Source organism: Tardiphaga sp. 709, assembly GCF_032401055.1.
GTDB lineage: Bacteria > Pseudomonadota > Alphaproteobacteria > Rhizobiales > Xanthobacteraceae > Tardiphaga.
Genome location: NZ_CP135529.1, coordinates 3,539,158 through 3,595,461, shown reverse-complemented (window position 1 = coordinate 3,595,461; position 56,304 = coordinate 3,539,158). Strand labels below are relative to the sequence as shown.

General features: G+C 62.1%; 52 protein-coding genes, 2 tRNA genes and 2 pseudogenes (1 of these 56 only partly in view). 26 read left to right on the top strand and 30 right to left on the bottom strand.

From position 1 onward, the window contains the following. Positions 1-63 precede the first annotated feature (63 nt). The 4 genes from RSO67_RS17565 to RSO67_RS17550 all read left to right on the top strand — a co-directional run bounded on the left by RSO67_RS17565 (position 64) and on the right by RSO67_RS17550 (position 2,942). Positions 64-138 (top strand) — tRNA-Gly (locus RSO67_RS17565). A 159-nt stretch (positions 139-297) separates the two neighbouring features. Next, the gene (locus tag RSO67_RS17560) at positions 298-747 is read left to right on the top strand and encodes a hypothetical protein (protein ID WP_170849625.1); all 450 of its coding nucleotides are present in this window, start codon (positions 298-300) and stop codon (positions 745-747) included. 259 nt (positions 748-1,006) lie between these two features. Further along, positions 1,007-2,275, top strand: coding sequence for a PQQ-dependent sugar dehydrogenase (locus tag RSO67_RS17555; RefSeq protein ID WP_315839903.1), 1,269 nt, complete (start codon positions 1,007-1,009; stop codon positions 2,273-2,275). Positions 2,276-2,351: 76 nt separating this feature from the next. Then, on the top strand, positions 2,352-2,942 hold the full coding sequence (locus tag RSO67_RS17550) for a c-type cytochrome (RefSeq protein WP_315839902.1): 591 nt from the start codon (positions 2,352-2,354) through the stop codon (positions 2,940-2,942). A 54-nt stretch (positions 2,943-2,996) separates the two neighbouring features. Here RSO67_RS17550 and panE read toward each other — a convergent pair whose 3' ends face one another. The 5 genes and pseudogenes from panE to RSO67_RS17525 form a co-directional block, all read right to left on the bottom strand. After that, a complete protein-coding gene (gene panE / locus RSO67_RS17545; protein ID WP_315839901.1) occupies positions 2,997-3,920 on the bottom strand; it encodes a 2-dehydropantoate 2-reductase in 924 nt (307 codons plus the stop codon). Between the two features lie 138 nt (positions 3,921-4,058). Beyond that, on the bottom strand, positions 4,059-4,796 hold the full coding sequence (locus tag RSO67_RS17540) for an SDR family oxidoreductase (RefSeq protein WP_315839900.1): 738 nt from the start codon (positions 4,794-4,796) through the stop codon (positions 4,059-4,061). Between the two features lie 12 nt (positions 4,797-4,808). Beyond that, entirely contained in the window at positions 4,809-5,423 is a 615-nt protein-coding gene (locus RSO67_RS17535) for a 2-hydroxychromene-2-carboxylate isomerase (protein ID WP_315839899.1), read from the bottom strand. Positions 5,424-5,526: 103 nt separating this feature from the next. Beyond that, a pseudogene (locus tag RSO67_RS17530) lies at positions 5,527-6,873 on the bottom strand (MATE family efflux transporter). Between the two features lie 106 nt (positions 6,874-6,979). Next, positions 6,980-7,585: a DUF2239 family protein gene (locus RSO67_RS17525; RefSeq protein WP_315839898.1), complete on the bottom strand. Its 606-nt coding sequence runs from the start codon at positions 7,583-7,585 to the stop codon at positions 6,980-6,982. Between the two features lie 109 nt (positions 7,586-7,694). Between RSO67_RS17525 and RSO67_RS17520 the strand changes: the two genes are divergently transcribed. Further along, entirely contained in the window at positions 7,695-8,360 is a 666-nt protein-coding gene (locus RSO67_RS17520; protein WP_315839897.1) for a glutathione S-transferase, read from the top strand. On the opposite strand, the gene RSO67_RS17515 is transcribed toward RSO67_RS17520, so the two are convergent. From RSO67_RS17515 to ggt, 3 genes are all read right to left on the bottom strand, one after another. Beyond that, positions 8,357-9,256 carry an amidohydrolase family protein gene (locus tag RSO67_RS17515; RefSeq protein WP_315839896.1) on the bottom strand — a complete coding sequence of 300 codons (900 nt, stop codon included), beginning with the start codon at positions 9,254-9,256 and terminating at the stop codon, positions 8,357-8,359. The genes RSO67_RS17520 and RSO67_RS17515 overlap by 4 nt on opposite strands. Continuing rightward, positions 9,243-10,547 (bottom strand): MFS transporter, encoded by a 1,305-nt coding sequence (locus tag RSO67_RS17510; RefSeq protein ID WP_315839895.1) that lies wholly within the window; start codon positions 10,545-10,547, stop codon positions 9,243-9,245. The genes RSO67_RS17515 and RSO67_RS17510 overlap by 14 nt, the downstream gene beginning before the upstream one ends. Before the next feature lie 81 nt (positions 10,548-10,628). Continuing rightward, entirely contained in the window at positions 10,629-12,374 is a 1,746-nt protein-coding gene (ggt, locus tag RSO67_RS17505) for a gamma-glutamyltransferase (RefSeq protein WP_315839894.1), read from the bottom strand. Positions 12,375-12,480: 106 nt separating this feature from the next. Here ggt and RSO67_RS17500 point away from each other — a divergent pair, with 106 nt between their 5' ends. After that, positions 12,481-13,872, top strand: coding sequence for an MFS transporter (locus RSO67_RS17500; protein WP_315839893.1), 1,392 nt, complete (start codon positions 12,481-12,483; stop codon positions 13,870-13,872). 12 nt (positions 13,873-13,884) lie between these two features. Here RSO67_RS17500 and purH read toward each other — a convergent pair whose 3' ends face one another. From purH to RSO67_RS17485, 3 genes are all read right to left on the bottom strand, one after another. Next, positions 13,885-15,477: a bifunctional phosphoribosylaminoimidazolecarboxamide formyltransferase/IMP cyclohydrolase gene (gene purH, locus RSO67_RS17495; protein ID WP_315839892.1), complete on the bottom strand. Its 1,593-nt coding sequence runs from the start codon at positions 15,475-15,477 to the stop codon at positions 13,885-13,887. A gap of 100 nt (positions 15,478-15,577) precedes the next feature. Then, complete coding sequence (locus RSO67_RS17490) at positions 15,578-17,269, bottom strand: heparinase II/III family protein (protein ID WP_315839891.1); 1,692 nt, start codon at positions 17,267-17,269, stop codon at positions 15,578-15,580. A gap of 183 nt (positions 17,270-17,452) precedes the next feature. Continuing rightward, positions 17,453-18,793: an RsmB/NOP family class I SAM-dependent RNA methyltransferase gene (locus tag RSO67_RS17485; RefSeq protein ID WP_315839890.1), complete on the bottom strand. Its 1,341-nt coding sequence runs from the start codon at positions 18,791-18,793 to the stop codon at positions 17,453-17,455. Between the two features lie 195 nt (positions 18,794-18,988). Between RSO67_RS17485 and RSO67_RS17480 the strand changes: the two genes are divergently transcribed. Both RSO67_RS17480 and RSO67_RS17475 read left to right on the top strand, forming a co-directional pair. Next, positions 18,989-19,219 carry a DUF1674 domain-containing protein gene (locus RSO67_RS17480; RefSeq protein ID WP_315844290.1) on the top strand — a complete coding sequence of 77 codons (231 nt, stop codon included), beginning with the start codon at positions 18,989-18,991 and terminating at the stop codon, positions 19,217-19,219. A 102-nt stretch (positions 19,220-19,321) separates the two neighbouring features. Further along, entirely contained in the window at positions 19,322-19,837 is a 516-nt protein-coding gene (locus RSO67_RS17475; RefSeq protein WP_315839889.1) for a thermonuclease family protein, read from the top strand. Positions 19,838-19,900: 63 nt separating this feature from the next. Here RSO67_RS17475 and RSO67_RS17470 read toward each other — a convergent pair whose 3' ends face one another. The 3 genes from RSO67_RS17470 to acs form a co-directional block, all read right to left on the bottom strand. Then, positions 19,901-20,416, bottom strand: a complete 516-nt coding sequence (locus tag RSO67_RS17470; RefSeq protein ID WP_315839888.1) for a L,D-transpeptidase — start codon at positions 20,414-20,416, stop codon at positions 19,901-19,903. A 273-nt stretch (positions 20,417-20,689) separates the two neighbouring features. Continuing rightward, positions 20,690-21,811: a kelch repeat-containing protein gene (locus tag RSO67_RS17465; RefSeq protein WP_315839887.1), complete on the bottom strand. Its 1,122-nt coding sequence runs from the start codon at positions 21,809-21,811 to the stop codon at positions 20,690-20,692. A 38-nt stretch (positions 21,812-21,849) separates the two neighbouring features. Then, positions 21,850-23,799 (bottom strand): acetate--CoA ligase, encoded by a 1,950-nt coding sequence (acs, locus tag RSO67_RS17460; RefSeq protein ID WP_315839886.1) that lies wholly within the window; start codon positions 23,797-23,799, stop codon positions 21,850-21,852. A 351-nt stretch (positions 23,800-24,150) separates the two neighbouring features. Between acs and RSO67_RS17455 the strand changes: the two genes are divergently transcribed. Further along, positions 24,151-25,257, top strand: coding sequence for a DNA topoisomerase IB (locus RSO67_RS17455; protein WP_315839885.1), 1,107 nt, complete (start codon positions 24,151-24,153; stop codon positions 25,255-25,257). 1 nt (position 25,258) lies between these two features. Here RSO67_RS17455 and RSO67_RS17450 read toward each other — a convergent pair whose 3' ends face one another. The 4 genes from RSO67_RS17450 to tsaD are packed head-to-tail and all read right to left on the bottom strand — an operon-like array spanning position 25,259 to position 28,424. Then, complete coding sequence (locus tag RSO67_RS17450) at positions 25,259-25,969, bottom strand: methyltransferase (protein ID WP_315839884.1); 711 nt, start codon at positions 25,967-25,969, stop codon at positions 25,259-25,261. Beyond that, positions 25,936-26,352: an EVE domain-containing protein gene (locus tag RSO67_RS17445; protein WP_315839883.1), complete on the bottom strand. Its 417-nt coding sequence runs from the start codon at positions 26,350-26,352 to the stop codon at positions 25,936-25,938. Before RSO67_RS17445 ends, RSO67_RS17450 begins: the two co-directional genes overlap by 34 nt. Positions 26,353-26,359: 7 nt before the next feature. After that, entirely contained in the window at positions 26,360-27,340 is a 981-nt protein-coding gene (locus tag RSO67_RS17440) for an NAD(P)H-dependent glycerol-3-phosphate dehydrogenase (protein WP_315839882.1), read from the bottom strand. A 10-nt stretch (positions 27,341-27,350) separates the two neighbouring features. Then, entirely contained in the window at positions 27,351-28,424 is a 1,074-nt protein-coding gene (gene tsaD / locus RSO67_RS17435) for a tRNA (adenosine(37)-N6)-threonylcarbamoyltransferase complex transferase subunit TsaD (protein WP_315844289.1), read from the bottom strand. 145 nt (positions 28,425-28,569) lie between these two features. On the opposite strand from tsaD, the gene RSO67_RS17430 reads away from it, so the two are divergent. The 4 genes from RSO67_RS17430 to RSO67_RS17415 all read left to right on the top strand — a co-directional run bounded on the left by RSO67_RS17430 (position 28,570) and on the right by RSO67_RS17415 (position 32,489). Then, on the top strand, positions 28,570-29,316 hold the full coding sequence (locus RSO67_RS17430; protein WP_315839881.1) for a uroporphyrinogen-III synthase: 747 nt from the start codon (positions 28,570-28,572) through the stop codon (positions 29,314-29,316). A gap of 56 nt (positions 29,317-29,372) precedes the next feature. Beyond that, positions 29,373-30,536: a hypothetical protein gene (locus RSO67_RS17425; protein WP_315839880.1), complete on the top strand. Its 1,164-nt coding sequence runs from the start codon at positions 29,373-29,375 to the stop codon at positions 30,534-30,536. A 7-nt stretch (positions 30,537-30,543) separates the two neighbouring features. Next, positions 30,544-32,259, top strand: coding sequence for a heme biosynthesis protein HemY (locus RSO67_RS17420; RefSeq protein ID WP_315839879.1), 1,716 nt, complete (start codon positions 30,544-30,546; stop codon positions 32,257-32,259). Between the two features lie 154 nt (positions 32,260-32,413). Further along, positions 32,414-32,489 (top strand) — tRNA-Thr (locus RSO67_RS17415). Between the two features lie 56 nt (positions 32,490-32,545). Here RSO67_RS17415 and RSO67_RS17410 read toward each other — a convergent pair. The 6 genes from RSO67_RS17410 to RSO67_RS17385 are packed head-to-tail and all read right to left on the bottom strand — an operon-like array spanning position 32,546 to position 37,115. Beyond that, complete coding sequence (locus RSO67_RS17410; RefSeq protein ID WP_315839878.1) at positions 32,546-33,349, bottom strand: ABC transporter ATP-binding protein; 804 nt, start codon at positions 33,347-33,349, stop codon at positions 32,546-32,548. A gap of 5 nt (positions 33,350-33,354) precedes the next feature. After that, positions 33,355-34,155, bottom strand: coding sequence for a pyrimidine utilization protein D (gene rutD, locus RSO67_RS17405; protein ID WP_315839877.1), 801 nt, complete (start codon positions 34,153-34,155; stop codon positions 33,355-33,357). 31 nt (positions 34,156-34,186) lie between these two features. Beyond that, positions 34,187-34,978 (bottom strand): ABC transporter permease, encoded by a 792-nt coding sequence (locus RSO67_RS17400; protein WP_315839876.1) that lies wholly within the window; start codon positions 34,976-34,978, stop codon positions 34,187-34,189. 1 nt (position 34,979) lies between these two features. Beyond that, the gene (gene rutC / locus RSO67_RS17395; protein WP_315839875.1) at positions 34,980-35,366 is read right to left on the bottom strand and encodes a pyrimidine utilization protein C; all 387 of its coding nucleotides are present in this window, start codon (positions 35,364-35,366) and stop codon (positions 34,980-34,982) included. 7 nt (positions 35,367-35,373) lie between these two features. Next, positions 35,374-36,102, bottom strand: coding sequence for a pyrimidine utilization protein B (rutB, locus tag RSO67_RS17390; protein WP_315839874.1), 729 nt, complete (start codon positions 36,100-36,102; stop codon positions 35,374-35,376). Then, entirely contained in the window at positions 36,102-37,115 is a 1,014-nt protein-coding gene (locus tag RSO67_RS17385) for an ABC transporter substrate-binding protein (RefSeq protein WP_315839873.1), read from the bottom strand. The genes rutB and RSO67_RS17385 overlap by 1 nt, the downstream gene beginning before the upstream one ends. Before the next feature lie 135 nt (positions 37,116-37,250). On the opposite strand from RSO67_RS17385, the pseudogene RSO67_RS30510 reads away from it, so the two are divergent. The 11 genes and pseudogenes from RSO67_RS30510 to RSO67_RS17330 form a co-directional block, all read left to right on the top strand. Continuing rightward, positions 37,251-37,385 (top strand): annotated as a pseudogene (locus RSO67_RS30510) (LysR family transcriptional regulator); the annotation flags it as partial. 177 nt (positions 37,386-37,562) lie between these two features. After that, positions 37,563-38,171: a LysR substrate-binding domain-containing protein gene (locus RSO67_RS17375; RefSeq protein WP_315839871.1), complete on the top strand. Its 609-nt coding sequence runs from the start codon at positions 37,563-37,565 to the stop codon at positions 38,169-38,171. 76 nt (positions 38,172-38,247) lie between these two features. Further along, a complete protein-coding gene (locus RSO67_RS17370) occupies positions 38,248-39,540 on the top strand; it encodes a glutamate-5-semialdehyde dehydrogenase (protein ID WP_315839870.1) in 1,293 nt (430 codons plus the stop codon). Positions 39,541-39,624: 84 nt separating this feature from the next. Next, positions 39,625-40,200 carry a nicotinate-nucleotide adenylyltransferase gene (locus tag RSO67_RS17365; RefSeq protein ID WP_315844288.1) on the top strand — a complete coding sequence of 192 codons (576 nt, stop codon included), beginning with the start codon at positions 39,625-39,627 and terminating at the stop codon, positions 40,198-40,200. 435 nt (positions 40,201-40,635) lie between these two features. Further along, positions 40,636-40,947, top strand: a complete 312-nt coding sequence (rsfS, locus tag RSO67_RS17360; protein WP_315844287.1) for a ribosome silencing factor — start codon at positions 40,636-40,638, stop codon at positions 40,945-40,947. A gap of 45 nt (positions 40,948-40,992) precedes the next feature. Next, complete coding sequence (gene rlmH, locus RSO67_RS17355) at positions 40,993-41,475, top strand: 23S rRNA (pseudouridine(1915)-N(3))-methyltransferase RlmH (RefSeq protein ID WP_315839869.1); 483 nt, start codon at positions 40,993-40,995, stop codon at positions 41,473-41,475. Between the two features lie 159 nt (positions 41,476-41,634). Continuing rightward, positions 41,635-42,906, top strand: a complete 1,272-nt coding sequence (locus RSO67_RS17350) for a murein hydrolase activator EnvC family protein (RefSeq protein WP_410001753.1) — start codon at positions 41,635-41,637, stop codon at positions 42,904-42,906. After that, on the top strand, positions 42,903-44,279 hold the full coding sequence (locus tag RSO67_RS17345; protein WP_120287632.1) for a S41 family peptidase: 1,377 nt from the start codon (positions 42,903-42,905) through the stop codon (positions 44,277-44,279). The genes RSO67_RS17350 and RSO67_RS17345 overlap by 4 nt, the downstream gene beginning before the upstream one ends. A 145-nt stretch (positions 44,280-44,424) precedes the next feature. Next, positions 44,425-45,633, top strand: coding sequence for a divergent polysaccharide deacetylase family protein (locus RSO67_RS17340; protein WP_315839868.1), 1,209 nt, complete (start codon positions 44,425-44,427; stop codon positions 45,631-45,633). Between the two features lie 105 nt (positions 45,634-45,738). Next, positions 45,739-46,242: an RNA pyrophosphohydrolase gene (locus RSO67_RS17335; protein WP_068730156.1), complete on the top strand. Its 504-nt coding sequence runs from the start codon at positions 45,739-45,741 to the stop codon at positions 46,240-46,242. A gap of 7 nt (positions 46,243-46,249) precedes the next feature. Then, entirely contained in the window at positions 46,250-46,744 is a 495-nt protein-coding gene (locus RSO67_RS17330) for an RNA pyrophosphohydrolase (protein ID WP_315839867.1), read from the top strand. A gap of 43 nt (positions 46,745-46,787) precedes the next feature. Here RSO67_RS17330 and RSO67_RS17325 read toward each other — a convergent pair whose 3' ends face one another. From RSO67_RS17325 to RSO67_RS17305, 5 genes are all read right to left on the bottom strand, one after another. Next, positions 46,788-47,195 (bottom strand): F0F1 ATP synthase subunit epsilon, encoded by a 408-nt coding sequence (locus RSO67_RS17325; protein ID WP_315839866.1) that lies wholly within the window; start codon positions 47,193-47,195, stop codon positions 46,788-46,790. A 156-nt stretch (positions 47,196-47,351) separates the two neighbouring features. After that, positions 47,352-48,794 (bottom strand): F0F1 ATP synthase subunit beta, encoded by a 1,443-nt coding sequence (atpD, locus tag RSO67_RS17320; RefSeq protein WP_315839865.1) that lies wholly within the window; start codon positions 48,792-48,794, stop codon positions 47,352-47,354. A gap of 76 nt (positions 48,795-48,870) precedes the next feature. Next, entirely contained in the window at positions 48,871-49,746 is an 876-nt protein-coding gene (locus RSO67_RS17315; protein WP_315839864.1) for a F0F1 ATP synthase subunit gamma, read from the bottom strand. A gap of 122 nt (positions 49,747-49,868) precedes the next feature. Further along, positions 49,869-51,404, bottom strand: a complete 1,536-nt coding sequence (atpA, locus tag RSO67_RS17310) for a F0F1 ATP synthase subunit alpha (protein ID WP_315839863.1) — start codon at positions 51,402-51,404, stop codon at positions 49,869-49,871. After that, positions 51,404-51,964, bottom strand: coding sequence for a F0F1 ATP synthase subunit delta (locus tag RSO67_RS17305; protein ID WP_315839862.1), 561 nt, complete (start codon positions 51,962-51,964; stop codon positions 51,404-51,406). The genes atpA and RSO67_RS17305 overlap by 1 nt, the downstream gene beginning before the upstream one ends. 694 nt (positions 51,965-52,658) lie before the next feature. On the opposite strand from RSO67_RS17305, the gene RSO67_RS17300 reads away from it, so the two are divergent. After that, a complete protein-coding gene (locus RSO67_RS17300; protein WP_092141086.1) occupies positions 52,659-53,150 on the top strand; it encodes a septal ring lytic transglycosylase RlpA family protein in 492 nt (163 codons plus the stop codon). A gap of 189 nt (positions 53,151-53,339) precedes the next feature. On the opposite strand, the gene RSO67_RS17295 is transcribed toward RSO67_RS17300, so the two are convergent. After that, on the bottom strand, positions 53,340-55,538 hold the full coding sequence (locus RSO67_RS17295) for a primosomal protein N' (RefSeq protein ID WP_315839861.1): 2,199 nt from the start codon (positions 55,536-55,538) through the stop codon (positions 53,340-53,342). Positions 55,539-55,683: 145 nt separating this feature from the next. Here RSO67_RS17295 and RSO67_RS17290 point away from each other — a divergent pair, with 145 nt between their 5' ends. Further along, positions 55,684-56,304, top strand: the 5' portion of a protein-coding gene (locus tag RSO67_RS17290) for a carboxymuconolactone decarboxylase family protein (RefSeq protein ID WP_315839860.1). It continues 12 nt past the right edge of the window; only the first 621 of its 633 coding nucleotides appear in the window; its start codon is at positions 55,684-55,686; its stop codon lies off the right edge, out of view.

Here is a 56,304-nt window from a genome sequence, read left to right as displayed (position 1 = left end):
CCACCGGCATTTGGCATAGGTCTGCGCGTCGGCGGCGAGCAATCGCCGCCTGTCTTCTCGGATGCGGGTGTAGCTCAGTGGTAGAGCACGACCTTGCCAAGGTCGGGGTCGAGGGTTCGAATCCCTTCGCCCGCTCCAGAATTTTCCTGGTTTTTGGCATCAGTTTTATCGATCGCAGGCCGCCGTCAGGCGGCCTTGTCGTTTGTGATCCGCAGGCATGCAGATCCGCCCCGCATCGCTTGAAATCATCGGGCGTTGGGCAGACAATCCACGGGCGAAGCGGGTACGAGACTGACGATGCCGTCGACCACTGATTCCAATCTGGAAATTGCCAAGCGTGCCAATGACGAGGCGCGGGCGGATTTTGCGACCTGGGTGATGATGGCGAAGCTGAAAAGCCTCGACGCGCTGCCGCAGGAAGCCCAGACATTCTACGCGGGCTATCTCGCGCTGCTGGCGCGTGGCAAACAATCCGAGCCAGCCGCGGCCGAAGCCACCATCCAGACTGTCTACCGCAGCTATTATTCCCGCATGGGCGGCACCGGCATCGCGCCCATCATCAAGACGGCTTCGAGATCAAGACCAATGCCCGACGACAACAATAACAACGTCACGCCTTTTCGCCGGATCAAGCCCAACACGCCACCGCCCCCGCGCGAAAAGAAGAAGCTGCCGGTCGCGCTGATCTTCATCGGGTTGATCTTGCTGGCCGTTGCCTGGCGCTATCTCACCAAGGGCAGCCTTTAAAAAAACGTAGCAGTGATCGTGCGATGATGCGGTGCGATGCGCCAATTGCATCATGCTACTGGAACTAACTCTCAAAATTTCTTTTCAGGATGTCGTCGTGACGGCGACGTCTTTCGTTTGCGCGAGCGTTAGTTGCGCTTTTCAGCTGCGACATTTGTGCTAGCATCTCACTGTCTGAGAAAATCACAGACCAATAAAGTTCGTCTCGAACGTTCAATAAGACATAGCAGCCGCAATAAGCTGCACAGGGAGTGACGCGATGAAATCGATGACTGGTCGATCCGTTGTTGCGTGCGCCGCCATCCTCGCTACGGCGATCGGCATGGCCTCGCTCAATCAAGCGAGCGCACAGCAAAAGCTCAAGAGCTACAAATCCGATACCAAGGAATTCTGGACCAATCCGCCGGACGACTGGTTCCTCGGCGACGAGACCGAGGCACAGAAGGGGCTGGCGCCGCCGTCGGGCCCGCCGACCGGTGCGTCCGATGCCGAACTCGCAGCCATGATGAAGAAGATCAAGCTGCCGCCGGGATTCGAGATCGAGGTCTATGCATCCGGCGTGCTGGCGGCGCGGCAGATGGCCTGGGGCGATAAAGGCACGCTCTTTGTCGGCTCGTTCGGTCTCGGCAATGTCTATGCGATCACCGATAAGGGCGGCAAGAAAGAGGTCAAGACCGTCATCAAGGGCATGAAGATGCCGACGGGCATCGCCTTCCAGGACGGTGCGCTCTATGTGATCGATATCAACAAGCTGATCAAATACGAGAATGCCGAGGCCAATATCGACAAGCTCGGTGATGGCAAGGTGGTCTATGACGACATGCCGTCATTCGCGGCGCATGGCTGGAAGTATCTAGCGCCTGATAAGGACGGCTGGTTCTACGTTCCGTTCGGACCTCCCTTCAACATCGGCATTCCGCCAACCAGCCTCTCGCAGATCCGCCGTGTCGATCCCAAGACTGGCAATGCCGAAATCGTGGCGCTGGGCGTTCGCAATTCGGTGGGCGGCGACGTCGATCCCCGCACCGGCAAATACTGGTTCACCGAAAATGCGCGCGACTGGATCAGCGACGATATGCCGAGCGACAAGCTCAACATGATCTCGAAGCTTGGCGAGCATTTCGGTTATCCGCATTGCCATCAAGGCGACATGCCGGATCCGAAATTCGCCATGGGTCACAAGTGCTCCGAATTCACGCCGCCGGTGTTGAATCTCGGCGCCCATGTCGCGCCTCTGGGGATGAAGTTCTACACCGGAAACATGTTTCCTGCCGAATACAAGAACAACATCTTCATTGCCGAGCACGGCTCGTGGAATCGGCACAAGTATCAGGGCGCACGTATCAAGCGTGTGATCGCCGGGCCGGATGGGAAGAACGCCAAGCAGGAGATCTTCGCCTCCGGCTGGATCGAGGGTGACCAGGGTTATCTCGGCCGCCCCGCCGATATCGTCCTGGCCAAGGATGGATCGCTGCTGATTGCCGACGATTGGGCAGGCGCAATCTATCGCATCAGCTACGCGAAGTAAGTCGCGAATTGCGTGAGGCTGGAGTTGTGTCATCCGCAGCTCCAGCCTCATGTATTCTGGAATGGGAATGTGGCTCATGCATCGTTCTGCAATCGCGGCTGTTCTTGTCTTTCTAGTTCTTGGTTCTGGGTCCAGTCCGGCTGATGCCGCCGATATCGCCGCGGGCAAGGAGAAGGCCGAGCTCTGCAGCGGCTGTCACGGCGAAAACGGCATTTCGCAAATGGAGAACGTCCCTTCGCTCGCCGCACAGCCGGATCTGTTTATCCAGTGGCAGCTGGTGTTCTTCCGCTCGGGCACGCGCAAGAACGAACAGATGCAGCCTATCTTGGAGCAGATCGACAACAACGATATCCGCAATCTCGGCGCCTATTTCGCGTCGCTGAAACCGCCGGAGGGCAAGAAGCCCGATGACAATCCGGATTTGTCGGCCAAGGGCGCGCAGGCGGCGGTCGGCCGTCGCTGTGCATCGTGTCACACGGAAAGTTATGGCGGCACGAAGGCGGTGTCGCGCATCGCCGGACAGCGCGAGGACTATCTCGTCAAGGCGCTGCGTGACTACAAGTCCGGCGTCCGCGCCGGTGGCGGCATGGCAGCGATGGCCGAGGTTGCCTATTCGCTCAGTGAAGAAGAGATCACCGCGCTGGCGCATTATCTGGCGCATCTATGAAGGAAATCCGTAGCTCGGATTGCGATTGGCTTGATCCGGGCTACGTGGTGATGCTTACGCTACTCGCTGATGCTCATACACCTTGAGATGCGTATAGATCATCCGTAGTCGCGGCACGGCGACTTTGGCGGCATCGGCGCGAGCGATGACATCTCCGACGATCTGGTCGGCCTCGATCTGCGCCTTGTTGAGGATATCGCGATACATCGAGGCGGTCATCTTCGATCCTTCTGCCGTCAGCATGCCCTCGGTGCGTTCCAGGAACGCTGCCCGCGGTGCGAAGCCATTGGCCTTGGCGACAGCGCTCATTTCATCGCGCACGCCGAGGATGAAGTCGCGGCCGCCGGGGGCTGCCACGATATCGCCGACAGCGCCGCGCATGGCGCTGGTCGAGCCGGCAATCGTCGCCAGGAACACCCACTTCTCCCACATATCCTGCATGATGTTGTCGGAGGCCGAGCCGCCGAAGTTACCGGTCGCCATGATCGCGGCGATCGCTTTCACGCGATCTGAACTACCGCCCTTGCGTTCGCCGAAGCTGAGCACCTGCATCGGCGCCATCTGGACGACCTCACGCGCCTCGTTGAGCGTCGCTGCGATCTGGCATTGGCCGCCCATGACATTCTCGGCACCGAACTTCTTCTCCAGCACGTCGAGATGCTTCATGCCGTTGAGCAGCGGAATGATTGCCGTGTTCGGCCCAACCGCGGGTGCAAAGGACGCGATGGCGTCGTCGAGGTCGAAGGCCTTGCAGCTCAGCAGCACGACATCGAATTTCTCCTTGATCGCATCCGCCCGCACCGTCGGCGGATTCTTCAGGGTCACGTCGCCATGCGGGCTCTTGATGACAAGGCCGGCGCTTGCCAGCTCTCCGGCGCGCTTTGGGCGGACGAGAAAGGTGATGTCATTGCCGGCCTGCAACAGCCTGCCGCCGAAATAGCCGCCGATGGCGCCGGCGCCGACCACGAGAATACGCATTGAGCAATTCCTTAGTTGGGTTGTTCTGAATTTTATTGTTCGATTGGTTCAGACAGAGATCTCATCCCGGCCCAAACACAGTCGCGTTTAGGCGAGAGGCCCGAAGCCACGCTCCTCACCATAAGGCAGGGTTTGCTTCTACCACTTCTCTCCGAACGGGCGGATCTCCAGCTCGAACGTCCAGGCGCTCCGTGGCTGCTGATAGAGCTGCCAGTATGACTGAGCGACCGATGCCGGTGGCATCAATAAATCGGGATTGTTCAGCGCCTCCTTGCCCCACATCTGCTCGCGGCGCTCGCGTACCCAGGCGGTGTCGACGCCGCTGTCGATGATCAGATGGGCGACATGGATGTTCTTCGGTCCGAGTTCGCGGGCCATCGCCTGAGCTACTGCACGCAATCCGAATTTGGCCGATGCAAAAGCGGCAAAGCCACTGCCGCCACGCAAGCTCGCGGTGGCGCCAGTGAAAAAGATGTTGCCCTGGCCACGCGGCATCATCAGCCGCGCAGCTTCGCGCCCGGCCAGGAAGCCGGAATAGCAGGCCATCTCCCAGACCTTGCGAAATACCCGCTCGGTCGTCTCCAGGATCGGGAAATTCACATTGGCGCCGACATTGAAGATGCAGACCTCCAATGGCGCATGCGCATCGGCGTCATCGAGGAAGGCGGCGATCTCGTCTTCCTTGCGGGCATCCAGCGAGCGCGCCACGATCGTGCCACCCATGGCCTCGATCTCCGCCACCAAAGGCGCCAGCTTGTCGCCGTTGCGGCGCCCGGCGAACACCGTGAAACCTTCGGCAGCAAATTTCTTGGCGATCTCGGCGCCGATATAGTCCCCGGCTCCGATGACAGCGACAGTGGCGTTGCGCTTCTGCATGAAACTCTCCCGTTACTTGCTGGCGCCGGTGATCAGTTCCTCGACTTCACGCAGCTGCTCCTTGCCGAAGAACATCTCGTTACCCACGAAGAAGGTCGGCGAGCCGAAGGCGCCGCGCTCGACGGCGGTCTGTGTGTTCGCCACCAGTACCGCCTTTACCTCGGGCTCCTGTCCGCGTGCGAACAATCTTGCGCCATCGAGACCCGAGTCGGTGAGCGCTTTGATGGCCACTTCGGGGTCGTCCATCTTCTTTGGCTCACCCCACATATGATGGAATGCCGCTTCGACGTATTTCTCGAACACGCCGTCAAGCTGTGCCGCGATGGCGACGCGCATCAGGTTCAGTGTGTTGACCGGAAAGAACGGATTCATCGTGTAGGGCTTGACGCCGAAACGCTTCACGAAGCGCTCGGTCTCGAGCTCATGAAATTCACGCTTGTTCTTGACGCCGGCATAGGTCTCGGCCGGCGAGCGATTGTTGGTGGCCTTGAAGATGCCCCCCAGCAGCACTGGGACGTATTCGAATGTCACGCCGGTGCGCGCTTCGATCGCCGGGATCGCCAGATGGCTGAGATAGGCGTTGGGGCTGCCGAAATCGAACAGGAATTGTGGCGACGTCTTGGTCAAGGCGGTCTCCCGAATTTTTATTGGGCGCAGTGTGGCGCAGCACGTGCGATGCGTCCACATCTTTTATGATGACCGTAATGCTATGGCTTGACGACGCATAGTGTCAGATCAGACGCTGTATGGTCCGTTTGCGCCACACCAGCATGTAATAGCTCATCTGCAGAACAAACATGGCGCAGAAGGTGATGGGGTAAGCGGCCCAGACGCCATCGAGACCGATAGTGCGGCTGAGGATGACAGCCGAGGGCACCTCGATGGCAACGATGGCGAAAACCAGAAGCGCCAATGGTGCGAATACCGTTCCGCTGGCACGCATCATTCCGGAGAATGTTGTGGCCATGCCGAACAGGACCGAACTCCACAGTACAATGTGAAGCGATCGCTGTGCGAGTTCGAGGACCGCGGGATCGACAATGAAAAAGCTCATGAGGGTGCGGGAGAACAGGTAGGCGATCGCCACCAATCCGCCGGTCAGGACGAGGTTCATCAGCAATCCGGTGCGGACGATGGCGCTGAGCCGGTCGGCCTGGCCGCGGCCGATGGCCTGCGCGCCGAAGATCGAGGCGGTAATCGAGATCGAAATGGCCGGAAACTGTACATAGCTCAAAATCTGGTTGACCGCGCCATAAGCGGCGGTCGCGTTGGAGCCGAAGCCGTTGACGAGGCCGAGCAGCACAAGTTCGGCCACCGACATTACGGCCATGCCGATCGCAGAAGGGATACCGATCCGCAACACCTTGCGCAGCAGCGCGGGGTCAAGCCGTATTCTGCGCAGGAACTCCGCGTCGGGCGCGAGCGCGTGCTTCTTGCGGCGCAGGTACATGGCAAGCCAGAGTAGCGTGAACGCGCTCGACGCGGCCGCGGCGCAGGCAGCGCTGGCCACGCCAAGCTGCGGCAGGCCGAACCAGCCCTGGATCAGCGCCGGTGTGACGGTGAGGCCTATGAATGTGGATAGTGCAAGCGCCCATAGCGGCGTCACGGTGTCGCCGACGCCGCGCATCATCGATGTCATCAGAATGAAGATGAAGGTCGCCGGCATCGCCAGCATCATGATCCGGGCATAGGCGCTGGCCTGGTCGAGAACATCCGCCGGTGTCGCAAGCGCAACCATCATTGGTCGGCTCAACAGGCCGCCGAACACCGCGATGATGACCGCTAGCAGAAGAGCGACAGCGAGGGTCGTGCCGGCCACCGCCTTTACCTTGTGGCGCTCGCCCGCGCCCCAGGCCTAGCCAATCAGCACCGACGCGCCCGCTCCCAATCCCACGACGAAGGAGATGAAGAAGAACATTACCGGAAAGAACACCGATGCCGCCGCGAGCGCATCGACGCCGATCATCTGGCCGACATAGATGCTGTTGATGGTGCCGAACAGCGATTGCAGAATATTGCTCAGCATCATCGGTGCAAGGAAGGTGAGAAACGTCCTCCACAAAGGACGCGGTGTCATCGGCAAAGGCTCAGACATAGCGGGTTCTCGGTTGGCACGAAGACATAACGGTCCGTTAGCGCGCGTTGATGCGCACGGTGTTGTGGTGGTCGATGGGGCCGGGCGATTAGGCCGGTGGGGCGGCGGCCTGATCACGAAATGCGAGTATTACGATGTGATCGCGGATATCGACTGGCCAATTCGCGATGAGTTCGGTGAAGCGCCGTCGATCGCCGGCAAACAGCGCGCGCGACGCTTCCTCGAAACCGGACCGGTCGCCCGCCATGGTCGACATGAAGTGATAGGCTGCATCGCGCGCGGCGCGTTGACGATCCCTGTCGCCACTCGCGCGGCGGGCATTTTCTACCAGCTTGCGTAGCGCGACTGAGGCACCGCCCGGCTGTGCGCCGAGCCAATCCCAGTGTCGCGGCAATAGCGTTATCTCGCGGGCGACGACGCCGAGCTTCGGCCGGCCACGGCCACGGGGCTCAGCGGGTGCGTTGGTTTCCGGCTCGATGGTTGTTGGCTGGGGCAGGCGAGCGACGATCTCGCGATGACTGCCGCGCAGATCGATATCGAGGGACTTGCCGGTGGCGTTGTCGAAAATGATGATCGGGTCGGCGATTGCGCCGGTCGCGATCTTGATTGCGATCGCCACCTCGGCCAATGGCCCAGAAGCCAGCAGCTTCGGGCCGGCAAAGGCGCTAAAGGGAGGAAAAGTCATTTCAGTCATGGGAATAAGCCCGTCTCACCATCAAGATCGACACTAATTATACCCGGATAATATATCTGTCAATATTACCCGGGCAATAATTAGGCGTGCCAGCCGGCAAAGGATCGCCATGCTCACTGTCCATCATCTCAATAACTCGCGCTCCCAGCGCGTCCTGTGGCTGCTCGAGGAGCTCGGCACCCCCTATGAGATCATCAGATATAACCGGCAGCCCAACATGCTGGCGCCGCCGGAGCTGCGGGCGATCCATCCGCTCGGCAAGTCGCCTGTCATCACCGACAATGGCAACACGATCGCCGAGTCCGGTGCGATCGTCGAATATCTCGTCAAGACCTATGGCAATGGCCGGTTGATCCCGGCCGCCAACACACCGGAGCGTCTGCGCTTCACTTACTGGCTGCACTATGCCGAGGGATCGGCGATGCCGCCGCTACTGTTGAAGCTCATCTTCATGATGCTGCCGAAGCGCGCGCCGCTACTGATGCGTCCGGTGGTCAATGCCATCGCCGCGAAAGCGCTGAACACGTTGGTGGATCCGCAGCTCAAACAGCATATGGCCTTCTGGGAAGGCGAACTGTCGAAGAGCGAATGGTTCGCCGGCAACGAATTCACCGCCGCCGATATCCAGATGAGCTTCCCGCTCGAAGCGGCCTCGGCGCGTGCTGGGCTCGAGCAAGGACATCCCAAGGCAATGGCGTGGCTCGCGAAGATCCACGCGCGGCCCGCCTATCAGCTTGCGCTGGAGAAGGGCGGGCCGTATTCGGTGGGGCGCTAGACCGCGGGGAAGCCGAACAGCTTCTGCGGATTGTTCGTGAGGATACGATTGCGCGTCGCCTCATCCGGCACCCACTCTACAAGCAGGTCGAGCAGCTCGCTCACGCCCATCATCGCGTCCCAGTTTGCCACATGCGGCCAGTCCGAGCCCCAGATGCAGCGATCCGGATTGGCGGCGACCAGCTTCTGCGCGAACGGAATCGTATCGCTATAGGGCGGCCCACCCTGGATGCTGGTGCGATAGGCGCCGGACAAACGCACCCATGCGCCGTCGTGCACGAGGCCGACCAGAGCGTCGAAGCCCGGATCGTTGATGCCGCGTGAGGTCGGGAAGTGTCCCATATGGTCAACGAGGAATGGCACCGGCAGTTTCGCAAAGCGTGAGGCGAGAGCCGGAATATCCTTGGCATCGATCAGGAATTGCAGATGCCAGCCCATCTCGCGGCAGAGCGACGCATAGTCCTCAAGCTGCGCGAAACCCATCCCGCCGCCATAAAGCACGTTGAGCCGGAGGCCGACGACGCCGGCTTCTTTCAGCGCGGCCTTCTCCTTCTCGGGGCAATCTAGTCCGATCACGGCGATGCCGCGCAGCCGCTGACGATTGGCGGTGAGTGCATCCACCAGCAAGCGATTGTCCGTGCCATGCACGCTGACTTGCGTCAGTACGCCGTAAGTCATGCCGGTTGCATCGAGCATCGATAGATAAGATGCCGCCGTGGCTTCCGGCGGCGTGCAGCTGCGCCCGGCGACGAACGGATAGTCCGGCGGCAAGCCGATCACATGGGCATGCGTATCAACGGCACCCCGCGGCACGGTGAACCGTGTCGCGCTGCGCTGGGTCGGCTGCGGCCCCGGGCAAGCCCGGGGTTCGCTCGATGATGAATCAGGCGTCTGCATAGAGAATACGTCCGCGGGTTTCAGGCAACGCATAGGCTGCAAGGAAGAACAGGCCGTAAGCCAGCACTGCGAAGATCGCGATGGCATTGCCGAGGCTGGTGGTATTGGACAGAGCGCCGACCAGGAACGGGAACAGAGCGCCGATGCCACGGCCGAAATTGTAGCAGAAGCCCTGACCAGATCCGCGCAGACGTGTTGGATAGAGCTCCGTGAGGAACGCGCCCATGCCGGAGAAGTAGCCCGACGCAAAGAAGCCGAGCGGGAAGCCGAGGATCCACAGCACTTCGTTGGTGAGCGTCACCTGTGTGTAGATCAGGATGACTGCGATGGCGCCGAGCGAGAAGGTCAGGAACAGGTTGCGGCGACCGATGCGGTCGGCGAGCCAGGCGCCGACGAGATAGCCGATGAAGGAGCCGACGATCAGCGCCGAGAGATAGCCGGTCGATGAGACGATCGACAGCTTGCGCTCGGTGGTGAGGAAGCGCGGCACCCAGAAGGTGATGGCGTAATAGCCACCCTGGCAACCGGTCGCAGCGAGCGACGCAAGGATCGTGGTCTTCAGCATCGGGCCGGCAAAGATTTCGCTGAGCTTGGGCCGATCGCCGCTGGCGTTCTGCCTGGCGCGGGTTTCCGCGGCGATGACCGGCTCTTCGACGTAGCGGCGCAGATACAGCACCAGCAAAGCCGGCAGTGCGCCGATGGCGAACATCCAGCGCCACGCCGTCTCTGGTGGGAGCCATGAGAACAGGACCGCTTGTGACAGCACGGCGAGACCCCAGCCGATTGCCCAGCCGGATTGCACCGAGCCAACAGCACGGCCGCGATATTGCGGACGGATGGCTTCGCCCATCAACACGGCGCCTGCGGCCCATTCACCGCCAAAGCCGATGCCGAGCAGCGCACGCGCCACCAGCAGCTGATCGAAGTTCTGCACGAAGGCACAGATCAGCGAGAAGAACGAGAACCAGAGGATTGTGAGCTGCAGCGTGCGGACGCGGCCGATACGGTCGGCAAGATAACCGCCGAGCCAGCCGCCGATGGCGGATGCGAGCAGTGTCACTGTGCCGGCGAGGCCGGCGGTGCCGGGATCGACCTTCCACATCACGATGATGGTGCCGATCACGAGCGGATAGATCATGAAATCCATGCCATCGAGCGCCCAGCCTGTGGCGCAGGCCCAGAATGTGCGGCGCTCCGGCGGATTCATGTCGCGATAGAAGGCCAGAAGGCTGGTGTCTTCGATTTCCGCGCGCTCAATGGCGCCGGGATCGGTTGGTCGGTTGCCGCTCATGATTGTTTCCCCCGTTAGTCGTCTTGGTTCGGGGGGCGCTCACCCGTGCGCCCCTGAGGGCGCCGGATATGTCATTGGACGTCAGTACCCAGATGCCTCAGCGCCACGCGTACGCGGATCAGGGGCGCCAAGCAAGCCGTCTGGCGTCACCAGAATAGAATTGGCCGAAGTCTGGCCCATCGGCTCGATCACCTTGTGGCCCATGGCACGCAGGGCATTGAGGGCCTCTTCGCTGAAGCCGCGTTCGATGCGCACTTCATCAGGCAGCCACTGGTGATGCAGGCGAGAGGTCGCGACGGCCGACATCACATCCATTCTGTAGTCGATCACATTGACGATCACCTGTAGCACCGTCGAGATGATGCGGCTGCCGCCGGGCGACCCGGTGACGAGCACCGGCTTGCCGTCCTTCAGCACGATGGTCGGCGACATCGATGACAGCGGGCGCTTGCCGGGACCGGGCAGGTTGGCTTCGAAGCCGACAAGTCCATAGGCATTGGATGCACCGGGTGCGGCGGTAAAGTCATCGAGCTCGTTGTTGAGCAATACGCCGGTGCCATCGGCGATCAGGCCGACGCCATAGCTGAAGTTCAGCGTGTAAGTGTTGCTCACTGCGTTGCCGGCACTGTCGACCACCGAATAGTGGGTCGTATTCTGTCCTTCGCGCGGCGGTACGGCCGAGAGGGCATCGGTCCACGGCGTTGCCTTGCTGGGATCGATCGAGGCGCGCTGCCCGGCGGCGTAGTCCTTGGAAGTCAGCGTCGTGATCGGCGCGTTGACAAAAGCGGGATCGCCCAGATAGCGCGCGCGATCCGCATAAGCACGCTTCATGGCCTCGACCAGCAGATGCAGCGACGGTGCGGAGGCTTGCCGCATCTCACCGATCGGAAAGCCTTCGAGAATATTCAGTGTCTCCAGCAACACCGTTCCGCCGGATGATGGCAGCGGCATTGAGATGACGTCATAGCCGCGGTAGCTGCCGCGGACCGGCGTGCGAACCACGGGCTGATAGGTCTTGAGATCGTCTGCCGTGAAGATGCCGCCTGCTGCATTGATGCCGCTGACCAGCTTCTCGGCAACGGGGCCTTCATAGAAGCCGCGCGGTCCCTGTGCGGCAATCGCCGTGAGCGTTGTTGCGAGGTCTGTCTGGATCAACCGGTCGCCCTCGCGCAGCGAGGTGCCGTCATCACGCGAAAAGATCTTCTTTGTCGCGGGCCAGCGCACCAGGCGCCGGTGCCAATCCGGCAGTGTATCCGCACCATCGTCAGTCAGGATGAAGCCGTCGCGCGCCAGCGCAATCGCGGGCTGTAACAGATCCGACAACGTGAACTTGCCCGAGCCGTATTTCTCCAGCGCCAGCGCAAGTCCTGCGACCGTGCCGGGGATGCCGATGCCCAAAGCGGAATCGCGGGATTTCGCGGTGTCCGGTTTGCCGTCGCTGCCGAGAAACATGTTGCGGGTGGCGGCGGCCGGCGCGGTCTCGCGATAGTCGATGGTGACGTCTTCGCCGGAGGCTGTGTGGATCACCATGAAACCACCACCGCCGATATTACCGGCGCGCGGATAGGTAACAGCCATGGCGAAACCGCTCGCAACAGCCGCATCGATCGCATTGCCACCGCGCGCCATGACATCCGCGCCCACCTTGGCGGAGATCTTCTCCTGGGCGACGACCATGCCATGCTTGGCCGCGATGGGTTTGAGCGTGCCTGACGGTGCGGGGGTATAGATGTCGCGCGCCTGCTGCGCGTTTGTCGATGCCGGGACGACGAGTATAAATGCGAGTGCTGCGACGCACGTACAACGCAGGAAAGCAAACAGTGCCATCGATCACTCCGGCTGACAGCGGACATGATCGCATCGCCGTCTCGAATGCTATATGGCTTGTGAAACGTTCGAGACAACACTCTGTGATTCGCGGGGGATACCACGCATGGCGGTCGCCGCCGCTTCATCAGCCTCTGTGACAGCGGCGCCAAAGACCTACCCACCGCGCTCTGCGGTGATCAGCTGGATGTTTTTCGACTGGGCGGCCCAGCCTTACTTCAGTCTCATCACCACCTTTGTCTTCGCGCCCTATTTCGCCACGCGCGTGGCATCCGATGCGGCCACCGGACAATCGCTGTGGGGCTTCGCCACCGCTGCGGCCGGGGTGATCATCGCGCTGGCATCGCCGATGCTTGGCGCGATTGCCGATGCGAGCGGCCGCCGCAAGCCGTGGATCGCAAGTTTTGGCGCGATCTTCGTGGTCGGCGCCTGCATCATGTGGATCGGCAAGCCCGGCGATCCCGCCATCATCCTGCCGCTGCTGATTGCCTATGGCTTGGCGACTATCGGCGTGGAATTTGCCACCGTGTTCAATAATGCGATGATGCCGACGCTGGTGCCGCCGGATAAAATCGGTCGCCTGTCCGGCTCGGGCTGGGCGCTCGGCTATGTCGGAGGTATCCTCAGCCTGATCATCGTACTCGGCTTCATGGCTGCGAACCCGACCACGGGGCGCACATTGTTCGGCCTAGTCCCGATTCTCGGTCTCGATCCCGCGACCTTCGAAGGCGATCGTATTTCGGCACCTCTGTCGGGATTGTGGTTCGTCGTCTTCGTGTTGCCGATGTTTCTGCTGACGCCCGACTTTCCCGCGAAGGTCTCTGCGCGGAGCGCCGTGCGGGAGGGTCTCGCCGATCTCAAGCACACGCTCGCTGAATTGCCGAAGCATCGTTCGATGATGGCATTCCTGATTGCCAACATGATCTACACCGACGGGCTCGTATCGCTGTTCGCCTTCGGTGGCATCTATGCGGCAGGCACATTTGGTTGGAATACGATTCAGATCGGCACATTCGGTATCATCCTAGCCATTGCCGGAACGTTCGGCGCCTTCATTGGCGGAAAACTCGACGATGCGTTCGGACCGAAGCGTGTGATCACCGGCAGCATCCTGCTGCTGCTGACCTCGATCATCGCGATCCTGCTGATTGATCGCGAAACCATCTTCTTCATCAAGGTCACGCCGCCGGTGCCAGGTGGCGGTCTGTTCGCGGCGCCTGCGGAGAAGGCATATCTCGCGCTCGGTTGCCTGATCGGCATGGCGGGTGGTCCGCTGCAGGCGGCATCGCGCACGCTGTTGATCCGGCTGGCACCGCAGGACCGCATCGCGCAGTTCTTCGGCCTGTTCGCGCTGACCGGAAAGGTGACGTCCTTCATGGGGCCGTTGCTGATCGGCCTCGTTACCGCAGTCACGGCCAGCCAGAAGGCTGGCATGGCAGTGCTGGTGCTGTTCTTCGTCGGAGGCCTCGGTCTGCTCGCACGCGTGCGGGAAGCCTGAGCCTCGAAAGCCTCAGTGCTTGAAGTGGCGGACGCCGGTGAACACCATGGCGATCCCGGCGTCATCTGCCGCCTTGATCACTTCATCGTCGCGCACCGAACCGCCGGGCTGGATCACCGCAGTGGCTCCGGCCTCGATGGCAACGAGCAAGCCGTCAGCGAACGGGAAGAACGCGTCTGACGCGACCACCGACCCCTTGGTCATCGGTTGTGCGAGCTTCATCTCGATCGCCGCATCCTGCGCCTTGCGGGCGGCGATGCGCGCGGAATCGATGCGGCTCATCTGGCCGGCGCCGATGCCGACGGTGGCGAGGTCCTTGGCGTAGACGATGGTGTTTGACTTGATGTGCTTGGCTACGCGAAACGCGAATTTGAGATCGCGCAGTTCGGCGTCGGTCGGCTGACGCTTGGTCACGGCCTTCAGCGCCATGTCATCGACAACAGCATTGTCGCGGCTCTGGATCAGCATGCCGCCAGCCACGGTCTTGGCCGTGAAGCCCGGCGCGCGCGGATCTGGCAGCGCGCCTGCCAGCAGCAGACGCAAGGTCTTCTTGGCAGCAACGATGGCGATGGCTTCCTCGGTGGCGTCAGGTGCCACGATGACCTCGGTGAAGATCTCGGTGATGACGCGCGCGGTGTCTGCATCGAGCGTCTTGTTCAGCGCAACGATGCCGCCGAATGCCGAGGTGGAATCGCAGGCCAGTGCCTTGCGATAGGCCTCAACCAGGCTGCTGCCTTCGGCGACGCCGCAGGGATTGGCGTGCTTGACGATGACACAGGCCGCGGTGCGCTTCGGATCGAACTCGGCGATGCATTCATAGGCCGCATCGGTGTCGTTGATATTGTTATAGGACAGTTGCTTGCCCTGTACCTGCCGCGCCGAGGATACGCCGGGGCGCAGTTCGGGTGTGCGATAGAATGCAGCGGTCTGGTGCGGGTTCTCGCCGTAACGCAGCGCTTCGACCAGTTTGCCGCCGACGGCACGGAAATCCGGTGCGGTGATCTTCAACTGATCGGCAAACCAGTTCGAGATCGCGGCGTCATAGGCCGCAGTGCGGGCATAAGCCTTGGCTGCCAGACGGCGGCGCAGCGTCAGCGTGGTCGCGCCCTTGTTGGTGGCGAGTTCGTCGAGCACCGACTGATAATCGGAGGGCTCAACCACGACGGTGACGTCGTCATGGTTCTTGGAGGCCGCGCGGATCATTGCCGGACCGCCGATATCGATATTCTCGATACAATCCTCATAGGACGCGTTCTTCGCGACGGTCTCCTCGAACGGGTAGAGGTTCACGACGAGCAGATCGATCTGCGAAATTCCGTGATCCTTCATCGCCTTGGCGTGTTCGGCATTGTCGCGGATCGCGAGCAGGCCACCATGGACCTTAGGGTGCAACGTCTTGACCCGGCCATCCATCATTTCCGGGAAGCCGGTGAGGTCGGACACGTCCGAGACCTTCAGGCCCGCCGCAGCGATCGCCTTGGCGGTACCGCCGGTGGAAACGAGGTCGATGCCGTGAGCGGACAGCGCGCGTGCAAATTCGATCAGCCCGGACTTATCGGAAACGGACAATAGAGCGCGAGTAACCTTGCGCGGATGGTCGGTCATGATGCGTATCCCGTGGGAGAAGGACGCCGCGTAGCATGGTTTCGCGGTGCAAGAAACCGCAAGGGCTTGCATGCCAGCAATTTCGTCGGGAAGGCCTGATTTACAACGGCAATTCCGGCTCACGGCGGGCATTGCGGCGGGCCGTAGTCTGCGACGGCGAGGAGGCCGATCGGGCAAAACTCCAGCGGATGCTGGAGGTCTGCTGGGCGTTCTGGTGGATCACGATCTGGGCGGTTCGCCGGGGCCCGTCATTGCCGGCCAGGAACACGCTGTCTTCGAGCTCGACCTTGTCGTCGAGCGCTTCGAAGGTCCAGACGTCACGGTTCGGCAATACCAGCATGACGCCGCGGGCGTCGCTGAGCCGGCTGGCCTTTACCGACGGGTGCAGATGGAAGCGCAAGGCGTAGTCGGTATTACTGCCTTTCAGCCGCGCGCCGGGCGCCGCCGCGACGATGTCCTCGCCCTCGAGTTTCGAACCGTCCTCGGAGATCATCAACACGCGCCGATGGGTGACGCCAAAACGCGGGTGGTAGCCGTCATGCGAGGTGGTCAGGATGGTGCCGTTCGAGGTGATCTCGCGATAGCTCTCCACCACATGCGGACCGTTGACGATCGGTGCGCCCTGCAGAAACTTCTTCATCGCGCTGCGTTCGACGAACTGGCACGACGAGGTGTTGTGATAGGTCATCGTCGAATGCGCCGGCGTGCCCCGCGCGAAAGCGCGCCAATTGTCGCGACCCGTCGAGGGCATGCCGCAATTGATGACGATGCGGCTCGGGCCGGACGACAGTTCGAACGACAACGTACCGGCATGGGCGTCGTGGCTCACACTGGACGGTGGTGGCGGGCCGGTGTCGATGATCACGGTCATCTGACCGGCCTCGAGACGCTGGAAGCCGGTATGCGGCATATGCGCCATCGGCACGCCATGCGTGTCGTCATAGGCCAGCAGCGTCGCCAGCAGATGCGATGGCGCATTGCTCATACCGTTGAACAGTGCGAACGAGCCGTCGCCATGACGGAAGAATCGCAGCATCGGCATCATGCGATCGATCGCATTCAGTAGCGCCGGCGGTGGCGCGATGTTGCGGGCAGCAAAGGTCTGCCGCAGTGGCAGCAGATCGATCAGCAATTCGATCAGCGCGCCGGGGTTGCGCGAGATATGTCCGCCATCGGGCAGGATCTGGCGCTGCAATTCGTCGGAGAGTTTGCGTGTGGCGGTACGGATGTGGCGCGCCTGATTGGCGAGACATAGCGAGGCGTAGCACAGCGCGATCAGCACCTGCAGCTTCGGTACGCCGTCGGGAGCGTGAGACAGCGCGTAGCGTAGCGAGCGAATCTCGCGGCTGAGCGAGCGCAGATAGCGGCGATAGAATTTGCCGTCGGTATCGCCGAGTACCAGTGGTGCCTGCGATAGCAGCGAGATCACACGGCGGGCGATGACGTCGGCGCGGCGTCCGACCGGGCGCTTGCGCGACGTATTCGACATCCAGTCGTCGATCAGCGAGCGCGCATTGGCGCGGGTGATAGCGGTGTCGGCGGCGCGCAGATGGCGGAGCCAGCCGAAGCCGAGCAGTGAAACTTCCCAGTCTTCCGATGGCGGCTCCAGATCGAAGATCGAGCGACCGTGGCAGGTGACAATCTTGCCGGCGAAGACGAAACGCCCGGCATAGATTTCGGCGGCGCGGGTGGCGTCGGTGGTGCGGAGGTCATGCGGTGCGATGATCAGGCGATCGGTGCGTCCGGGCCAGATCCGGGCCAGCGCTGCCGATCCGCCAGACGCGCGCGACATTGCGCTCCGCGCGAAGCGGCCGAGGATCAGCCCCGAGATACGTCTGCGATGTGCGACCACGCGCGCCTTGAACTGGAAGAGAAAGGGTTGTTGCGAATCCTTTTAGCCGGAAACGCGATCCGCACACAGTACAAGGAAGCCCCCTGTGGAAGCCTCGCGAATCGGGAGATTACTCTGTGAATATCAGGATTTAATGAGTCGCGCCGCATAGAAGCCATCGAGCCCGCCAAGCCGGGGGTCGGCATGGGGCAGATGGCTCGGCAGAGTGCGCAGATCGCCATCGGGGGTGACGATCTCGGCAAGACCGGCCACTTCGCTGGCATCGGCCGGGGCGCGGCGCATGCTGGAGTCCTTGGCCAGCAGGTCGGCGATGGCCTGTTCGCCTTCTTCGGGCTCCAGCGAACAGGTGCAATAGACCAGGGTTCCGCCGGGCTTCAGGATGGAGGCGGCCTTCTGTAGCAGGCGCCGTTGCAGCGCGGTCAGCATGACGATGTCGGAGTCTTGCTTGAGCCAGGCGACATCGGGGTGTCGCCGGATGGTGCCGGTGGACGAGCAGGGCGCGTCCAGCAACACGCCGTCAAAACCCTCGCCGGGATATTCGGTGCCGTCGACGACGACGGTTTCGGCCTCGAGCGACAGCCGCGCCAGATTTTCGCGCAGCCGCGCCACACGGTTCGGCGAGCGGTCGATAGCAGTGACCTGTGCGCCGCCCTGGACCAATTGCGCAGTCTTGCCGCCCGGCGCGGCGCAGAGATCGACGATGCGTTTGCCCTTGAGGTCGCCGAACAGTCGTGCCGGCAGTGCCGCCGCGGCGTCCTGCACCCACCACTGGCCGTCATCGAAGCCGGGCAGCATAGTCACCGAGCCCTGCAGCAAGGTTCGGACGGAACCGGTTGGAAGCACTTCGCCGTGCAGGCGCGTGGCCCAGGCATCGGCTTCGGATTTGACGGTGAGATCGAGCGACGGCTCATGGCTCAGCGCCACGGCCATTTCCTTCGCGGCCGTCTCGCCGTAATGCGCCGTCCAGCGCGCCATCAGCCATGGCGGGATGTCGAGAGTCTGAGCGGCCACTTCGTCGATCAGCGGCTGGCCTTCTCGCGCGCAGCGCCGCAATACGGCATTGACCAGCCCGGCATATTTCGCAGCCTTACGGTCGGATTGCACCATGCGGACCGACAGGTCGACGGCGGCGTGATCCGGTACGTCCATCCAGAGGATCTGGGCAGCGCCGATCAGGAGCGCGCTTTGCGCGCGCGGTGCATCTGTTGGAACACCGCGGTCGAGCAGGCGGGAGAGGATGTGCCCGAGCGTGCCGAGCCGGCGAAGGATCGTCGCAACCAGACGGCGCATCAGCGCGCGGTCGCGGTCAGACAGTGTTTTCAGGCCGGGATGGGCGGCCGCACCTTCGAGCTGGTCGTCGAGGGTCCGGTGCTTGTGCAAGACGCCGTCGAGAATATCCGCCGCAATCCGTCGCGCGGCGAGGCCGGGGACCTCGGTTGGCGGTGCGTATCTTACTTGCGACATACAAAAACATCACGACTGAGGGCGGGCAATGGCGCGGGCAGGCTCAGCATGCGGCCATTGGATGGGAGCGATTCTGTCGCATGCGAATATGCCAAATGTAAGAATCGCCCTTATATGCTCACAGTCGAACAGCAACTGTTCGACATTGATTTATGTAACGCGTGCCGCCCTTGCCGGTTCAGCAGGAAACCTGAGATGAACGACATTCCTTCCGAGTCCGCAACGTCTTTGCCGGAGGCTGAGCCGGCACCGAAGAAAGTTTTGACGCCCGCCGCGCAGCGCGCGCTGGCCGAGGCAGAAGAACGCCGGGCCGCGACAGCAGCAGCAAAGACTGCGGCGAAAGCGAAAGAGTTTCAGGGACCTGAAGGTCCTGAGCCGACGCGCTTTGGCGACTGGGAGCGCAAGGGTATTGCGTCCGACTTCTAGCCGTCGCGCCAGATTCTTCTGGCCGGCTGTTTCGACTCACATTATCGCAGGACGATGACCCCAGCATCACGCATTCATCGTGCGTCGCCGTGGCGATCCCGCATGTCCGCGGCGATGCCGTGGGTATTCGTGCTCGGCCTGGCCGCCGGCACCATGCTGCCCATCAAGCGCTGGCTGCCGTTCCTGCCCGGTGCGGATCAGACCGAGGCCGCCCGCGATTCCGAGGCGATCGTCAGGCGCGCCGGCAATGCTGAGGCTCGCTATCCGATCGAGATGCGCTATGCCATCGACGGCGATACTTTTGGCGCGCGCGTTCATCTTGGCTCGGGTGAAGACGTCAGCGTGCGCATTCGCTTGCGGGGCATCGATGCGCCGGAGCTGAAGGGGCAATGTGCGCGCGAGATTCAGAAAGCAGAAACCGCGACGACCGCACTGACCAAGTTGCTCGGCGAGGGAAGCCTCACGATCTACAATATCGGGCCTGACAAATATCCCGGCCGCGTGGTCGCCGATGTCGCGACCAGGCAAACGCCCAACGTGTCTGCAGCAATGCTCAACGCAGGGCACGCGCGCCCGTATGGTGGCGGTCATCGCAACGGCTGGTGCGATAGCCGCTGAGATCAGCAAAATAAAAAGCCGCGCATCATGCGCGGCTTTTTAGAATAACGAAGCTGCCAGTGATCAGCGCTGGGTAACGATGACCGGCGTGCCGACCGAGACGCGCGAATAGAGGTCGGTGATGTCTTCATTGTACATGCGCACGCAACCGTAAGAGACATAGCCGCCGATCGAATTGGGACGGTTGGTGCCGTGGATGGCATATTCGCCGCCGGCGAGGGTCATCGCAGCAACGCCCATCGGATTGGCTGGCGAGCCGCCCGCAATCACGTCCGGGATGTTCGGATTGTCACGCTTGACGTCGGCGGGCGGAGCCCAGGCCGGCTGGCGGTACTTGCCGTCGATCTTGGTGGCGCCGGCCCACTGTTTGCCGGGCTTGCCGACGCCGACGGGATAGCGCACGGCCTGACCCTGTTCGAGCACGAGATACAGCTTACGCTCATTGGTCTTTACGACGATGGTGCCGGGGGCATAGTCGCCGTGGAAGCCGACCACATTGGGCGCTGCCTGCGCGGTGGGGGACATCAGGGCGCCAATGACAATGGTGGCTGCCAGCGCGCTAGCAATCTTCAAGGACATCGATCTCTCCAGTTCGGCCCGGCCGGTAGCGGCCGACGAGGTCGTGCCGCCTCTCAAGGCGACGAAAACAATTGCACACGGGAAATTCTCAACCAGTCGCGTAAACAACCGGTCTCTGCCAGCGCGGGGGAGTGCGCCAACGAGCGCTTAAAAAGGAAATCCGCTGAACAAAGTAAATGCCCGGAAAACAACACTCGCTCTAAATTGGCCGCGGGTGGCCATCTGCCCCTGACAATCGCGTGAGGGCAGCCAGATGCGATGCGTTGGAGGTCACTAGGCCAGCGTAAAGGCCTCATGGACGGCGGATTGTACCGCGCCGCCGAGGACAGCGCCGCCGCCAGCCACATAGATCCAGTCACCAATAACTGTGGCGCCGACCGCATGGCGCGGGGTAAGCATCGGCGCGTGGCTCTGCCAGGTGTCGGAGGCCGGGTCGTAGCTTTCCATCTGTCCGTACACCTTGCCCTGGGTGAGCTGGCCGTTCTGCACCACGCCGGATTCGCCGCCCATCGCGAAGAGCCGGTCGCGATACACGACAAGGCCATGGCCCGAACGGATCGTCGGCAGTGCGGCGCGCAGCTCCCATGTGTCGCGCTCGGGCAGATACACATGGTGCAGATCGGTATTGTACTCGAACGTATTGAAACGCCCGCCGATCACATGGATCACGCCGCGCGTGGCGACGCAGCCGACATGGTCGCGCGCACCGGGCAGTGCCTTGCGGGTCTCCCATTTGTCGGTCTTGGGATCATAGACTTCGTGCCAACTGACACTGGCGCGCTCAGCCGCCGGTTCCGACGCGCCGCCGATCAGATGGATTTTGCCGTTCAGCGCAACGGCAGCGCCGGCACCGCGTGGTCGCGGCAAGGGCGCGATCGTATCCCAGCGATTGGCAGCGACATCATAGGCATACGCGTTCTGGTCCGAGCCGCGGTTCTGCTGCATGAAACCGCCGAGCGCATAGACGCGTCCGGCATCGGCAGCGACCGAGACATGGTTGGCGCCGCGCGGCAGGGGCGCTGCGTCGAGCCACTGATCTGAAGCGGGATCGTAGACGTGGTGATAGGGGCGGTCGACGCGGCCTTCGCCATAGCCACCGACGATATGCATGCGATCGGCCCACGATGTCGCCCAGGCCATTTCGCTACGGGGAAGTGGGAGCGCCGCGCGCGACACCCACTTGCCCTGAGGTCCCTTCGGCGCCGGACTCTCCGTGACGCGCTGCGCTTCCTGCTCAGGCGTCATGTGATGCGGTATGCCGCCTTGCAGTTTGGTGTAGGGTTCTTTCGACGACGGCGCCGCGGGCAATGCCGGATGACCAGCGTGCTGCGCGCGGGCGGAAACTCCGCCCGTAACAACTGCAGCACTTCCCAACACGAATGACCGACGATCCACCACATCACTCCGTGTTTGCCGATAGATTGGGCGAGTGGTTACGCCCCCGGCTTCTTGTTCTGCCGATGCTCGACGAGGTCGGTGACCACAGCGGGGTCCGCCAGTGTCGATGTATCACCCAGAGATGACGGTTCATCCTCCGCGATCTTGCGCAGGATGCGGCGCATGATCTTGCCGGAGCGGGTCTTCGGCAGGCCCGGCGCGAACTGGATCAGATCGGGCGAGGCGATCGGGCCGATGTCCTTGCGGACCCAGGCCACCAGCTCCTTGCGCAGCTCTTCCGTCGGCTCGACGCCGTTCATCAGCGTGACATAAGCGTAGATGCCCTGGCCCTTGATATCGTGCGGATAGCCGACCACGGCGGCTTCCGACACTTTCTCATGTGCGACCAGCGACGATTCCACTTCCGCAGTGCCCATGCGGTGGCCGGAGACATTGATGACGTCGTCGACGCGGCCGGTGATCCAGTAATAGCCGTCGGCATCGCGGCGGCAGCCGTCGCCGGTGAAGTACTTGTTCTTGTAGGTCGAGAAATAGGTCTGTTCGAAACGGGCGTGATCGCCATAGACCGTCCGCATCTGGCCAGGCCATGACTTGGCAATGCAGAGATTGCCCGAGGTCTCGCCCTCCAGCACCTTGCCGTCGGCATCGACGATCTCGGGGACGACACCAAAGAACGGTCGCGTCGCCGAGCCGGGCTTCAGCTTGGTGGCGCCGGGCAACGGCGTGATGAGAATGCCGCCCGTCTCGGTCTGCCACCAGGTATCGACGATCGGCGCGCGCGCCTCGCCGACCACGTGATAGTACCACTCCCAGGCTTCCGGATTGATCGGCTCGCCGACCGAGCCCAGCAGGCGCAGGCTCTTGCGCGAGGTCTTTTTCACCGGCTCGTCGCCGGCCTGCATCAGCGCGCGGATTGCAGTCGGCGCGGTGTAGAAGATGTTGACCTTGTGCTTGTCGATGACTTCCCAGAAGCGCGACATCGACGGATAGTTCGGCACGCCTTCGAACATCAGCGTGGTCGCGCCGTTGGCCAGCGGCCCGTAGAGAATGTAGCTGTGACCAGTCACCCAGCCGACGTCGGCGGTGCACCAGTAGATATCACCCTCGTGATAGTCGAACACATATTGATGCGTCATCGAGGCGAACAGCAGATAGCCGCCGGTGGTGTGCAACACGCCCTTGGGCTGGCCGGTGGAGCCCGACGTGTAGAGGATGAACAGCGGATCTTCCGCATTCATCGGCTCGCAGGGGCATTCGGTGGTGACGACTTCGGCGGCTTCGCGGTACCAAAAGTCACGGGCGGGATCCATATTCACCGGTGTGCCGGTGTGCTTGACGACGACGACCCAGTCGACACCGCCGGCCTTGGCGACCGCGGCATCGACATTGTTCTTCAGCGGCACCTTCTTGCCGCCGCGCAGGCCTTCATCGGCGGTGATGATGATCTTCGACTGGCAGTCAGTGATGCGCTGCGCCAGCGAGTCCGGTGAGAAGCCGGCGAAGACGACAGAGTGGATCGCGCCGATACGCGCGCAGGCGAGCATCGCGTAGGCCGCTTCCGGAATCATCGGCAGATAGATGGTGACGCGGTCGCCCTTGCCGACGTTGCGGTTGCGCAACACGTTGGCCATCTTGCAGACTTCGTCATGCAGCTCCTGATAGCTGATGTGTCTCGACTGCGAGGGGTCGTCGCCTTCCCAGATGATCGCCGTCTGATTGGCGCGCTTCGGCAAATGGCGGTCGATGCAATTATAGGCGGCGTTCAATACGCCATCCTCGAACCACTTGATCGAGATCTTGCCTGGGGCAAAGGACGTGTTTTCGATCTTGGTGGGGGCGTGGCTCCAGTTGAGGCGCTTGGCCTGCTCGGCCCAGAAGCCGTTGGAATCGCTGATCGAGCGTGCATACATCTCGTTGTATTTCGCGTCATCGACGAAGGCACGCGTCGTCCACTCAGCCGGTACGTCGTAAATCTTGTCGGACATCGTCCCCTCCACCACCGTGCGACCGCTGCGCGAATTCGCCGCCAGCCGGTTCTCGTTGCGCGCAATATGCGCCGGCGCGAGATAGCTGGACAAGCGGGGCCGGACTAGACCTTTGGTCGGTCCGCAAGGTCGCAGCCCCGATCACGTTCGCGTTTTGACGGCCCCGAAATTTCATCATAAAGCCAATTCGGGCGCTAAACGGTAACCAGTAACCGAAATTGCGTGCCTGTGGACTCGCAATAGTTGCGGGAAGCCCCTAAATCGCCCTCGCAGGGACGGCCAAGCGGCCCGGAACCAAAAATCAATAAACGGCATTAGCAGAGACACAGGGCCGACGAGGCAGATAACACTATGATGGAACAGCAGAATTTCGCGCCTTCCCGGGCCGTTTCCGCCCGTTCCGTCGCGCGGCCAGGCCGTATGGCCAAGCCCAGCCCCGCGAGTGTGGAGGTTTTGGCCCGTGAAATGGGCCTGAAGCTTGGAGATCAGTCTGAGCTGACGATCCGCCGGCTTAAGCGCGGAAAATCTTATTCCTTCGTCAGGGCCAACGGCACCCCGATCAAACATATCGGCACGATCAAGCGGCTGAACTCCATGGCGGTGCCCCCGGCCTATGCCGAGGTTCGCTATGCCGTTGATCCTACGTCGCATTTGCAGGCCGTAGGCCGCGACGCGGCCGGCCGGCTGCAATACCGCTATCACTCGGATTGGGAGAAGGTCCGCGAGCAACGCAAGGCGCATCGGCTGGCGAAGCTGGTTGCGGCACTGCCGAAGATCCGCCGCAACGTTTCGGCGCTTTTGGCTGGTGACGAGCCGACGCGTGAGTTCGCGCTCGCCGCTGTCATCGAACTCGTCACGCGCACCGCGATCCGTGCCGGCAATGAGAGCTATATGAAGCTGTCAGGCACTCGCGGCGCTACAACGCTGATGAAGTCGAACGTCCAGCTCGAAGACGATTGCATCGTGCTCACCTTCAAGGCTAAGGGCGGCAAAGCAGTGCGCAAGGAGTCCAACGCGTCGAAGCTCGTCCGCGCGATTGGTATTCTGCACGACGTGCCGGGCAAGCGCCTGTTTCAGTATCGCGACAACGCCGGCCGCATTCACAAGGTCAACACGGCGGCCGTGAACGCATTCTTGCGCGATATTGCCGGCATCAAGATTTCACTGAAGGATTTTCGCACTCTGATGGCTTCGGCCACGGTAGTCGAAACGCTGTCGCGGATCGAGCCGGCAGCGAGCGTGCGCGGTCGCAAGAAGCAAGTGCTCGACGCCGTGCGTTCGGCGGCGAACGAGTTGCAAAACACGGCGGCGATCTGCCGCAAGAGCTATGTGCACGACACCATCGTTACGGCCTTCGAGGACGGTGTCCTCGCCCGCATCGCCGCGACGCAGACAGGCTATCGCTCGCAATCGAAGCGCGAGCAGCTTCTGGCGCAGGTGGTGGCAGAGGCGGGTTGAGTCAGGCGAGTGTCCATACCGCCGTGTTCTTGATCTCGGCATCTTCGAGATCGCGCGTCACCGGCACCTTGTATTCGGTCAGCTTTCGCAATTTGTCCTTTGGCAGATAGCTGCGACCGGGATCGCCGATTAGTACCGTCGCGCCGCGCATCGCCTGCGCTGAAAGAAATACAAAGGCGCGCTCAGCGGTGTCGCGTTCATAGAAAATATCACCTGCCAGAATCGTTTGTGCAGTGGGGACGGATGAGCCGCCGAGCAGATCGTCACCGCGAGCGCTGATCGTAACACCATTTTCAGCCGCGTTCAGTGCGATCGCCGTGCGCGCAAAGGCGTCGATGTCATAGGCGAAGACGCTGCTTGCCCCGGCTTTTATCGCGGCGATAGCCACAAGCCCCGATCCAGATGCGAGATCGATAGTGGTCCTTCCAGCAACATGCTCGGGATGATCGATAACGAAGCGCGCCAGCGCCTGTCCGCCGGCCCAGGCAAAAGCCCAGAACGGCGGCGGCAGTCCGGCCTCGCCGAGTTCTTCTTCTGTCTTGCTCCACAGCGACACGGCCTCGTCGGCCACGTACAACATGATTTCCGGCACCAGCGGCACCGGCAGCAGGCGTGTATTGGCACGAATGAATGCGACGGGGTCAGATATTGCAGTTGATTGGGCCGCGCCGTCGGCGCTCACAGCCCGCCCATTTTGCAGAGCAGCTTCCATTCCTCGGCAGTGATCGGTGGCACCGACAGGCGGGACTGCTTCAGGATCGCGACGTCAGCAAGCTTCGGCTCAGCCTTGATTGCCGCTAGCGACACCGGCTTTGGCAGGTCTTGCACGGCCTTGACGTCGACGCAGACCCAGGGCGTTCCCGGCTCGGCGGTGGGATCGGGATGATGCTCCCTGATGATCTCGGCGATACCCACGATCTCCTTGCCGATATTCGAATGATAGAAGAAGGCGCGGTCGCCCTTCTTCATCTTCATCATGTTCAGCTTGGCGGTGTGGTTACGGATACCGGTCCATTCGGTGCCCTTGGCACCGGCCTTTTTCTGCTCGTCCCACGACCAGGCGTCGGGCTCCGATTTGATCAGCCAGTATTTCATCCCGTCTCTAACCTTCTGCCTTGAATGGCCGTGTCAGCAGGCCATCGATTGCCTGATCGATGGTTGCCTGGCCGGCCAGAATTGCCGCCACGGCCTTTGCTACCGGCATATCGACGCCCTTCGATGTCGCAATCTCGATCAGCACCGGCGCCGTGAACTCACCCTCGGCGAGTTTGCCGCGCGCTGGTTGCTCGCCGCGGCCCAGCGCCATGCCGAGTGAAAAATTGCGCGACTGCGCGCTCGAACAGCTCAGGATCAGGTCGCCCAATCCTGACAGGCCCGACAGCGTCTCGGTGCGCGCGCCACATGCGATGCCTAGTCGCAGTAGTTCGCTGAAACCGCGCGTGGTGAGTGCTGCGAGGGCCGAGGCGCCCAGTTCCTTGCCGGCGACGATGCCTGCGGCAATCGCCAGTACGTTCTTCGCCGCACCACCGATCTCGACGCCGCGCACATCGGTGGAGTGATAAGGACGGAATGTCGCCGAACCCAGGGCCTGCACGAGTGCGACGGCAATATCCTCGTCGGCGCAAGCGAGCGTCACGGCCGTGGGCAAGCCAGCCGCAACGTCGTCAGCGAAATTCGGTCCCGATAGAATGGCAGGGATCGTATGCGGTGCGACGTCGACGATGACCTCCGTCATGAATTTATGACTGCCGCGCTCGATGCCTTTGGCGCAGGCGACCACCGGAACGCCTGCCGGCAATAGCGGCGCGAGCGCGGCCAATGCCTCGCGCAATTGCTGCGAGGGGACCGCGAGCAGAATGGTATCGGCACGTGCGGCCAGCGAAAGATCGGCGGTGACGAAGACAGAGTCATCGATGGCAGCGCCGGGCAATCGCGGATTGGCGCGAGACACTTGCATTAGTTCGGCGGCTGCAGTCGAGCGCGCATAAAGCACGGTTTCGCGGCCGGCGCGCGCGGCGACATCGGCCAATGCGGTGCCATAGGCCCCAGCGCCGATCACCGCCACTGAATTGAAGTCGGCCATAGTGAGCTCTTCAGTAAGCCGCGCGGGATTTGGAATGACCTGCTGGCGCCTTCGCGTCGGCATCGAGCAGCCAGCGCGCGCGGGGCGGCGCTTCCATCGTGTCGGTGAGTCCTAGCGCAAGACGCTCTGCGCCGGCCCAGGCGATCATCGCGCCATTGTCGGTGCACAGTGCCGGCGGCGGGATGATCAGCGTGGTCTGCGCTTTTGCGGCGACGGACTGCAGCGCGCCACGGATGGCCTGATTGGAGGCGACACCGCCGGCCGCCACCAGTGCATGCGGCGGGCCGAATTGATCCTCGAACAGTCTGAGGCCGACGCTCAATCGATCCGCCGTCGATTCCAGCGCCGCCGCCTGGAAGCTGGCGCAGAGATCCGCGATGTCCTGTTCTTCCAGCGGAATGAGACGGCTTGCCTCGTTACGGACCGCAGTCTTGAGACCGGAAAGCGAAAAATTCGCATCGGGCCGGCCGAGCATCGGCCGCGGAAAGGCAAAGCGCTTGGGATCGCCGCCCGATGCGGCGCGTTCCACCTGCGGGCCGCCGGGATAGGGCAGGCCGAGCATCTTGGCGACCTTGTCGAAGGCTTCGCCCATGGCGTCATCGACGGTGGTGCCGAGTCGGACATAGTGGCCGACGCCAAGCACCGCCACGATCTGGGTATGGCCGCCGGAAACGAGAAACAGGCAATACGGAAACGTCAGCGAAGTGGTCAGCCGAGGCGTCAGCGCATGGGCTTCAAGATGGTTCACGGCCACCAGCGGGGTGTCATGCACCATCGCGATAGCCTTGGCGGTGGTGAGACCCACAATGACGCCGCCGATCAGGCCGGGCCCGGCCGCCGCCGCAACGCCGCTTAGCTGGGCAAAATTGACGTCGGCATCCTTCATGGCGCGGCCGACGATGCCGTCGAGCAGGTCGATATGGGCGCGCGCGGCGATCTCGGGCACCACGCCGCCATAGGGCGCATGGTCGTTGATCTGCGAATGGACGATATTGGACAGGATCTTGCCGCTGCCGTCGGGCTGGCGTTCGATAACGGCGGCCGCGGTCTCATCGCAGGTCGTCTCGATTCCCAGCACCAGCATCGGTTGGTCGGTGGTCACTATCGGTCCTTGCTAAATCAGCCAAATCCGGGCTTTTCCTGCCCCCGGCGTAGCATTGCGGGGTTGCAAGGTGCAATCACTCGATGCCCTGCGTGGCATGCGAGACCCCCGAAACCGGACCTCAGATATGGCTATTCTCGTCACTCGTCCGCAGCCTGACAATACCAGCACCGCTGCGGCCTTGCGCGCGCGGGGCTTCGAGGTGCTGGTGGCGCCGATGCTGCGCTTCGAAAAGGTGATGCTGTCCATCGATTCGGACGCGGATTTCGGCGCGGTGATCGTGACGTCGGCCAATGCACTGCGCGCACTTGCCGATCAGCCGGTGCAGGCAGCCCTGCTTCGCCTGCCGCTGTTCGCGGTCGGCGACCGGACCGCAGAGGCCGCGCGCAATCTCGGCTTTGCCAAGGTCATATCCGCCGAAGCTGACGCTGCGGCGCTGCGGGACCTATTGATGAAGAGCAGCAAGAACAAGCTGCTGAACAAGACCCGCCCGCTCCTTTATCTGGCCGGCGCCGATCTGGCGCGGGATCTCGCCGCCGAACTCGGCGCGCGGGGTTTCACGGTGGTGACACAGACCACCTACCGAATGATGCCGGTTGCCGATCTGCCACATGATGTTTCCGCGGCCTTCGTGGCCGGTAAGGTCGAGGCGGTGCTGCATTATTCGCGGCGGAGCGTCCGGGCATTCTTTCAGGCGGTAGGCTTGTCGGGCGTCGAGATCGCTGCCCTCGCAGTTCCACATTATTGCCTGTCGGCTGCGGTCGGCACGATTGCGCATGATGCCGGGGCTACCCAGGTCGTGGTGGCGCAGACCCCGGACGAAAATGCCCTGTTCGCGGCGCTGGACCGTGCCATCCCGCCATTATCGCGTTAAGACTGCTGTGACCAAATCCCGATAGGGATCGGGCATGTCACGAGGGAACCGACGCCATGGCCGACGATAATGAGACGGGATCGTCTCCGGATGCCGGTCGGCCCAAACGCCCGCCGCCAACCATCGAATTGACGGCTGCCGAAGTCACGGAGCGCCCGGCTGCTGCGGAATCTGAGGCACCGGAAACGCCATCGGAGGCTGTCGATACCGCGCCGTCGGATATGCCGCCGTCCGAGCCCGCCGTGGAGGCTGCGGTTGAAAAGCAGGCGGCCATCCCACCTGCGCGTGCACCTGTCCTGGTTCCCGCCGCCGTTGGCGCGGTTGCCGGTGCGCTTGTCGCCGGAATTGCATGGTTCGGCCTGAGCGGCATTGCTTCGAGCGACAAGGCAGATGTCGATTCGCTGACCTCTCGCGTTGCGCAGATCGAAGCCCGCCCGGTCGCTGCGCCCGACACGGCTCTCGCGACGCGGATTGATGCGCTCGAGAAATCCATCGCGGGATTGCGCGGCGATCTCACTGCCGTAAAGACGCAATCGGACCGTGTCGTCGCCGATCTCAATCAACTCAAATCCGCGCCGCGCCCGGCCGCTGGTGTGGTCGATCTCGGGCCGATCAATGAGCGGCTCGGGCAGATCGAAAGTACCGCCAGCGAGCTGAAGTCTTCGGCCGTCCAACAGAATACCAAACCTGTCGATGACGGGGCCTTGCGCCGTGTTGTTGCGGCATCACTGCTCGACACGTCAGTGCGTCAAGGCGAGCCTTATGTGGCCGCACTCGCAGCCGTCAAATCGCTTGCAAGCAATGCCAATCAGCTGAAGTCGCTCGATGCGTTTGCAACGACGGGCGTACCAAACGCAGTCGCGCTCAGCCGCGAACTGCTTGTATTGCTGCCGAAGCTGACACCGGCTCCGACGGAGGCACCTGCCGCAAGTGCAGGTTTCATGGACCGCCTGCAGGCCGGCGCTGCAAAGCTGGTCCGCATCGAGCGTACCGACGCTGTCGGTATAGGTAACAACAGCAGCGCGGTCTCGCGCGCGGGCGCCGCTGCACGTAGCAATGACATCGCCACAGCCAAACGTGAGTTGCTTACGTTGTCTCCAGCGGATCGTGCCGTGGTTCAGCCCTGGCTCGATAAGGTCGATATGCGCGATGCAGCGATGGCCGCTTCACGTCAATTCGCAGCCGACGCGATGGCGGCGCTCTCCAAACCGGCGCCATAGGAATCCGATGTTTCGCATCATTTTGTTTCTTGTGTTGATAGCGCTTGCGGCCGTTGGGGCCGCTTGGGTCGCCGATCAGCCCGGCGATGTCGTGATATCCTGGGGCGTCTGGCGCGCTTCGCCGTCGGTGCCGGTGTTTGTGCTGGTGCTCGGCCTGACCATCGTCGCGGTGGTGTTCGCCTGGTCGCTCCTGCGTGGTTTGTGGCGTGCGCCGAAGCGAATGCGCCGTCGCCGCCATCAAAAGCGTCAGGCGCGCGGACGTCAGGCCATCACGCATGGTCTGCTGGCGATCGGGCAGGGCGATGGCCACGCCGCGCGGCGTCATGCCGATCTCGCCAAGCGTTTGACGGCTGACGATCCGCTCGCTCTGTTGCTGCATGCTCAGTCCGCCCAGCTCGATGGCGATCGCGCCGGTGCGCATCGTGCGTTTCAGGCGATGGCCGAGCGTGCCGATACGCGATTGTTGGGTCTGCGCGGCCTGTTCATCGAGGCGCAGCGCAGCGACGATCCCGTCGCCGCCGTGACGATTGCCGAAGAAGCGCTGAAATTATCGCCGGCATCGACATGGGCGTCGCAAGCCGTTCTTGGCTTCCGCTGCGCGCAGAGCGATTGGACCGGCGCGTTGAAAATCCTCGACAACAATTTTGCCTCTGGCCTGATCGATCGCGCGGCGTTTCGTCGGCAGCGCGGCGTGCTGCTTACCGCGCGTGCGCTGGAGCTTGAGACACAAGATCGCGATCTGTCCCGCGACAGCGTGACCGAGGCGATCAAGCTTGCGCCAACTTTGGTGCCAGCCGCCGTTCTCGCCAGCCGATTCCAGAGCGAGGCGCATCAGACCCGTCGGGCAATGAAGATCATCGAGATAGCGTGGCTGGCGCAGCCGCATCCGGATCTCGCTGACGCCTATGCCCATGTGAAGCTCGGCGATTCCGCGCGGCAGCGGCTGGTGCGTGTCGAGACGCTGGCATCGAAAGTGCCAGGCCATATCGAAGGCGCGCTGGCGATCGCCCGTGCGGCCATCGATGCCGCCGAATTCACGCGCGCCCGCGAAGCACTGGCGCCGTTCACGGCCGACTCCACCCAGCGCGTTGCGATGCTGATGGCGGAAATCGAACGTACCGAACATGGCGACAGCGGCCGCGCCCGCGCCTGGACATTGCGTGCCGTGCGCGCGTTGCACGATCCGGTCTGGACCGCGGACGGCTATGTGTCCGATCGCTGGCGGCCGGTGTCGCCGGTCACCGGACGGATCGATGCGTTCCAGTGGCAGACGCCCCTGGCCGCGCTGCCGTCGGACAGGGCCTCGACCATCGAGACCGAGATTTTGCGCGAGACCGTGCTGGCTCCGCCGCCGGCAGTGCCTAAACCCGTGGTGCCCGTGCCGACCGAGATCACACCCTCCGCGCCGGCTCAGGACCTCGCGGCGGAACCTGAAGTACCAGCGCAGCCCGAACCGGTGGCCGATGCTACGCCCGAGCCCGCCGAGGCGCCGGCGCCGCTCCCGAAACCGGCCCCCGCGCCGCCACCGCTGTTCCGTGACCGCAGCGATATCGCCAGTGCCGCCAAGCCCGCGGTGGCTATTCCGGCCGTCATTCCCATCGTCAGGCCTCCGGACGATCCCGGCGTGGACGAGGCGGACGATTATCGCGATGAATTCGCCGAACTGAATGCTGGCCAGCAACAGGGCGGTTGGCGCGGCTTTCTGCGCCGTTGGGGCGGCTAACGCCCCTGATTCAGGCCGAAGTGGCCGGTTTCGGCGGGTGGTTCGCTCAGCTTTTCGGTCGCCGGAGACGTCTCGGCTTCTTGCAAAGCGGAGCCCCGGGCGATATCAGATGCCCCAGCGTTTTCGGCCGAAAAGCCGAATCGCCGCTTGGTTCGCCGCAATAGCTCAGTTGGTAGAGCACGTCATTCGTAATGACGGGGTCACAGGTTCGAGTCCTGTTTGCGGCACCATTTGCGCTTCGGCGTCATATGTCTCAGCCACAACAATCAGCTACAGCTTTGACGCTTCACGCGGCCGTGGCAGGCATTTCCAGGTCGGCCCAGATATTGGCGAAATAGGACTGGAAGGCAGCGTCGGTGCGTAGCGCCACGGGATCGCGGCCTGCCTTGGGCAGGTCGATGATGTGCAGCGCCCGCACGGTCGCCGGCCGCGCGCTGAGCACTAGAACCCGGTCGGCCATGGCGATGGCTTCGCCGATGTCATGGGTGACAAGAATGGCGCTCTTGCCGTTTTCGGCGATGATGCGCGACACGTCGGCTTGCAGCAGCAGGCGGGTCTGGAAGTCCAGCGCCGAGAATGGCTCATCGAGCAGGATCACCTGCGGATCGAACGCCAGCGTGCGCATGATTGCCACGCGCTGGCGCATGCCGCCTGACAAGGTTGCGGGCTTGGCGTTCTCGAAACCGGCGAGGCCGTAGGCGCGGATCAATTTCATGGCAATTTCGCGAGAGGTCTGCCGCGGCGCGCCGCGTACCTCCAAGCCAAGCATCACATTGTCGATGACGGAGCGCCACGGCAGCAGCAGATCCTTCTGGAGCATATAGCCGACATGCCCTGCGGCATCATCGACGCGGATGCCCCCGACCTCGACATGCCCCCGTGTCGGCTTCAGCAAACCCGCAATGACATTGAACAATGTGGACTTGCCACAGCCGGACGGGCCGACAATGGCCAAGGTTTCGCCCTGCCGCAGTTCAAAGCTGACGTCGCGGATAGCTTCGACATACTGCTTGCCGCTTCCGAAGGATGCGCCGACCTGTTCGGCCTTGAGCACAGCGGATGTGGATGGCGACGTTTCGATTTGCGTCATGACGTTCATGCATCCACCTCGCTGCAGAAGCCGAGCAGCATGTTATTGAAAACATCGGGAGTCACAGCGGTGAAGGCATGGGCGCCCCATTCCACCTCGCGCACGCGTGCGCCCGGAATAGCGGTGGCCAGTTGTTGCGAGAGATAGGCCGGTACCAGGCTGTCATCCCGCGACGAGGCCAGCAGTGTCGGCGTTGTAATGGTCGCGAGGGCGTCGCCGGGATCAAAGGCGAGAAACATGTCGATGCGCGCATTCATCGTGGCAGCTGCCGGGAAGTGCGCGAGGATACGTTCTTCCTCGGCGTCCAGTTGCGCGGCATTGTCGGAAATCCATCGTGGCGGATAGAGGAACAGCGGCTGCGCCCGCACATATGCTTTCGGACCCGATTGATTCAGGATCTGCTTGCGAACTTCGAAGCAGCGTCGCAGGAATGGATCGGCCCGGCTCCAGCCGTTCACCACCACCAGACTGCGCAAGCGTGCGGGATTGCGCAGGGCAAGTTCAATTCCGACGATGCCGCCGATGGCATGGCCCACCACATGGGCATCGCTGACGCCAGCGTGGTCGAGCACATGCGCGATGTCGTCGGCCATGCCCGCAATCGATCGCGGTGGTGCGCTGTTAGTCGCGCTACGGCCAGTGCCGACGTGGTCGTAGAGGATAACTTGGTGGTGTTGCGCAAGGGCGTTCAGCTGCGGCGCCCAGAACGATCCGCTACCGCCCATGCCAGCCGACATGAGGATCGCCGTTCCGTGTCCATGAGTTTCGTAATAGATGTCGGCGTCACCGCCGCTGGCATAGGGCATTGCTGGTCTTGCGTGTTCGAGTGATGAAAAATCAGAAGCGCAGGCGGCGTTCGAGAATGTCGATCGCGCCGTACATCAGCAGTGCCACTGCCATGAGCGCGGCGATGCCAACCCACACGGCGTTCAAATCGTAGAGCACGCCGGCGTAGTAGATCATGTAGCCGAGACCCTCTTTCGAGGCGATATACTCGCCGACCACTGCGCCGATCAGCGCGAAGCCGACATTGAGACGGAAGGCGGACACGATCCAGGGCATGGCGCCCGGAATGACGACGGTTCGCCAGGTCTTCCATCGGCTGGCACCGAGCGAGCGCATCAATTTAATCAGGTCGCTATCGACTTCCTTGGCGCCTTGTTGGGCGGTGATCACCGCGACGATGAAGGTGATGATGGCGGCGATGGCGATCTTCGACGAGATGCCGATTCCGAACCACACGATAATCAAGGGTGCGAGTGCGATCTTCGGCAGACCGTTGAGAGCGATGAGATAGGGGCGCAGTACCGCTGCGCTGGTTGGAAACAGCCAGAGCAGCAGACCAACGGCGCTGCCGGCGATGGTGCCGATCAGGAATCCGGCGATGGCTTCCCAGGCAGTCAGTGCGGCGTCGCGCAGGAGTTCTCCGTTGGCGATCAGAACAGAGGCCTTGGCGAAGATGCCGCTTGGCCGTCCGTAGAGATAGACAGCGATCCATTTGAAGCTGATCGCAATTTCCCAGGCTGCAAGTAACAGAGCTAGGAGTGCCACTTGCAGCAGCGCGATCCGCAGGACCGCCGGCATCAGCCGCCGCTCGACATTGACCTGGGTGGCTTCGATGGTCGTCACATCAAGCTCGCTTGTGTGCGATCGACGCGATCTCGACGAGGCAATCCGGTTTCACCAATCCGCATTGGATGCAGTAGCGGGCGGCCTTCTCGCCGGGGAAGTATTCGGCATAGACTTTATTGACGGCGGCATAGTTGGCCCAGTCGGTGACGAAGATGGAGTTGAAGGTGACGTCGGCCATGGTCGCGCCTGCGGTCTCCAGCACGCTTTTGATCGTCTCCAGGATGTGCCGGGTCTGCGCCGCCGCATCGCCGACATGAACGACGTCGTTATTCTTGTCGAAGGCCAGCGTGCCGGACACATAGATCACGCCGTCGGCCATCATGCCGGGCGAGTAAGGTGCGAGCGGCGGATGAGTGCCGGGCGGAATGATCGCGCGATCTGTCATGGGATCCTCAGGTTTTCGTGGATGGTTCGGTCTGCGCGAAAGCGCGGCGGAAATCGGCCGTGCTGGAAACCCAGCCGAAGAAGGTTTCGATGTTGAAGACGGCCGCCTTCTGGACGTAGTCGGGGCCGGCCTGGTGCGTGGCGTCTTCGAGCATCACGCCGAAATATTCGAGATGGAAGCCGTCGCGCAGGGTCGATTCCACGCAGACATTGGTGGCAACCCCGCAGAACACCAGGTTGCGGATACCGCGCGCGCGCAGGATGCTGTCGAACTGGCTGTTGAAGAAACCGCTATAGCGCGGCTTCGGCACCACGATGTCGCCGGGCTGTGGCTGGAGTTCATCCACGAGCGCATAGTCCCAGCCACCCTTGGCGAGCAGGCTGCCTTGTAATTCCGGGCGCGCGCGCATGGTCTTGAGTGCGTTCGATTTGTGCCAGTTCGGGGATCCCGGACCGCCGGCCTCGACATAGTCGGCGTCCCAGCCGTTCTGGAAGTAGATCACGGTGACGCCGGCCTCGCGCGCGACCTCCAGCGTCTCCTTGACGGCCACGATCGCTGCCTTGGCGCCGGTCACGTCGAAGCCCGCGAGATCCAGATAGCCGTTCGGCGACGCGTAGGCGTTCTGCATGTCGACGACGATGACTGCGGTCTCCTCGACCGCGAGCCGCAGCGGCTCGGGGCGTGCGGGCAAGGTGACGTAGCGCCGTTCAGGCGGAAAGCTGGTTGAAACCGACATCACGCCAATCCGAATTCTTTGGTCGCTTTCTCGGCGAAGCGATTGTCGACCATTTGTGCATAGGGAAGCGTCGTTGAGACGGCGCCACCGCCTTGTTCGAGCAACATCGCGCGATCCCATTCCTCGACGGAGATGGTCGGGTTTTTCGGGATAGCCGTCTTGCTGCCAAAGAAGTTCTTCGTCGCATTTCCGACGACCGACGGCGAGACTTTCGGAAAGTACTTCTCTGCAACCTCGGTGAAGACGGCGTTGTTCTCGTGCATCATCTTCTGCGCCTCGGCGATGGCGTTACAGAAGCCTTGCAGCGCCTCCGGGTTGGAGGCGATCACGTCTTCGGTGGTCATGGCCGTCGTGAAACACAGCGGACCAAGCAGATCGGCAAATGATAGCGACGGTACGAGGCCAAACTGTTCGGCGCCGATGCTGATGTCCCATTCGAATGCGGTGGCGATGTCGGCACGGCCATCTTTGACGGCTGCGGCCTGGGCGCCCGGCGGCAATTCCAGGAAGGTGACGCCGGCTTCCTTGGGGTCGAACTTGCCGACCGTCTTCATCGCGTAAGTCGGGACCTGGATCGTCGAGGACGGAAATTTCAGCGTCGCGATGGTCTTGCCGCGGAGATCATCGATGGTAGTGATCTTGGTGTCCGGGCGGGTCATTCCCCACATCGACACGCCGCCGACGATCTTGGCGATATTCTTGATCTTGCCGCCTTCACGGGTGGCATTAACGGACATGCCAGGGCTGGTGACGCCGATCTGGCCACGGCCGGACAGCAGGATCGGCACCGGCAGAGCGATGCCGCCCGCGGTCGACAGGTCGGTGTCGAGGCCATGCTTGGCGAACAAGCTTTTGTCGGCGGCGACATAGAGCGAGGCATACATGCCGAGCCGGATGGCTTCGGACACCAGAACCTTGCGGCCGGCGGCAAAGGCCGGGCCTCCCAGGCCTGCAAACGGCGCCGCTGCGGCGCCGATGAGCGAATATTTGAGTAGGTTGCGCCTGTCGATCATGCCTCTGTCCTCGCCGCCATTGCCGATGTCAGATGGTGCGCTGCATAGTTTTTAGCCGCAGCGATTTGTCGCATAAAATTCTTGCACCCGTTAATTTCATTAACAAGTCGGGAAAAATAGATATATTTATCTGTAATGCTTATGAATATCGACCTTCGGCAACTCCGTGCCTTCGTCGAGGTGGTTCAGGCTGGCAGTTTCAGCCGAGCCGCGCGGAAACTTGGCGTCTCCCAGTCCGCCCTCAGCCAGGCCGTTCGCCAGCTCGAGGATGAGTTGCAGGTTCGGCTGCTGGACCGGACGACACGCAGCGTTCAGCTCAGCAAGGTCGGTGTCGAATTCCTCCCGGGAATCCAGCGCCTGCTGGCGGATCTCGATCACCAGATCCAGGATTTGCGAGACCTGCGTGAGCATCGCCGCGGCCACGTTACGGTAGCCTGTGTGCCGTCGGTGGCGTTGCGTCTGATGCCGGTGGTGTTGGCGAACTTCCAGCGCGAATATCCCATGGTGAGCGTGACGCTCAAGGAAGTGTCACGGCATCAGATCATTGCCGGGCTGCGCAGCGGCGACGCCGAGCTCGGCATCGCCAATGTGCCGGGTGAGGATGCGGATCTTGACGCGACGAAGCTGCTGACCGACCGTTTTGCGCTGGTGATGCGGCGGGATCATCAGCTGGCGTCACAAAGCACCGTGAACTGGATGGACGGCGTCGCTGCAGGCATGATCGCAATGGCGACCGGCACCGGCATCCGGCTGGAAATGGAACGCGGTCTGCAGGAACTGGGGCGTAGCAACCCGCTGCATGAGGCCGAACACCCGGCGACCCTGCTCGCCATGGTCGAGGCCGGCGTCGGCGTGGCGCCATTGCCAGGTCTGGCGTTGCCGGCGACGGACCACCCCGTGCTGACCTTCCGCAGGCTGCTCGATCCCGCCATCGAGCGCGATCTGTATCTGATCCGTCGCGTCGGGCGTGACCTGTCGCCGGCCGGTCGCGCGCTTTACCGCGGCATCCAGCTCGTGGCGCAATCGATCCGCGAGCGCACAGCGGCAGGATGGTAGCGAACACGCTTTGACCTTGCTCCCATGAGTCCCTATTTTGGGAGGAATAGTCCTATTCCGCTAATTTGAGCCCCTTATGACCGCCTCGCTGAAAGCCATCGACGGATCGGCAGATTTGCCTGTCCTGATGAACGATCTCGCCCGGAGCGCCCGTGCGGCGGCGCGTGCGTTGGCGGTGGCTCCAACGGAGCAAAAGAACCGGGCGCTTGAGGCCATGGAACGCGCGATCCGCGCCGGAGCGCCGGCGATTCTGTTGGCCAATGCCGAGGATGTGGCCGAGGTGCGCACCAATGGCGCCACATCGGCCTTTATTGATCGGTTGACCCTGACCGAGGCGCGCGTGCACGCGATGGCGGATGGCATCCGCGTCATCCATGACATCGCCGATCCCGTCGGCGCCGTCACCGAGAGCTGGCAGCGGCCGAATGGCATGACCATCGAGCGCGTGCGGGTGCCGCTCGGCGTCGTTGCGGTGATTTTCGAGAGCCGTCCGAATGTCGCGGCGGATGCCGGCGTGCTGTGCCTGAAGTCCGGCAATGCCGTGATCCTGCGCGGCGGCTCGGACAGTTTCCGCTCTTGCCGTGCGATTCACGAATGTCTGGCGCAGGGCCTGCGTGAAGCCGGACTGCCGGAAGCCGCGATCACGCTGGTGCCGACGCGAGATCGTGCGGCGGTCGGATTGCTGCTCACCGGCCTCAATGGCGGTGTCGATGTGATCGTGCCTCGCGGCGGCAAGAGCCTGGTTGCGCGCGTCGAGGCCGAAGCGCGCGTGCCGGTGTTCGCCCATCTCGAAGGCGTCAATCACACCTATGTCGATCATGCCGCCAAGCTCGAAATGGCGAAGTCGATCGTGCTGAATGCGAAGATGCGTCGCCCCGGTGTCTGCGGCGCAACGGAAACACTGCTGATTGACCGCGCAGTCGCGGGCACGCATCTGAAGCCTTTGGTGGAAATGCTGATTGATGCCGGCTGCGAGGTGCGCGGCGACGCCGCTGTGCAGCAGGCCGATGCGCGCGTAAAGCCTGCAACGGACGAGGATTGGGACACCGAATACGAGGATGCGATCATCTCGGCCAGGGTCGTCGATGGTGTCGATGATGCGCTCGCGCATATTCGCGATCACGGCTCGCATCACACCGACGCGATCGTCACCGAGGACGTCGCGGTGGCCACGAAGTTTCTCAACGAAGTGGATTCGGCGATTGTACTGCATAACGCCTCGACGCAGTTTGCCGACGGCGGTGAATTCGGCTTCGGTGCGGAAATCGGAATCGCCACCGGCAAATTCCATGCGCGCGGCCCGGTCGGTGCCGAGCAGCTCACCAGTTTCAAATATCGCATTCACGGCACTGGGCAGACCCGGCCGTGATCATGTGCTTTTCGGCGCGTGGAGACTGAATTGGATTTGCATTCAGTCCCGCCGGCGCAGGGCATACCGCCACATAGTCCCGGCATGCGGATCGGTCTGCTTGGCGGATCGTTCAATCCGCCGCATGCCGCGCATCGGGCCATCAGCCTGTTCGCGATGAAACGGTTGCAGCTCGATCGCGTCTGGTGGCTGGTCTCGCCGGGCAATCCGCTGAAGGATCAACGCAATCTGCACGATCTCGCCGAGCGCGCGGCTGCTGCGAAGGCGATGGCCGATCATCCGCGCATCGATGTCACCTGTCTCGAGAGTGTCATCGGTACGCGCTATACCGTCGACACCATCAGCTACCTCCGACGTCGATGTTCGCAAGCACGATTTGTCTGGATCATGGGTGCCGACAATCTCGCCCAGTTTCACCGCTGGGAGAGTTGGCAGGTGATTGCCGGAGAGGTGCCCTTTGCGGTCATCGACCGGCCGCCGCAGAGCTTCCAGGGACTGGCATCGACCGCGGCCCAGGCCCTCGGCCGTTACCGGATACCGGAGCAGGACGCTGGGTCATTGGCCGACATGAAGCCTCCCGCATGGGTATTTCTGACCGGTTTGAAGCTGAATCTGTCCTCCACCCGGCTGCGGAACCCGGATGGCAGCTGGAAGACGTAATTCCACAACACTCGCCCGATAAGTGCTATAGGGCGGGCGCTGGAATATTGAATCCGGCATTCCCACATGCATACTTGATCTCACCGGGCGTCGGATTCGGCGTCCCAATACAGTGAAAGGAATGGTCCTCTGGCCACTTCTGTATTGTCCAAGACGGGCGCCAAGAAAGCCTCGTCCAAGGCCGCTTCTCCTAAAGCGACCGCTTCGCCCAAGAAACCCACTTCGGTAAAGAAGACTGCCGCGCCGAAAAAGGCCGCCGCGTCAAAATCCGCAAAGCCGAAGGCCGCTACCAAGCCTGCTGCCGCAAAGGCCGCTCCAAAGGCTGCCATTCCGAAGAAGATTGCTGCGCCCAAAGCGAAGAAATCCGCTGCAGCAGCACCGCTGCGCGACAGCGCGACCGAAACGCTCAATCTCGTTCTCGCTCGCCTTGACGACATGAAGGCCGAGGAAACGGTGACCATCGACCTGCGCGGCAAGTCGGCCTTCTCCGACTACATGATCGTGACGACAGGCCGGTCGAATCGCCATGTCGGTGCGGTGGCCGAAAATGTTGCCAAGGGTCTCAAGGAAGCCGGCCAGAAGAAGCTGCATGTCGAAGGCCTGTCCAATTGCGATTGGGTGCTGATCGATACCGGCGAAGTCATTTTGCATGTCTTCCGGCCAGAGGTTCGCGAATTCTACAATCTGGAACGATTGTGGACGCAGAGCCCGTCGGATGAACCGCGGATCGGACTGAAGGCTGTTTGAGCCACGGGCATTCGGCAACGGCGCGACGCGTGCTAGTCTGCGCCAATGCATCTTCTTGTGATTTCCATCGGCAAGCTCAAGCAGGGTCCGGAACGCGAACTCGCGGAACGGTACCGTGATCGCTTCGACGATATCGGCCGCAAGCTCGGTTTTCGTGGCCTTGCGATTCATGAAATTTCGGAAAGCCGCGCACGCGATGCGGCGACCCGGATCAATGAGGAAGCAGCGGCGATTTCGGCGCTGATTCCGGAAAAGGCTGTATTAGTAGCGCTCGACGAGCGTGGCAGCAGCGTCGACAGCGCCAGTTTCGCTCGCCATATCGGGAAGTGGCGGGACGAAGCGGTGCCGCATAATGTTTTTGTCATCGGCGGGGCGGACGGACTTTCGCCCGAATTGCGGCGCAAAGCCAAACTGAGCATTGCATTCGGCTCGGCGACCTGGCCGCATCAAATGGTTCGCGTCATGCTTCTGGAACAGATTTACCGGGCCGCTACAATTTTAGCTGGCCACCCGTATCACCGCGTTTAGCTCACGGTATTGAGCGTAACGCGTTTGAAAGAAGGCGCTGTCGAAACCACGATGCTGTCACCGCGGTCCATTCCATCTGAACACGACGCCGTTCGCCGCGGGATGTTGAACGCGTCGTCGTTTTCTATGATGCTGGTATCAGCGACTCTTGCAGGTTTGATGACGACCTCGGTCCGGGCGCAAACGGTTACGCCAATCCAGCAAGCCAATGCACCATCACCTGATATCATTCGTCAGCGCGAGCAGGAGCTCGAAGCGATCCGCGCGCAGCAGAAGAGCGCTGCGGAGCTGCAGGCAAAACTGAAAGCCGATATCGCGGCAATCGGACAGGATCGCGGCAAGCTTAGTCAGCAGCTCATCGATATCGCCGCCCGCGTTCGCGGCGTGGAAGCCCGCATCGACGACGCTGAAGTGCGTCTGCGTCCGCTGGATGCGCGCGAGCAGCAGATTCGCGGCACGCTGGAATCGCGCCGCGGCGAGATCGTCGAAGTGTTGTCGGCGCTGCAGCGCGCGGGCCGCCGCGCGCCGCCGGCTTTGCTGGTACGTCCCGAAGACGCGTTGAAGTCGCTGCGCACCGCGATGCTGCTCGGCTCCGTCGTGCCCGATATGCGCGCGCGCGCCGAGAAACTGGTGGCTGACCTCAGCGAACTCGTGAATTTGCGCAAGGCGATCTCGACGGAGCGCGATCAGCTTGCCGGCGATCGCGACAAGCTGAAAGAAGAACAGACACGCCTCGCGTCGTTTACTGAGGAGCGCCAGAAGCAGCAGTCGGCTGTCGAAAAGGACATGGAAGCGGAAGCCGCGCGTGCACTGACGTTGTCCCGTCAGGTCGACAGTCTGCAGGGCCTGATCGCGAAGATGGAGCAGGATTCCAAGGCGGCGGCGAAGGCAGCGGCCACAGCCAGTCTGCAGGGCACGCCGGCGGCGCTCAGCAACGGCAAGCCGAATATCGGCGCCTTCAAGGACCCCGGCAGGCTCAGTCCGGCGATCGCCTTTGCGTCGGCAAAGGGCATGCTCGCACTTCCGGTCAACGGGGTTAAAATTCGCAATTTCGGCGGTTCCGACGGTGTAGGTGGCGTCGAAAAGGGCATATCACTGGCCGCACGGGCGGGTGCGCAGGTCACAACACCGTGTGACGGCTGGGTTGTTTATTCCGGTCCGTTCCGTAGCTATGGACAACTCTTGATCCTCAACGCTGGGGGCGGGTATCATGTCTTGATCGCCGGGATGGAGCGTATTTCGGTGAACATTGGTCAGTTCGTCCTTACCGGGGAACCGATCGCTGTCATGGGATCAACATCCCGGGTAGCATCCGTCCTTGCGGCCAATGCCAGCCAGCCTGTGCTTTATATCGAGTTCCGTAAGGACGGGACTCCCATTGATCCAGGCCCATGGTGGGCCGCTAACGAAGGCGAAAAGGTTCGCGGATGATGCGCAAGACTTCCATAATTCTGCTGAGTGCTGCCACTGGCGCCGCCTTGACGCTCTTCGTGACCCAGCCACGCGCCGTGTTCATGGGCACCAGTGCCCGCGCAGCGACCTCGGATACTTATCGTCAACTCAACCTGTTCGGCGACGTGTTTGAGCGCGTCCGCAGCGACTATGTCGAGAAGCCCGACGACAGCAAGCTGGTCGAGTCGGCGATTTCCGGCATGCTCACCGGTCTCGATCCGCATTCCAGCTACATGGACGCCAAGAGCTTCCGCGACATGCAGGTGCAGACCCGCGGTGAGTTCGGCGGTCTCGGCATTGAAGTCACCATGGAAGATGGCCTGATCAAGGTAGTGTCTCCGATCGACGATACCCCGGCATCGAAGGCCGGTATCATGGCCAACGACATCATCACCAGCCTCGACGAGGAAGCGGTGCAGGGTCTCACCCTGAACCAGGCCGTCGAGAAGATGCGCGGTCCGGTCAATACGAAGATCAAGCTGAAGATCATCCGCAAGGGTCAGGACAATCCGCTCGACGTCACCCTCGTGCGCGACAATATCCGTGTTCGCTCGGTGCGTGCTCGCGTTGAAAGCGACGATATCGCTTACATCCGCATTACGACCTTCAACGAGCAGACCACCGAAGGCCTGAAGCGCGAGATCGCGGCACAGACCGCGGCAATCGGCGCGGACAAGGTCAAGGGCTACATCATCGACCTCCGCAACAATCCGGGCGGTCTGCTTGAAGAAGCCGTCACCGTTTCCGACGCGTTCCTCGAGCGTGGCGAGATCGTCTCGACCCGCGGTCGTAACGCTGAGGAAACCCAGCGCCGCACGGCGCATGCTGGCGATCTGACCAAGGGCAAGCCGGTGGTCGTGCTGATCAATGGCGGTTCGGCTTCGGCATCGGAAATCGTCGCCGGCGCGCTGCAGGATCACAAGCGTGCGACCACGATCGGTACGCGCTCGTTCGGTAAGGGCTCGGTGCAGACCATCATCCCGCTGGGCTCCGGCAACGGTGCGCTGCGTCTGACCACGGCGCGTTACTTCACGCCGTCGGGCAAGTCGATCCAGGCCAAGGGCATCGTCCCGGACATCGAAATCGTGCAGGACGTGCCGGATGAGCTGAAGTCCCGCGACATCAAGGGCGAGGCTTCGCTCCGTGGCCATCTGAAGAACGATGGCGACGAGAAGACCGGTTCGCAGTCCTACGTGCCGCCGGATGCCAAGAATGACAAGGCGCTGAAGGCCGCTGCCGATTTGCTCCATGGCATCAAGGTGACGTCGAACGCAATCATCACGCCGCCGCCGGGAGCCGCTGCTGCTGCGGACAAGCCGGCAGACGACAAGGCGGCCGCCAAGCCGAACTGATCGACGAACGCACATCAATTCTGCGGAAAGGGCGGCCTTCGGGTCGCCCTTTTTGTTGGAATCCTCCCAAGGGATCCGATGTCCTTCCGGCTGCCGTGGCCACGACCGGGCGTGTTATTGTCCGGTCGGCTGATTCGGGAGATTCATGGCAGTGTCGGCGGACGATCTAAGCGCCCCGCTTGGACAGAAATCGAAACGTAAGCGTCAGTTCCGGCTGCCTTTTTCCGGAACGCAGGCGCTTGCCACGATTCTCGCCCTGCTGCTGCTCGGCTTTCTCGGTGTTGCCATCTTCAATAACAACCCGATGGGTGGCGAGCCGGTAGCGCGCGTAGCGATCAAAGCGCCTGCCGCGACCGATAATGAGAAGGTCGCCGCCAAACCGCCGGTCGAGGTCAAGCACGGTACGCCCGAGACGGCCAAGGCGCCTGAGGCTCCCGGTCAGAAGACCATCACCATCATCGACGGCTCCAGTGGCGCTCGTAAGGACGTCGTGGTGTCCAGTGAGGGCTCGGACAGCGCCGCGGTTGATGCACCGCCGCCGGTCATGACGGGTATCGATCAGAAATTGTTGGAGAAATCTCGCCACGGTCTAGTGCCGATCGCCATCGGCGCGCTGAAGCCCGTGACGGCCTATGCCGCCGGTTCCGAGGCCGAGCGCGCCAGGGCGATGAAGACGCCGAGCATTTCCATCGTCATTGGCGGCCTCGGCGTCGGTGCAGCCAAGACTACCGATGCCATCATGAAGCTGCCGCCGGCCGTAACGCTCGGCTTCACGCCCTATGGCTCGGATCCCGGCAAGCTGGTCGAACGCGCCCGTGCGCAGCGCCACGAGGTGCTGCTGCAGTTGCCGATGGAACCGTTCGACTATCCCGACAACGATCCGGGCCCGCAGACGCTGTTGTCCTCGGCTACAGCCGAGCAGAATCTCGATCGCATGATGTGGCACATGAGCCGCTTCCAGGGCTATGTCGGCGTCGCCAATTTCATGGGCGCGCGCTTCATCGCCACTGACACGGCGATGCAACCCATTGCACGTGAGGCCAGCAAACGCGGGCTTGCATTGTTCGACGATGGCTCGACGCCGCGCAGCGTTGCCGCCGCAGCCGCCGAAGGGCAGGGCATGCCCTTCGCACGCTCCGATGTTGCCATCGACGCGGTGCCGACCTCCGCAGACATCGACAAGGCGCTGGCGCGGCTCGAGGGGCTGGCCAAGGAGCGTGGTGTGGCTGTCGGCGTCGCTTCGGCGCTGCCGATCTCGATCGAACGTATCAGCGCCTGGGCGAAAACCCTTGAAAGCCGTGGGGTCATGCTGGTGCCATTGACAACCGCGATGCTGAAATCAAAATCAAGCTAGCGTCTTTGGGCTAGGGTGAATTTGGCACGGCCGAATCGCTGCGATTCAGCAAGGTCGAATTGCTGCGTAAAGAGTGCTCGAACGGACGCGAGAGGCATTGACGGAATGGCGCGCTACGAAGACCTGCCCTATCGAACTTGCGTCGGAATGATGCTGATCAACCCGCAGGGGCTCGTCTTTATCGGCCGACGTGCCGGCGGTATCGAGCACGTCGATGACATGCATGTCTGGCAGATGCCGCAGGGCGGCGTCGATCCCGGTGAGGACACCTGGGAGGCAGCCAAGCGCGAGCTCTATGAAGAAACCAGTGTCCAATCGGTCGAGAAGCTCGGCGAAGTGCCGGACTGGTTGATCTACGACATTCCCCGCACGGTGGCCGGGCGGGCCTGGAAGGGTCGCTATCGCGGCCAGCGGCAGAAATGGTTCGCTGTGCGCTTCACCGGCGATGACAAGGAAATCAACGTCACGCATCCGCCCGGTGGCCACAAGGCCGAGTTCATCAATTGGCGCTGGGAGCCTATGAAGAACCTTCCGGAGCTGATCGTGCCGTTCAAGCGCCCCGTCTATGAGCGGGTGGTGAAGGAATTCGCCGGTCTGGCGGACGGTTAGCGCCGGAATGACGGATAACCGCCCCTATCGTCCCAATGTGGGCGTCGCGCTGTTCAATGCCGACGGCAAAGTTCTGATCGGCCGCCGTTTCAAGGATGATGGGCCAGAGATCATCCTGCCGGGCCTGGAATGGCAGATGCCTCAGGGTGGTATCGATCCCAACGAAGATCCTCGCATCGCCGTAATGCGCGAATTATGGGAAGAGACCGGCGTCAGCCATGCCGACTATCTCGGCGAGACCGGCTGGATGACCTACGACTTCATCCCGTTCGAGAATCCCAGCCATCGCTTTGCGCAGTTCCGCGGGCAACGGCAGAAGTGGTTTGCACTGAAATTCACCGGGGATGATGCCGAAGTCGATCCGCTGACGCCGCGTAACGGTCAGCCGGCTGAATTCGACGCCTGGCGCTGGGAGCGGCTGGATCGCGTCGCGGATCTCGTGGTGCCGTTCCGGCGGGAGGTCTATCGCGCCGTGGCCGAGAGTTTTGCGAAATTTGTCTGAGGCGAAGCCCTGACGAAACGAAGCGCTATCCGGGCTATAGCGCTCAGTGCATCGCCGTCGAGGTCACGTGCTGCTGGATGACCTTGAAGTGGTCGATGCGCTCGATAGCGCGGTCCAGCGCGGAGCCTTCCTTCTCGGCCAGCTTTTCTTCCATCTCGGCGATCTGGCCTGCGAAAGCTTCACGGTCGAGCTCTTCTATCGAAGTCGCGACCTCGGCCAGCACAGTGAGGCCCTTGTCGGACACTTCGGCGAGGCCGCCGAGCACGATGATCTTCTGTTGGGTGCCGCCGGCCGTCACGATCATGATGCCTGGACGAAGCGCAGCTACCAGCGGCGCATGACCGGCCATCACACCGAGATCGCCAGCGACGCCGGGGATATCGACCTGATCGACTTCGCCTGCGAAAGCGAGCTTTTCCGGCGAGACGAGATCGAAATGAAAGGTAGCCATGTCGTTATCCGCTGACTGCTCCCTCCCCCTTGCGGGGGAGGGTTGGGGAGGGGGTTATCACGAGCGAAGGCGCTTGCGGCACCCCACCCCGGCGCAAATGCGCCGACCCTCCCCGCCTAGCGAAGCTTTGCTTCGCGCGGGGGGAGGGTAAGAACTTTATGCCGCTTCCGCAGCCAGCTTCTTGCCCTTCTCGACGGCTTCTTCGATCGCGCCGACCATGTAGAAGGCGGCTTCCGGCAGGTGATCATACTTGCCTTCGACGATCGCACGGAAACCCTTGATGGTGTCGGCGAGTTCGACGAACTTGCCCGGCGAACCCGTGAAGATTTCAGCGACGAAGAACGGCTGCGACAGGAAGCGCTCGATCTTGCGGGCGCGGGCCACCGCCAGCTTGTCCTCTTCCGACAGTTCATCCATGCCGAGAATGGCGATGATATCCTGCAGCGACTTGTACTTCTGCAGCACCTGCTGAACCATACGAGCGGTCTGGTAGTGCTCTTCGCCAACGACCAGCGGGGACAGCATGCGCGACGTCGAGTCGAGCGGATCCACCGCCGGGTAGATGCCCTTTTCCGAGATCGCACGGTTCAACACGGTCGTTGCGTCCAAGTGGGCGAACGAGGTTGCCGGCGCCGGGTCGGTCAAATCGTCGGCCGGAACGTAGATGGCCTGCACCGAGGTGATCGAACCCTTATGTGTGGTGGTGATGCGCTCCTGCAGCGCGCCCATGTCGGTCGCGAGCGTCGGCTGATAACCCACCGCCGAAGGAATACGACCGAGCAGAGCGGACACTTCCGAACCTGCCTGGGTGAAACGGAAGATGTTGTCGACGAAGAACAGCACGTCCTGGCCCTGATCGCGGAAGTGTTCTGCGACGGTCAGACCTGACAGCGCGACGCGGGCACGGGCGCCTGGAGGCTCGTTCATCTGGCCGAACACGAGAGCGCACTTCGACTTCACGGCCGGATCCGGATTGTGCGGGTCGGCATTCACCTTGGACTCGATGAACTCGTGATACAGATCGTTACCTTCACGGGTACGCTCGCCAACGCCGGCGAACACCGAGTAGCCACCGTGTGCCTTGGCGACGTTATTGATCAATTCCTGAATGAGAACGGTCTTGCCGACGCCGGCGCCGCCGAACAGGCCGATCTTTCCGCCCTTTGCGTAAGGCGCAAGCAGGTCGACGACCTTGATGCCGGTGACGAGAATTTCAGCTTCAGTCGACTGGTCGGTATAAAGCGGCGCTTCAGCATGGATCTCGCGGAGGCCTTCCGCATCGATCGGGCCGGCTTCGTCGATCGGCTCGCCGATGACGTTCATGATGCGGCCGAGGGTGCCAACACCCACTGGTACCTTGATCGGCGTGCCGGTGTCGGTGACTTCCTGGCCACGAACCAGACCTTCGGTGGTGTCCATCGCGATGGTGCGGACGGTCGATTCGCCGAGATGCTGGGCGACTTCGAGAACCAGGCGGTTGTTGCCGTTCTTGGTCTCGATCGCGTTCAGAATGGCGGGCAGGTAACCTTCGAACTGCACGTCGACGACGGCGCCGATGACCTGTGTGATACGTCCGGTCTGGTTGGCGGGGCTAGCCATGAAAACTTCTCCTTAAACCTCAAGGACTCTGAAGTCCGAAACTTGAACGGCGGTCGGGTAGACCGGATTATTGCTGTTAGATCGCCTCGGCGCCGGAGATGATTTCGATCAGCTCCTTCGTAATCATCGCCTGGCGGGTGCGGTTGTAGATCAGTGTCTGCTTGCGGATCATGTCGCCGGCGTTGCGCGTGGCGTTGTCCATCGAGCTCATCTGCGCACCGTAGAACGAAGCATTGTTCTCCAGCAGCGCGCGGAAAATCTGTACCGCGAGATTGCGCGGCAGCAGGCCGTCAAGGATCTCATCCTCGGCGGGCTCGTATTCATAGGTCGGTGTCGGGCCGGCATTGGCAGCAGGCGCTGCGACTTCCAGCGGAATGATCTGCTGGGCGGTCGGAATCTGCGAGATCACCGACTTGAAGCGCGAATAGAACAGCGTGCAGATGTCGAACTGACCGTCATTGAAGAGAGCCAGAACTTTCTTGGCGATATCATCGGCATTGACGAAGCCGAGCTGACGCACGGAACGCAGTTCGAGATGACCGACGATCTGCTTGTCGAAGTTGCGGCGCAGCTGCTCGTAACCCTTGCGACCGACGCAGAAAAACTTGACCTCTTTACCTTGGTTCATCAGCGCCAGCGCGCGTTCACGCGCCAGACGGACGATCGAGGAATTGAAAGCGCCACATAGGCCCCGCTCGCCGGTGCAGACCAGCAGCAGGTGGACCTGATCCTTGCCGGTACCAACCAACAGCGCCGGGCCGGTGCCCGGTGTGGTCGCGCTGGCGATGCTGGCGATCACGGTATCCATCTTCTCGGCGTAAGGACGTGCAGCTTCGGCAGCGGTCTGCGCACGGCGCAGCTTCGATGCCGCAACCATCTGCATCGCCTTGGTGATCTTCTGCGTCGCCTTGGTCGAGGCGATGCGGACACGCATGTCTTTAAGTGAGGCCATTCTCAGTCCACCCCGGCGATCTAGCTAATCAGCTGATCGCGAACCTCTCGTTCGAAACGTCCGACCTCGTGCCGGACATCAACGTGAATGGCCGGCAATAAGCCGGCCATTCATTGGCAGTATTAAGCAGCGTAGGTCTTCGCGAAGCCTTCGACGACGGCCTTGAGCTGGGCGGCGACGTCATCCTTGAGATCGCGGCTGTCACGGATCGCGTTGAGGATCTCGACGTTCTTGCCGCGCAGCAGCGACAACAGGCCGTCTTCGAAACCGCGCACCTTGCTGACCGGAAGCGTGTCGAGATAGCCGTTGGTACCGGCCCAAATCACGGCAACCTGCTCTTCCATCTTCAGCGGCGAGAACTGTGGCTGCTTCAGGAGTTCGGTCAGACGTGCACCGCGGTTCAGCAGGCGCTGGGTCGAAGCATCGAGGTCCGAGCCGAACTGCGCGAAGGCCGCCATTTCGCGGTACTGCGCGAGCTCGCCCTTGATCTTGCCGGCTACCTTCTTCATCGCCTTGGTCTGCGCGGCGGAGCCGACGCGCGACACGGACAGACCGACGTTCACGGCAGGACGGATGCCCTGGAAGAACAGATCGGTTTCAAGGAAGATCTGACCGTCGGTGATCGAAATCACGTTCGTCGGAATGTAGGCAGACACGTCGTTGGCCTGGGTTTCGATGACCGGCAGCGCCGTCAGCGAACCATTGCCCTGGGAATCATTGAGCTTCGCAGCGCGCTCGAGAAGACGCGAGTGAAGATAGAACACATCGCCCGGATAAGCTTCGCGGCCCGGAGGACGCCGCAGCAGCAGCGACATCTGACGGTAAGCAACAGCCTGCTTCGACAAATCGTCATAGATGATGACGGCGTGCATGCCGTTGTCGCGGAAGAATTCGCCGATCGTGCAGCCGGTGAACGGCGCGATGTATTGCATCGGAGCCGGATCGGAAGCGGTCGCAGCGACGACGACGGAGTATTCCATCGCGCCCTGCTCTTCGAGCACCTTCACGAACTGCGCAACGGTCGAACGCTTCTGGCCAACGGCGACGTACACGCAGTACAGTTTCTGGCTCTCGGGAGCGCCAGCAACGTTCAGCGACTTCTGGTTCAGGATGGTGTCGAGCGCGATTGCGGTCTTGCCGGTCTGACGGTCACCAATGATCAGCTCGCGCTGGCCACGGCCGACCGGGATCAGAGCATCGACCGACTTCAGGCCGGTTGCCATCGGCTCGTTGACCGACTTGCGCGGAATGATGCCCGGCGCCTTGACGTCGACGCGCATGCGCTTGTCGGCCTGGATCGGGCCCTTGCCGTCGATCGGATTGCCGAGACCGTCGACAACGCGGCCGAGCAGACCCTTGCCAACCGGCGCGTCCACGATCGAACGGGTGCGCTTAACAGTCTGGCCTTCTTTAATTTCGCGGTCAGCGCCGAAAATAACGACACCGACGTTGTCGGTTTCGAGGTTCAGCGCCATGCCGCGGGTGCCGTTCTCGAATTCGACCATTTCGCCGGCCTGGACGTTGTCGAGGCCGTAGACGCGGGCAATGCCGTCGCCGACGGACAACACCTGTCCAACTTCGGAAACTTCAGCTTCCTGGCCGAAATTCTTGATCTGGTCTTTGAGGATCGCGGAAATTTCTGCGGCGCGGATGTCCATCAGCCTGCCTCTTTCATCGAGTGCTTGATCGAGTTGAGTTTGGTGCGAAGCGAGCTGTCCACCATGCGGCTGCCGAGCTTGACGACAAGCCCGCCGATGATGGACGGATCGACTTTCACGTTGAGCGCGACGTCCTTGCCCGTCACTGACTTCAGCGCGGTCTTGAGAGCGTCGAGATTCTTGTCACTGAGCGGCTCGGCGACGGTGACGTCAGCCGTAGCTTCGCCCCTGAACTTGGCGACCAGCGCGCGGAAGCCGCGGATCACGTCATTCACCGCGAACAAACGACGATTCGCGGTCAGGACACGGAGGAAATTGGCGGTGATGCCGGTAATTCCGGCCTTCTCCAGCACCGAAGCCAAGGCCTTGCCCTGAACCTCTGCGGCGAATACCGGGCTGCGAACCAGTCGCGCCAGATCGGCACTGTCGGCCAGCATCGCTGTGAACTTGTCGAGATCGGCCTTCACCGCATCGACGGACTTTTCGTCACGCGCCAGCTCAAACAGAGCCGTCGCATAACGACCGGACATTCCCGAAACCGACGGATCTTCTGCTGCCACGAATTGCGCTCTTCAGGCTGTCAAACTCGCAAGGGAATAACTATCGCCCGAATGTGGCGCCTAGCGATCCAAGTCCTTGGAATTCAAGCGGGACTTCGATTTTTAGGTCACAACAAAATGTCGTGACCCGTTCAAATCGCGGCTTTGCTAACATAGCCCGCGCGCTGGTGCAACGCGACGAAAGCGTTTGATGATGCCTTGTCGCAGGCCTTCGCAAAGAATCATTTCAGGGAGATATGACGCGCCAATCGGGTCGCTGACGGAGTGTTTCATCGTCCATCTCCGGGGCGGAATTTCTTATTCCGCATGACGGTACACGGTGCCGATTCTTTTGAATCACGCAACGGCGAGTGCGGTGAGTCCGCAATTGAAATCGCGGCGGGCAGCGCAGCGTGCGCGTTTCATGTCACCGTTTCGGGCTGCTTAACATTTACTTACCGAATGCTATCCATGCACGACGATCACTTAGCTATTCAGTATAGTTATGTAATGTGCAGTATATTTAATATTTAAAAATTCGTTAAAGCGGCTCATTAGGCATGTTCTGTTCCATCACAAGATATTTCATCTGGTCATGGAACGATTGCGTTGCCTATTTTACGCCTCATTACGTCGTCAAACGCTCAGCCAGTGAAATTGGGACGGGGGTCCACTTGCCACATTTGTGGCAATACTGTCTGAGGGACAACAACTTATGCTGCGTTACGGAAAATCGACGCTGGGCGCTATCGCCCGGCCGCGTACGGCAATCGCTGTCATGACTGCCGCTCTTGTTCTCGGGGGAACTGTTTCGGAGGCTTCGGCCAAATCCCGGCATCATCGCCATCACCACAAGCACCATCACGCCGCCAAGGCTTCGCCGTCGCTGTTCGATGCCAATGCGTCGATCGCGCCTTCCACCGGCGGCCGTAGCTTCTCGGGTGTTGCGTCTTATTACGGCAACGAGTCCGGCAGCCGCACCGCGTCGGGTCAGCGCTTCAATCAGAATGCGATGACCGCCGCGCATCGTTCGCTGCCGTTCGGCACCAAGCTGCGCGTGACCCATGGCGGTCGCAGCGTTGTCGTCACCGTCAACGATCGCGGACCGTTCATCCGTGGCCGCGTACTCGACCTGTCGAAAGGCGCAGCGAGCGCGATCGGTTTGACTGGCCGTGGCGTCGGCCGCGTCGTCGCGGAAGTCATGTAAGCAAGACTAACGCGTCGCGGTTCTGATCTTTCAAGTTCAGTAGCGTTGTGTGTGTATTGAGTAGAGTAAGCGTTGAGTAAAAGAGCCTGCTGTCATCAAATGACAGCAGGCTTTTTTGTTTTTGCGTTGTCAATTCACACCGTCATTCCAGGCTCGCTCGCAAGAGCGAGCCTTCCAGAATGACGAAGCTCAAAGAAAGCTCTGCGGATCGACATCGACTTCGAGCTTTAGGTTGCCTGTAGGTTTTGGGCCGTGCGCGAGCCAGTCGCGGAGATAGTGCGACAGGTCGACATTGCGCGCCGACTTCACCAGCAGTCGGAAGCGATAGCGACCTTTGATCACGGCGAGCGGCGCTTCGGCGGGGCCGAGCACCATGATGCGCTCGTCGATCGGTGCTACGGCGGCGAGCTTGCGCGCATAGCCCTCCGTGGTTGGCCGGTCGCCGCCGGAGATGATCAGGCTCGCCAGTCGGCCGAAGGGTGGATAGCCCGCGCGCTCGCGGGCCTCGATCTCGCTGGCGTAAAACGCTTCGCGGTCGTTTGCGATCAGCGCCTTCATCACCGGATGTTCCGGCTGATGGGTCTGCAGATAGCCGACGCCACGTCCCTGTTCACGTCCGGCGCGGCCGATGACTTGATTGAGCATCTGATAGGTGCGCTCCGCGGCGCGCGGATCGCCATTGCCGAGGCCCAGATCGGCATCGATGACGCCGACCAGATTGAGCCGCGGGAAGTTATGGCCCTTGGCCACGAGTTGCGTGCCGATGATGACATCGACACGGCCTTCGGCGATTTCGGCCAGTTCGGTCCGCATCGCATCGATCGAGGTGATGAGGTCGCTCGACAGCACCATGGTGCGCGCATCCGGAAACAGGCTCGCCGCTTCCTCCTGCAAGCGCTCGACGCCCGGGCCAACGGCGACCAGCGACTCTTCGGCCTGGCAATGCGGGCATTGATGCGGGCGATGCATCGAGAAGCCGCAGTGGTGACACACCAGCCGCTGGCGAAAGCGATGATCGACCAGCCAGGCATCGCAGATCGTGCAAGCGAAGCGATGTCCGCAGCCGCGGCATAGCGTCAGCGGCGCATAGCCTCGGCGATTCAGGAACAGGAGCGCTTGCTCCTTGCGCTCGATGGCGATCTGGATCTTTTCGGCGAGACGCGGCGCGATGAAGCGGCCGCGCATAGGCCCTTCGCGGCGCAAGTCGATCGCCTCGATATGCGGCATATGCTGGCCGCCGAAGCGCGATGGCAGCGCGATGCGCTGATAGCGCCCCTTACGCGCATTGACCTCGGATTCGACCGACGGCGTCGCCGAGGCAAGCACGATGGGAATTTTGGCGATCGACGCTCGCACCACTGCCATGTCGCGGGCGTGGTAATGCGCGCCTTCGTCCTGCTTGTAGGCCTGGTCATGTTCCTCATCGACGATGATCAGGCCGAGTTTCGCGTAAGGCAGAAACAGCGCCGAACGCGCACCGACGATGACATGGGCTTCGCCATTGGCGATCGACGCCCAGTTGCGCGCGCGGGTGCGCGGCGTCAGTTCAGAATGCCATTCCAGTGGTCGCACGCCGAAGCGTTTTGAGAAGCGCTCGAGGAATTGCCCCGTCAGCGCTATTTCGGGCATCAGGATCAGCACCTGTTCGCCGCGCTTGATCACCTCGGCAACCGCCTCGAAATAGACCTCGGTCTTGCCGGAGCCGGTGACACCGTCGAGCAAAGCGGCGTGAAAATCCCCCTTGGCGGCGAAGGTCCGCATCGCTTCGGCCGCGACGGCCTGGTCGTCTGAAAAGTCCGGTTCGGCGAAGGTGGGATCAGGCGCCGGCGGCGGCAGCGCGCGGGGCATGGCTTCAATCGCAAGCGTGCCTTCATCGACGAGGCCGTCGATTACGCCGCCGCTGACTCCGGCTTCCTTGGCGGCTTCGGATTTCGCATGCAGCAACCCGTCCGACAGGATCTCGATCAGCCGTGCGCGTGCGGAGGTCATGCGCTTCGGCACTTCGCCGACCAGGCGGACGCCCATGCGCACCCGCTCCGGGCCGAGGTGCTCGCCCATCCGCAGAGTCATCTTCATGACCATGCCGCGCGCGGACAAAGTGTAATTCGCCACCCAGTCGACCAGGCTGCGCAATTCCTGCTTCAGCGGCGGGACATCGAACTTTTCGCCGACTTCCTTGAGCCGGTTGTGCAGCCGCGGATCGGGATTGGCATTTTCTGCCCAGACCACGCCGATCACCTCGCGGGCGCCGAGTGGCACGCTGACGACATCGCCGGGCTGCAGATCGAGGCCACGAGGCACGCGATAGGAATAAGCCTGGTTCAGCGCGACCGGCACCAGCACGTCAACGACGCCAGACGATGTTTTGGTGCGCGCAGCTTCGTCCATCGGCGGAATCAGACTCGAAATGGGGTATCCGCTAACCTAAGCTCGCGGTGCGGGCTGGACCAGTGCCGGCCGTGTGGCCCGGTCTTATGACCGATGGGCCGCCACGACAATAAAACAAAAACAATAAGCCAAAGGGAGACCCTTCATGGGCCACAGGCTCGCCGGGGCAATCGCCTCATTCGTCATGTTTTCTGCGGTCGTGATACCTGCGCTGGCGCAGGACCGGATGCCGCCGATCCCGGCCGACAAATACACCGAAGCGCAGAAGAAGGCTGCCGAGGAGTTCTCCGGCGGCCGGGGCTATGAAGTCCGAGGCCCCTTCGTGCCGCTGATTCGCAGCCCGGAAGTGATGCTCCGCGCCAAGGCGATGGGCGATCATCTCAGGTTCAAGAGCGTACTGGCGCCGCGGCTCAGCGAAATGATCATCCTGATCACCGCGCGCGAATGGACCCAGCAATATGAGTGGGTTGCGCATCATGACATCGCGATCAAGGCCGGCCTGCGCAACGACATCGCCGATGCGATTGCAGATGGTCGGCGGCCGGCGGGCATGGCCGAGGACGAAGAGGCCGCCTACGACATGTCGATCGAGATCCAGCGCACCAAACGCGTGAGTGATCCGACCTGGAACAAGGCCGTTGCCAAATTCGGCGAGCAGGGCGTCATCGATCTGCTCGGGATCAACGGCTATTACACCTTCCTGGCCATGGCCATGAATGCAGCGCGAACAGGCCTCCCGGCCGGCGTCGCGGAGCCCCTGAAGCGG

Excerpts from the sequence above, each read along its gene's own strand:
- rutD (WP_315839877.1), bottom strand. The coding sequence starts at position 34,155 with ATGCCCTATGCCAGCGGCGGTGACGCCGACATCTATTACGAAACTCAT.
- RSO67_RS17555 (WP_315839903.1), top strand. The coding sequence starts at position 1,007 with ATGAAATCGATGACTGGTCGATCCGTTGTTGCGTGCGCCGCCATCCTC.
- RSO67_RS17540 (WP_315839900.1), bottom strand. The coding sequence starts at position 4,796 with ATGCAGAAGCGCAACGCCACTGTCGCTGTCATCGGAGCCGGGGACTAT.
- rutB (WP_315839874.1), bottom strand. The coding sequence starts at position 36,102 with ATGTCGGTTTCAACCAGCTTTCCGCCTGAACGGCGCTACGTCACCTTG.
- RSO67_RS17425 (WP_315839880.1), top strand. The coding sequence starts at position 29,373 with ATGGCCGACGATAATGAGACGGGATCGTCTCCGGATGCCGGTCGGCCC.
- RSO67_RS17440 (WP_315839882.1), bottom strand. The coding sequence starts at position 27,340 with ATGGCCGACTTCAATTCAGTGGCGGTGATCGGCGCTGGGGCCTATGGC.
- RSO67_RS17560 (WP_170849625.1), top strand. The coding sequence starts at position 298 with ATGCCGTCGACCACTGATTCCAATCTGGAAATTGCCAAGCGTGCCAAT.
- RSO67_RS17295 (WP_315839861.1), bottom strand. The coding sequence starts at position 55,538 with ATGGACGAAGCTGCGCGCACCAAAACATCGTCTGGCGTCGTTGACGTG.
- ggt (WP_315839894.1), bottom strand. The coding sequence starts at position 12,374 with ATGGCACTGTTTGCTTTCCTGCGTTGTACGTGCGTCGCAGCACTCGCA.
- RSO67_RS17350 (WP_410001753.1), top strand. The coding sequence starts at position 41,635 with ATGACGACCTCGGTCCGGGCGCAAACGGTTACGCCAATCCAGCAAGCC.
- RSO67_RS17490 (WP_315839891.1), bottom strand. The coding sequence starts at position 17,269 with ATGTCGCGCGCGTCTGGCGGATCGGCAGCGCTGGCCCGGATCTGGCCC.
- RSO67_RS17470 (WP_315839888.1), bottom strand. The coding sequence starts at position 20,416 with ATGTCCTTGAAGATTGCTAGCGCGCTGGCAGCCACCATTGTCATTGGC.
- RSO67_RS17315 (WP_315839864.1), bottom strand. The coding sequence starts at position 49,746 with ATGGCCTCACTTAAAGACATGCGTGTCCGCATCGCCTCGACCAAGGCG.
- RSO67_RS17525 (WP_315839898.1), bottom strand. The coding sequence starts at position 7,585 with ATGACTGAAATGACTTTTCCTCCCTTTAGCGCCTTTGCCGGCCCGAAG.
- RSO67_RS17455 (WP_315839885.1), top strand. The coding sequence starts at position 24,151 with ATGATGGAACAGCAGAATTTCGCGCCTTCCCGGGCCGTTTCCGCCCGT.
- RSO67_RS17480 (WP_315844290.1), top strand. The coding sequence starts at position 18,989 with ATGAACGACATTCCTTCCGAGTCCGCAACGTCTTTGCCGGAGGCTGAG.
- RSO67_RS17515 (WP_315839896.1), bottom strand. The coding sequence starts at position 9,256 with ATGCAGACGCCTGATTCATCATCGAGCGAACCCCGGGCTTGCCCGGGG.
- rlmH (WP_315839869.1), top strand. The coding sequence starts at position 40,993 with ATGCATCTTCTTGTGATTTCCATCGGCAAGCTCAAGCAGGGTCCGGAA.
- RSO67_RS17410 (WP_315839878.1), bottom strand. The coding sequence starts at position 33,349 with ATGACGCAAATCGAAACGTCGCCATCCACATCCGCTGTGCTCAAGGCC.
- RSO67_RS17445 (WP_315839883.1), bottom strand. The coding sequence starts at position 26,352 with ATGAAATACTGGCTGATCAAATCGGAGCCCGACGCCTGGTCGTGGGAC.
- RSO67_RS17330 (WP_315839867.1), top strand. The coding sequence starts at position 46,250 with ATGACGGATAACCGCCCCTATCGTCCCAATGTGGGCGTCGCGCTGTTC.
- RSO67_RS17340 (WP_315839868.1), top strand. The coding sequence starts at position 44,425 with ATGGCAGTGTCGGCGGACGATCTAAGCGCCCCGCTTGGACAGAAATCG.
- RSO67_RS17475 (WP_315839889.1), top strand. The coding sequence starts at position 19,322 with ATGTCCGCGGCGATGCCGTGGGTATTCGTGCTCGGCCTGGCCGCCGGC.
- tsaD (WP_315844289.1), bottom strand. The coding sequence starts at position 28,424 with ATGCTGGTGCTGGGAATCGAGACGACCTGCGATGAGACCGCGGCCGCC.
- RSO67_RS17520 (WP_315839897.1), top strand. The coding sequence starts at position 7,695 with ATGCTCACTGTCCATCATCTCAATAACTCGCGCTCCCAGCGCGTCCTG.
- RSO67_RS17335 (WP_068730156.1), top strand. The coding sequence starts at position 45,739 with ATGGCGCGCTACGAAGACCTGCCCTATCGAACTTGCGTCGGAATGATG.
- rsfS (WP_315844287.1), top strand. The coding sequence starts at position 40,636 with ATGAAGGCCGAGGAAACGGTGACCATCGACCTGCGCGGCAAGTCGGCC.
- RSO67_RS17550 (WP_315839902.1), top strand. The coding sequence starts at position 2,352 with ATGCATCGTTCTGCAATCGCGGCTGTTCTTGTCTTTCTAGTTCTTGGT.
- RSO67_RS17300 (WP_092141086.1), top strand. The coding sequence starts at position 52,659 with ATGCTGCGTTACGGAAAATCGACGCTGGGCGCTATCGCCCGGCCGCGT.
- RSO67_RS17365 (WP_315844288.1), top strand. The coding sequence starts at position 39,625 with ATGCGGATCGGTCTGCTTGGCGGATCGTTCAATCCGCCGCATGCCGCG.
- atpA (WP_315839863.1), bottom strand. The coding sequence starts at position 51,404 with ATGGACATCCGCGCCGCAGAAATTTCCGCGATCCTCAAAGACCAGATC.
- RSO67_RS17430 (WP_315839881.1), top strand. The coding sequence starts at position 28,570 with ATGGCTATTCTCGTCACTCGTCCGCAGCCTGACAATACCAGCACCGCT.
- atpD (WP_315839865.1), bottom strand. The coding sequence starts at position 48,794 with ATGGCTAGCCCCGCCAACCAGACCGGACGTATCACACAGGTCATCGGC.
- rutC (WP_315839875.1), bottom strand. The coding sequence starts at position 35,366 with ATGACAGATCGCGCGATCATTCCGCCCGGCACTCATCCGCCGCTCGCA.
- RSO67_RS17345 (WP_120287632.1), top strand. The coding sequence starts at position 42,903 with ATGATGCGCAAGACTTCCATAATTCTGCTGAGTGCTGCCACTGGCGCC.
- RSO67_RS17385 (WP_315839873.1), bottom strand. The coding sequence starts at position 37,115 with ATGATCGACAGGCGCAACCTACTCAAATATTCGCTCATCGGCGCCGCA.
- RSO67_RS17325 (WP_315839866.1), bottom strand. The coding sequence starts at position 47,195 with ATGGCTACCTTTCATTTCGATCTCGTCTCGCCGGAAAAGCTCGCTTTC.
- RSO67_RS17485 (WP_315839890.1), bottom strand. The coding sequence starts at position 18,793 with ATGTCGCAAGTAAGATACGCACCGCCAACCGAGGTCCCCGGCCTCGCC.
- RSO67_RS17420 (WP_315839879.1), top strand. The coding sequence starts at position 30,544 with ATGTTTCGCATCATTTTGTTTCTTGTGTTGATAGCGCTTGCGGCCGTT.
- RSO67_RS17500 (WP_315839893.1), top strand. The coding sequence starts at position 12,481 with ATGGCGGTCGCCGCCGCTTCATCAGCCTCTGTGACAGCGGCGCCAAAG.
- RSO67_RS17510 (WP_315839895.1), bottom strand. The coding sequence starts at position 10,547 with ATGAGCGGCAACCGACCAACCGATCCCGGCGCCATTGAGCGCGCGGAA.
- acs (WP_315839886.1), bottom strand. The coding sequence starts at position 23,799 with ATGTCCGACAAGATTTACGACGTACCGGCTGAGTGGACGACGCGTGCC.
- RSO67_RS17370 (WP_315839870.1), top strand. The coding sequence starts at position 38,248 with ATGACCGCCTCGCTGAAAGCCATCGACGGATCGGCAGATTTGCCTGTC.
- RSO67_RS17450 (WP_315839884.1), bottom strand. The coding sequence starts at position 25,969 with ATGGAAGCTGCTCTGCAAAATGGGCGGGCTGTGAGCGCCGACGGCGCG.
- purH (WP_315839892.1), bottom strand. The coding sequence starts at position 15,477 with ATGACCGACCATCCGCGCAAGGTTACTCGCGCTCTATTGTCCGTTTCC.
- panE (WP_315839901.1), bottom strand. The coding sequence starts at position 3,920 with ATGCGTATTCTCGTGGTCGGCGCCGGCGCCATCGGCGGCTATTTCGGC.